This is a genomic window from Dactylosporangium sp. NPDC049525 (assembly GCF_040676755.1).
Lineage (GTDB): Bacteria > Actinomycetota > Actinomycetes > Mycobacteriales > Micromonosporaceae > Dactylosporangium.
Genome location: NZ_JBFAPO010000020.1, coordinates 115,343 through 167,866 on the forward strand (window position 1 = coordinate 115,343; position 52,524 = coordinate 167,866).

The following is a 52,524-nucleotide window of genomic DNA, read 5'->3' on the forward strand; positions in this document are numbered from 1 at the left end:
GGCGTCGTCCGGGGCGTACAACTCGTGGAGCGCCTCGACCACGAACCCGTTGGCGGCCAGGATACGAATCCACTCGCCATGGCCGGGATGGAACTCGACCCCACCGCCCGACCACTGCACCCGGTGCATTCCACGCTGCGGGCGCATCAGCGACTGCACCGCGTACCCTTCCTCGTCCGGCAGGCACAGCGTCACGAGGACGCTGCTGGTAAGGAACACCAGGCGTCCGCCCGGTCGTAGCAGTCGCGCCGCCTCGGCCACCCAGCGGTTCGGGTCGCACCAGAGGCTGGCGCCATACTCTGACACCGCCAGATCGAAGCTGGGCCGGGGTCACATCGACGCCGACCGGGCGGGCGCCGCGGCGGGCCAGCCAAGCGGAGAAGTACGCGGTGCCGCAACCCAACTCGACCACGTCCAGGCCTGCGACATCGCCAAGGACTCCGAGCCGGCTTTCGGGTACGTCGAACAGCCCCCAGGTGATCTCATCACTGGCCCAGGCGCGGACGGCTTGCGCGTCGGTGAACTCGGCGTTCGATCGCGTCCAGACCGCCCGATTGCGTGCCGCGTCGTCGTCGATGACCGACATCGCCCAACCTCCCACCGCGCACAACGGATCCGAACGCACACTATCCGCCGGCCGCGATCCGATCCCGTGGTTATCGGTCAGGTGGTGTCGGCCGGGAGTCAGGTGGTGTCGGCCGGGAGCGTCTTCATCGTCACGTAGCTGCTCACCGCGGCCACGCCGGGCAGGTTGGCCAGGCGGTTGGCGTGGAAGTGCTCGTAGGCGGAAAGGTCGGCGACCTCGACGTGGAGCAGGTAGTCGTAGTTGCCGGTGACGTGGTGGGTGTGCACCACCTCGGGCAGCCGGACGACCGCCCGCTCGAACGCGGCCACGTCCGCGCGGGCGTGGCGCACCAGCCTGACACCGACGAAGACGCGCAGGCTGCGCCCGACCGCGGCGGGGTCGATCAGCGCCCGGTAGCCGCGGATCACCCCGGTCTCCTCCAGCCTGCGCACGCGCCGCAGGCACGGCGACGGTGACAGGCCGACCCGCACGGCCAGGTCGGCGTTGTTGATCCGGCCGTCCTTCTCGAGCACGGCCAGTATCGCGCGATCAATGTCGTCCACGTTGGCAGATTATTGCGTCACGAGGCCCTGTACCACTCCGGCTGACTCGAGCCGGAGCGCTATTTGCTGCCAAAGTTGCCCGGATCGGCGGGCGGAAGCGGCGCCGGCGGCCATGCTTTGGGGCGCAACACCAGAGGTGCACCGGAAGGGGAGCCATGTCGGGCAGCAGCACGGTCGCGATCCACGCCGACCGCGACGTCCAGCCCAGCCGCGCGGTGGCGCCGCCGATCTACCAGACGGCGGCGTTCTGGGCCGAGGACGCCGAGCAGTTCGCGCACGCCGCTGTCGAGCCGCGCGGCAAGGACTTCTACACCCGGTACGGGAACCCGAACCACGCCCAGGTCGCCGCCGTGGTCGCGGAGCTGGAGCACACCGAGGCGGCGATGGTCACCGCGTCCGGGATGGCCGCGCTCACCACGGCCGTCCTCGCGCTGGTGTCCGCCGGTGACCACGTGATCGGGCAGCGGTCCACCTACGGCGGCACGGCGTCGGTGCTGCTGAACCTGCTGCCGCGGCTGGGCGTGTCGACGACCCAGGTGGACCAGACCGACCCGGCGGCGTTCGAGCGGGCCCTGACCCCGCGGACCCGGGTGCTGCTGCTGGAGTCGCCGAGCAACCCGCTGTTGCAGGTCACGGACCTGCGCGCGGTCTCAGCGCTGGCCCGCGCGCACGGGGTGCTGACCCTGGCCGACAACACGTTCGCGACCCCGTTGAACCAGCGGCCGGCCGACCTCGGCATTGACCTGGTCTGGCACAGCGCCACCAAGTACCTCAACGGCCACTCCGACGTGTCCGCAGGAGTCCTCGCCGGGCCGGCGGAGCTCCTGGACCGGATCTGGGACGTCGCCCTGCTCACCGGCGCCACGCTCGGCCCGTTCGACGCGTGGCTGCTGCTGCGCGGGCTGCGGACCCTGCCGCTGCGCATGGCCCGGCACAACGCCAACGGCCAGGCACTCGCGGAGGCGCTGACAGACCATCCAGCCGTGGCCCGGGTGCACTACCCCGGCCTGCCGAGCCACCCGCAGCACGCGCTGGCCGGCAGTCAGATGAGCGGTTTCGGCGGGGTGCTCGCCGTTGAGCTCACCGGCGGTTTCGCGGCGGCCGACGCGTTCCTGGGCCGGCTGCGGTACGCCCGCAGGTCGGCCAGCCTCGGCGGCGTGGAATCCCTGGCCGTGCATCCGGCCGCCATGTGGCGCGGAATGCTCAGCGAGGAACAGCTCGCCGCGTCCGGGGTCGCACCGGGCCTGGTCCGGCTGGCCGCCGGCACGGAGGACACCGCCGACCTGGTCGCCGACGTGCTCACCGCCCTGCACTGAACAAACCCCAAAGAGCCTTGCGCTGAACCCCAAAGAGCCTGCGCTGAACAAACCCCCAACAACGTTCGTGGAGGAGTGCACCCGATGAGGATGCTTGTCACCGGCGGCGCCGTGGTCAGCATGGACCCGGCGGTCGGCGATCTCGACCGCGGCGACGTGCTGCTCGAGGACGGCGTGATCGTCCAAGTGGCCGAGCGGATCGACGCACCGGACGCCGAGGTGATCGACGCGACCGACCGGATCGTGCTGCCCGGCCTCGTCGACACCCACCGGCACACCTGGCAGACCGCGTTCCGCGGCGTCGGCGCGGACTGGACGTTCGCGCAGTACCTGGTGGCGGTGCACGGCACATTGAAGCCGCACTACCGGCCCGAGGACGTCTACCTGGGCAACCTGCTCGGCCGGCTGGAGGCCCTGCACTCCGGTGTCACGACGATGCTGGACTGGTTCCACTGCGGGCAGAGCCCAGCACACGCCGACGCCGCCGTCGCAGCGTTGCGGGACGCGCCCGGACGGTCGGTCTTCTGCTACGGCGCCGGGTTCCGCACCACCGACCCGATCGACGCCGAGGTCCGCCGCGTCCGGTCCGCGCTTCCCGGCGACGGCCTGCTCACCATGGCGCTTGGGCTGCGCGGGCCGGAAATGACCACAATGGACACGGTGGCCCAGGACCTGAAACTGGCGGCCGATCTGGGGCTGCGGACCAGCGTGCACATCGAGTCCGGCGGCGCCGGCGGCCGGCCGATCGCCGAGCTCCTCGAGCACGGCCTGCTGTCGGACACCACCACCTTCGTGCACGCCAACGGCATCGACGACGACCAGCTGCGGATGCTCGCCCATGCCGGCAGTTCGGTGTCGATCAGCCCGGCGGTCGAGCTGACGATGGGCATCGGCTGGCCGGAGACCGGCCGGATGCTCGCCGCCGGCCTGCGCCCGTCACTGTCCACCGACGACGCTCCCTCCGCCGGCGGCGACATGTTCGCCACCATGCGCACCGCCTACACGGTGCAACGCGGCCTGGACGGCGGCCTGAACGCCCGCGACGTGCTGGCGTTCGCCACCGTCGACGGTGCCCGGGCCTGTGGGCTCGCCGCCCGGACGGGCAGCATCACGCCTGGCAAGGACGCCGACCTGATCCTGTTGCGGGCCGACGACCTGACCGTGTTTCCGGCCAACAACCCGGCCGGCACGATCGTCACCGCCGGCCATCCCGGTCTGGTCGACACGGTGCTCGTCGCCGGCCGCGTGGTCAAACGCGACGGGCGGCTGGTAGACGTGGACCTGCCGGCGCTGAAGGCCCGGCTGGTGGAGTCACGCAACCGGATCGCCGCGGCGGCCGGCGTCGCACTCGACGGCACCTGGCATCCCCGGCCGGCATCGGCGTAGCCACGGGCGAAGGCGCGTCAGGCCCCGAAGACCTTGCGCTGGCACTCGTCGACGTGGACCTGCTGCTCGTCCGACGGCAGGCTGTTGAACGCCAGGAACCCGTTGTCCTCCCAGGCGTCGATCCCGGCGGCGCGGATGCAGGTCACCCAGTCGCGCAGCTTGTCGCCGTAGGCCGGGTCGAGGCGCTTGGACCGCTGCCACGGCGTCTCCGGTTCGAGGTTCGCACATGCCTCGAACGCCGCCTTCGCCGCCGGATCCGGGTTGTCGGAGAGCCGTTTGTAGTCCTTCTCCGGCACGCCGTGCTCGTCCAGGCAGCGTTTCCACGTCGCCCACAGCCGGTCCTCCTCCTCGTTGGTCATGTCGGAACGCACGATCGGCCGCTCGTTCGCGGCGGCGGCCGCCGACTGCGAGGACGGCTGGGCGGTGCCGCCGGCGACCGTCGCGACCTTCGGGGCGGTGGCGTCCGGCTGGTCCGAGCAGGCGGTGAGCGCGGCGAACGCGAGGAGGAGCAGCAGCACGGGGGTGGACTTTCGCATGGGTTCAGCTTTCCGGATCATTGTCGGGAACCTGTAGGGATCAGGCGGCACTGAGCGCGGCGGTCGGGGTGAGGCGCGCGGCCCGCACCGACGGGTAGACGCCGGCGAGCATCCCGACGACGACCGCCCCGCCGACCCCGCCGGCCACGGCCTCGGCCGGGATGACGACGGGCCAGGCGTGCCACGCGGCGTACGCGGCGGTGCCGAGCGCGCCGAGGACGGACCCGGCGACCCCGCCGAGCGCGGACAGGGCAACGGCCTCGGTCAGGAACTGTCCCCGGATCTGCCGGCGGGTCGCGCCGAGGGCCCGCCGCAACCCGATCTCGGCGCGGCGCTCCATCACCGACACGACCATCGTGTTGGCGATGCCGACCCCGCCGACGAGCAACGCGACCAGGGCCAGGCCGACGAACAGCGCGGAGAACGTCGCCTCGGCGGCCCGCTTCGCGGCGAGGGCGTCCGACGGGCGGCTCACCACCACCCCGGCGGGGCGCTGCGGGTCGACGGTCGCCGGCAGGACCGCCCGGACCGCCTCGACCGAGGCCTCCAGGGCGCGGACGTACAGGACGGTCGGATGGCCGTCGAAGCCGAGCTCGGCCGCGGCGGTGTCCCAGCCGACGAGGACCGACCGGTCGATCTCCGGGGTGAGCGGCGTGCGGGCGAGGATACCCACGACCGTGAACCACCGGTCCGCGACGACGACCTGCGGCGGCCGGCCACCCGCCGGCAACGCCGGAATCCCGAGCCGGGCGGCGGCCACCGACCCGAGGACCACCGTCGGGAACCCTTCGTTGACGAACTGCCCGGCGGCGAGGCGGGCGTCGAGGACCTCGAGGAGACCGGGCCGGCCGGCGAGGACGGTGAGGCCCAGGTTGTCGCGGGGGTCGGTGAGGTCGTTGCGGCGCACCGTCGTGTGGGTGTTCGCGACCACGCCGACCGCGGTCACCGGGCCGATCCGGCGGACCATCGCGGCCGACTCCTTCGGCAGCCGCGGCGGCTCGTCCGGTTCGGCGGCGTTCCTGGGTGCGGGCACGACCTGCAGCATGTTCGTGCCGAGGGCGGCGAGCTCGGCGGTGAGCGCACGCTGGCTGGAGGCGGGGATGCCGGTGACGACGACGGTCGTGGCGATGCCGAGGGCGACGCCGAGCGCGGACAGCGCCGCCCGGAACCGGCGGATGCGCAGGCCGAGCAGTCCAAGGGTCAGGATGTCCCGCGGGCCGAGGCGGACCGGGGCCGTCACCGTGCACCCGCCGCGGGTACCGCGGACGTGTCGGCGACCACGCGGCCGTCGCGGATCTCGACGCGGCGGGGTAGCCGGGCGGCGATGTCGCGGTCGTGGGTGATGACGGCGATGGTGGTGCCGTCGGCGTGCAGCCGCAGCAGCAGCTCCAGGACCGCCTCGCCGGTGGCCGTGTCGAGGGCTCCGGTCGGCTCGTCGGCGAGGACGACCGCCGGGTCGTTGACGAGGGCGCGGGCGATCGCGACCCGCTGCCGTTCGCCGCCGGACAGCTGGTGCGGACGGTGACCGGTGCGGTGGCCGAGCCCGACCCGGCCGAGGGCCTCCAGGGCCCGGGATTGGCGGTGCCGGCGCGGCACCCCGGCGTAGAGCAGGCCGGTCGCGACGTTCTCGGCGGCGGTCAGCCCGTCGGTGAGGTGGCTGCGCTGGAACACGAAGCCGAGCGACCGGGCCCGCAGCGCCGACAGCCGCCGGTCGCCGAGGGCCGCGACGTCGTGCCCCTCGATCAGGACCGCGCCGGACGTCGGGCGGTCGAGGGTACCCATGATGTGCAGCAGCGTGGACTTGCCGGACCCGGACGGGCCGACGATCGCGAGGAGCTCCCCCGCGGCGACGTCGAGGCTGACCCGGTCGAGGGCGACGACCCCGCCCGGGTACCGCATGCTGGCGGCGCGCACGGAGAGGACGGGGCCGGTCATGAGGACGTCACCACCGTCGCGCCCGCGGTCAGGCCGGCGCCGGTGACCTCGACCATCCCCTTGGCGAACAGGCCCGTCGTGACCGGCAGGAGCCGCCCGTCGGGGAGCTGCAGCGCGTACCCGCCCTCGCTGAGCGCGACGAGCGCCCCGACGGGCACGGCCAGGACGCCGGTACGGGTCTGCCCGGCCACCTCGACCCGCACGTCGGCGGCGTCGAGCCGGTCGACGGCGGCGGGGTCGTCGAGGGTCACGGTGACGGTGAGGCGGGCCTGCTGGTCACCGTCGGTGGCAGTGGCGGACCGGCCGACCGTGGCGACCTTGCCGGGCACCGCCGTGCCGTCCGGCAGCCGCACCGTCACGGCGTCCCCGGCGGTCATCCCGCCGGCGTCGGTGAGGGCGGCCTGCGCAGTGACGACCTTCGCCGTCGGGGTCACCGACAGCAGCGGCCCGGTCGCAGCGTCGCCGGCCTGCCCGGTGACGGCGTCGACCCGGACCGGCGCGGGCAGCACGACGAGGTCACCGACGTCGAGGCGGCCGTCGGCGGGCATCCCCCGGTCGCGCTGCCAGGCCTTGACCGCGGTGATGAGCGCGGCGGTGAGCACGCCGTCACCGTCGCGGACGGTCATGCGGACCGGCGGCCCGGACGCGGCCGTGCCGGGTCCCTGGCTCGCCGCGGCCCCTGTGCGGACGCCGCTCTGCGTGACGACCGTGCCGGTTTTCGGCTGGCTGCCGGTGGTGTATCCGAGCGCCTTGAGGTTCGCCGCGACCACGGCCACGTCCCGCCCGACCGTGTTGGGTTCGTGCAGGGGGCGGTACATGGGGACACCACCGAGGAACAGGACCACCGGTTCGTCGTCGACCCGCAGCAGCACGTCACCGCGACCGATCGACGTCCCGGGGGCGGGCAGCCACGTGACGACCCCGGCGCCGGCGCCCTTGACCGGCTGGGCCGCGCCGAACCCGAGCTGCCCCCGCAGCGTGTGGCTCGCCGACAGGTCGGTCCGCACCACCTCGACGGTCTTCACCGCGACCTCGTCGTCACCGGGTGCGACGGCGCCGCGAGCGTGCCACACCCACGCACCCGCCGTGACGGCGAGCGCACCGGCCGCGACGGCGACCGTCCAGCGCCTCTGCAGAGTCCATGCCATGACGGCAAGCCTGGCCGCCGAATGTCGGGAACCGGTCGGGTCACGCTGCCGGACTTCGGACCCTTTTCGCAGGTGGCGCGGCGTCTATAGTCGGCGGCGTGACCGCGCACGTACTGGTGGCCGAGGACGACCCGCACCACGCGGAGATCCTGCGCCGCTACCTGGAAGCCGAAGGCCACCGGGCGTCCGTCGTGCACGACGGGCAGGCCGCGCTGGAGCACGTCCGCCGGGAACGGCCCGACCTGCTGCTGCTCGACGTGATGATGCCGCGCCTGGACGGGCTCGACGTGTGCCGGATCGTGCGGCGGGAGTCGGCGCTGCCGGTGCTGATGCTGACGGCCCGGTCCGGTGAGGACGACCTGCTGCTCGGGCTGGACCTGGGCGCCGACGACTACGTGACGAAGCCGTACAGCCCGCGGGAGCTGATGGCCCGCGTCCGCACCCTGCTGCGCCGCACCGGCCAGGAGACGCTGCTGCGGTTCGGCCCCGTCCTCGTCGACCCGGAACGGCACACGGTGACCGTCGCCGGCGAGCCCGTCGACTGCACCCCGGCGGAGTTCGCGATCCTCACCGCGATGGCCCGCCACCCCGGCCGGGTCTTCTCCCGGGCGCAGCTGCTCGAACACGCCGGCGGCCACGACCGCGAGTCGACCGACCGGGCCGTCGACACCCACGTCATGAACCTCCGGCGGAAGATCGAACCGGACCCCCGCCGCCCGTCGCACCTGCTGTCGGTGTACGGGGTCGGCTACAAGCTGCTGGCATGAAGGTCCCGGCGCATCGCAGTCTCGTCGTCAGGCTCCTTGCCACGTCGACCGTCATCGTCATCTGCGCGATCGCGGCGACGGCGTGGCTGACGGTCCGCATCACCACGCGGGACGTCGTGCAGGAGCCCGGCCGTACCCTGTCCGCCGACACCGACGTCTACGACGCGTTCATCGCCCACGCCGCGACCCACCCCACCTGGGACGGCGCCGCGGACACCGTGCGGCGGCTGGCGTCGCTCACCGGCCGGCGGATCGCCCTCGCCACCCAGGACCGGCAGGTCATCGCCGACTCCTCCCCCGGCGTGCCGCTGGAGCACGTGCGGCCGTCCGCGCTCGTCGACCCGCTGCACCTCGACGCGGCACTCGCCCGCAACAGCGGCGGGCGCATCGATGCGCGGGTCGTCGGCCCGTATCGCATCAGCGCCGGCGAACGCGAATACCTGCGGCTGATCGCGGGGTCCGAGGTGCAGTGCTTCCGCGAGGCACGGGTCGCGGCGGAGGTGGTCGAGACGCCGAGCGGCCGCCCGACGGTCCGGCTGCTCAGCGCCGACGACTCCACCGGCTGCCGCCCGTCGAAGCTGGAACTGCCGGTGGAGTCGGAGAAGGTACCCCTCGCGCAGCTCGGCCGGCAGGTCAGCGAGTGCGCGGGGATACCGGTCTCGGTGACGCCGACGTTCGCGCTGCGGTTCACCGGCCCGGCCGAGACGCCGCTGCGCTGCCTCGAGGACAGCCGCCGCGACCAGCTGCGTCCCTACGTGGCCCCGCCGGCGCTGCTGTTCATCACCGGCCCGCCGCGGCTCGCCGACCCGCCGACGGTCAGCCTGTCCCGGGCGAACACCACCCAGGTCGTCGCGATGACCCTGGTTGTGCTGGCGGTCGCGTGCACCGCGACGGTCCTCGCCGGGCGGCGCCTGGTGCGGCCGCTGCGGCTGCTCACCGCCGCGGCCAGCTCCCCCGCCGACCAGCACGGCCGTGTCGACGTCGGCAGCCGCGACGAGATCGGCCACCTCGCCGACGCGTTCAACGACCTCGCCGAACGCCGCTCGCAGCTGGAACGGCAGCGCAAGGCCATGGTCAACGACGTCGCGCACGAACTGCGGACCCCGCTGACGAACATCCGCACCTGGCTGGAGGCCGTCCGCGACGGGGTCACCGCCCCCGACGCGGCCGTGCTGGACCTGCTCGTGGAGGAGTCGGTGCTGCTGCAGCACATCATCGACGACCTGCGCGACCTCGCCGCCGCCGACGCCGGGAACCTGCGCGTCCACCCGGAGCCGACGTACGTCGAGGACATCCTCAACCAGGTCGTCGAGGCGCACCGGGGCGCCGCCGACGCCGGTGGGGTCACGTGCGTGCTCGACGCGGTCGGTGACCCGGTCCTGCGGGTCGACCCGGTCCGGTTGCGGCAGCTCGTCGGGAACCTGCTCACCAACGCGATCCGGCACACCCCGCCGGGCGGGACGGTGACGGTGCGGTCCCGGCTCACCGCCGGCGCCCTGACCGTCGACGTCACCGACGACGGCGCCGGGATCGCGCCCGCCGACCTGCCGCGCGTCTTCGACCGGTTCTGGCGCGCGGACGGCTCCCGCAGCCGCACGACCGGCGGCAGCGGGCTGGGGCTGCCGATCGCCCGGCAGCTCGCCCGCGCCCACGGTGGCGACGTCACCGTCACCAGTACCCCTGGTGAGGGCTCGACGTTCGCTGTCAGGCTCCCGAGGTCGCCGTAGACCGCCGGTCAGGTGGTGGCCGCGGCGTTGACCGCGGCGCCCGCGATGACGACCTCGAGGCAGTCGTTGAACAGGTCGTCGACGGTGCGGCCGGGGCTGAAGTAGTCGGTGATCGCGGCCACGAGGGTCGGGTACTGCCCGGTGAAGGTGGCCATGTCGAAGTCCTTCAGCGCCGCCGCGTCCGGGCGGGGCGCCTGCTCTTCCAGGACGTGGCCGACCGTGAAACGCTCGACGGTCAGGACGATCACGCGGGCCTGCCGCAGCGAGACGCCACGCGCCACCAGGGTGCTCATCGCCAGTTCGGAGATCGCCGCCATGGTCACGGACAGCTGGGCGGCGGAGATGACCCGAGCGCCGTCCGGGTGGGCGAGCAGCGCTCGGCGCAGCCGCCCGGCCAGGCCGCTCAACCAGTCCTGCCAGTCCTGATCCGGCTCGGGCGGTGCCATGTCGCCGAACTCCTGGCCGAGGATCGCGTCGGCGATCGCGGTGACCAGCGCCGCCTTGTTCGGCACATGCCAATACAGGGTCGGCGACTGCACACCGAGCCGCGCGGCGAGCTTGCGCGTCGTCACGCCGTCGAGACCCTCGGCGTCCAGCAGGGCGACGGCCTCGGCGACGATCCGCTGCCGGTCTAACGCCATGGTGGTACCTCCCACCGACACTCTATCAGTGCTAAAGTTTCCCTATCACCGATAGAGAGACGGAGACGGCGATGACCAGCAACCACTCGTTGCGCAGCCTGCTGCACCGGGCGACACACCGCATTCCTGGAATCCCCGCACACGCCGAACGGCCCGCCGGACACCAGGGCACGGCGATCCGCAGCCGCGGCGCCACCACTCACACCTCGGTGCACCACGGCCGGAACCACTCGCCCGCCCGCCCACCCCGGTTCATGCCGGCCTGGCAGCGCCGGATCGCCGCGCTCTTCGGCCGGGAGCTGTGATGAAGGCGGCGGTGCTGCACGAGATCGGTGGCATCCCCCGCTACGAGGACTTCCCAGACCCCGTGGCCGGCGACGACGAAGTGATCATCGACGTGAAGGCGGTCGCGGTCGAGAACGTCGACAAGCGCATCGCGGCCGGCACGCACTACGCGAGCCAGCAGTACACCGCGCAGCTGCCGGCGATTCCCGCCTTCGACGGCATCGGCGCGCTGCCGGACGGCACCCTCGTCGGGTTCGGCAACCCGCGCCTGCCCTACGGCGCGCTCGCCGAGAAGACCGTGGTGCCCAAGGGCGCCTACATGCCGATCGCGGAGGGTATCGATCCGGCGATCGCGACCGTGCTGGGCACGGCGATCACCGGCATGTCCATCACGACCGCCGCCGGGTTCGTGCCGGGCGAGACCGTGCTCGTGCAGGGCGCGACCGGGGTCGCGGGGCGGCTCGCGGTGAAGGTGGCCCGGCTGCTCGGCGCCGGACGGATCGTCGCGACCGGCCGCGACGACGACCAACTGCGTGCGGTGCAGACCCTCGGCGCCGATGAGGTGATCAACACCGCCGTCCCGGACGAGGCACTGGCGCAGGCGTACCTCGATGCCAAGGGCGACGGCTACGACGTCGTGCTGGACTATCTCTGGGGCCGACCCACCGAGGTCCTGCTGCGATCGCTGATCCCGGAGACCTTCGCGTTCCCGAAGCCGACCCGGCTGATCCAGATCGGCGAGTCCGCCGGCGCCGGGCTCGTGCTCGCCGCGGAGAGCCTGCGCACCTCCGGGGTCGAGATCTGCGGGGCGGCCAAAGGGCTCGGCCCGCAGACCATGCATGAGGTGTACAGCCAGGTCGTGGCATGGGCGCAGTCCGGCGAGCTGACCTTCGACGTGGTGAAGGTCCCGCTGAGCGACATCGAGGCCGCCTGGCAGCGCACCGATCTGCGGGGCGCCAGGCTCGTCGTGGTGCCGTGACAGGCGGGCCGGATCGAGGGCGAGGAGTTACGGCGCCGTCAGGGTCGCGACGGGCGGCGGCTCGGTGCGGTGGTCCAGCTGGCGCCAGGACGGGAAGACGAACGGTGCCAGCGTGGTGACGAGGTAGGCGCCGCCGAACACCCACAGCGCCGCGTGTACGCCCCACGCCTCGGTGCAGTAGCCGCCGGCCAGGGCACCGAACGGCAGGCCGAGCCAGGCGGTCGAGCGGAGCACCCCGAGCACCCGGGCCCGCAGGTCGGGCGGGATCCGCTCGTACGCCGCCGCGTTGATGACGGGGTTCAGGGTGCCGCTGAACACCTCGCTGACGAACCAGACCACCAGGATCAGCACCAGCGAGTCGGACACGGCCAGGACAACGAACCGGGGCGCCCCACTGATCACGTAGGACACGCTGAACATCGACCACCGTGGCAGTTTCGGCCCCAGCCAGGCGCCGAGCAGGCTGCCGAGCACCGCGCTGCCGCCGGCCACGCCGCTGATCAGGCCGAGCACGGCGGGCGAGCCGACCTCGTCACGCACCCACACCGGCACCATCACCTCGGCGAGGCCCTGGTCGAGCAGGTTGGTGACGGCGACCATGGTGATGATGCCCACCAGCAGCCGGTCGCCGCGGACGAACCGCAGCCCTTCGCCGAGGTCACGGAGGTAGCTGCGCACCCCCAGACCCTCGCGCGTGGGGGGTTCCGGGACCCGTACCCAGATCGCCCCGACGATCGCAGCCACCGCGAACGTGCCCGCGTCGATCGCGACCACCGCCGGCGATCCGAACAGCGTCACCAGCACACCCGCGAGCGGCGCGCCGAGCAGCAGCGCGGCGCGGTTGGCACCGGCGTTGAGGCCGGCGGCCCGTTCCAGCGCGATCCCGCCCACCTCGGCGGTCGTCGGGACCAGCGGCCCGTTGGCGCAGTCCGCGACGCCGCGGCACACGCCGACCACCACGACCAGACCGATGAGCACCGGCAGTGTCAGCACGTCGAGGGCGTAACAGCTCGGGACGACGGCGATCGCGACGGCCGCGGCCGCGTTGCCCCACACGAACGAGCGGCGCAGCCCGAACCGGTCGACCACCGGCCCGGCCAGCAACTGCGCGGCGACGTACGGCAGCAACTGGGCGAAGACCACGACACCGGTCTGCGCCGCGCTGCCGGTGGTGGTGAGCACCAGCCAGGGGATGGCGATCGCCGACATCGACGTGCCCGCCACCGACACCACGTACGCGCTGATCAGGGCCACGAACGGCGAACGCCGCCGCACGGCACGCTCCTCGGCAAGCACACCACCATGATGGTGGGTGACGTCTGCTCCTGGACACCGTGGGCCATACTGTCGATCGTGGGCGCCCCACGCGATGCGATGAACAGCCCTCGGCGACGGCCGTTCTCGGACGAGCCGGAGTCGCCGGTGCGCCGCGCGATGTTCTGGTTGCGGGTGATCGTCACGGCCGGGTTTGCCACGCTGTTCGTCGTCACGTCGGTGACGCGTGATCCTTCGCTGCTCGGCGGAGGCGGCTCCGTGACGGTGAACGGCTCCGTGGTCCTCAACGCCGCTTACGGCTTCTACGACAACGACCGGCATTGCCGCGGTATCGGCGACTACAGCGACGTCACCGAGGGCGCTCACCTGACACTCGCCGATGACGCCGCGCAGGTGCTCGGCGTGCACGGGCTGGGGCCAGGCACACCCAATGGAATGCTCGGGTCGGTGAGCGGCCCGTGCACCTTCGACTTCAGGATCGAAGGAGTGGCGTTGGGTGGCGAGTTCTACACGTTCACCGTCGCCGGCCAGCACGCGATCCAGGTGCGGCCTCGCGAACTGCGCAAGCATGTCCTCTTGTCGCTGGTCCGCTGAGGTCGCCCGGCGGCCGCTTCACACCTGATCGTGCTGTCGGTCAGCCGCTGACGTGGGCGGTGTTGTCCAGCCAGTGCTGGGCGAGTGCGGTGTCGCCGTCGACGCTGATGCCGGTGGCGTCGCCGGTGAGCGGGAGCCGCCGGGTCAAGGCCAGCAGCAGCGACCCGGCCGGGCCCGTCACCGTCACGTCGGCCGGCCGGGTTCCGGGCTGCCACGTCGCCCCGTCGGGCCGCCGTTCGACGAACCAGGCGCCCGCGTCGGCAGCGGTGTCGGTGGCCAGCCACTGCAGGGTCTGCCCGGTGCCCCGCAGGGCCTGGGCGGACTCGGACCGCTGCATCGCCCACGTGGGAGAGGTGAGCATCGCGAGGTGGTTGCTGATAAGCGCGGCCGCGATGTCGGCGTCGACGTCGGCCGGCCGGTCCGCCGCGTTGGCTGCGTCAACGCCGTGCACGACCGTCTCGTTGAGGACGCTGGCCATCCAGAACCGTGTCCCGGACCGCTCGTCTGCCGCGGGGTTGAACACCGGCGCGTCGAGCGCGTCATCGGAGCACGCGCTCGCGACCCGCTGCGCGGACTCCGCCAGCCACGCCTGCCAGTCGCCGGGGTCGGTGGGGAGCACGGCCATCTCCGTCGGCAGCTGCGTGGGGTCGGTGATGCGCCGCTCGATGATCGCCGCGACCCAGTGCTGGGTCTGACCCACGTGCTCGACCAGGTCAGCGACGGTCCACTCCGGGGCGGTCGGCACAGCGGCGTCAGGTCCGGCCGCGACGGCCGACTCCGCCAGACGCCGCGTGTACTCGACGATCGCCCGCTGGGCCTGTTCCGCGTTCAGCTCAGTCATTGGCTTGACCTTTCCGTAGGTTCGTTGTGCCGGTCAACCTCCGTCACCTGGCCCCACTCAGGTCGACACCGGCCGGTAGGGTCGTCGGCGTGGATCTGGACGACATTGCCGCCCGGCTCGGGGTGCCCCTCGAGGACGTCGACCGCGTGCACCGGCTCGCCGGCGACCGGCCGTCTGCTCCGCTGCCCGCCAAGGCTGACGCGCCCGCCATCCTTGACCGGCTCGCGGTGCGGCCGGACGACGCCGCCGAGATCATGGCGGGCTGGCCCGACCCCGACTCCGCGCTGTGGACTCCGGAGCTGCGCTGGCTGCTCGACCGCTCGACCGCCCTGGTCCGCGCCGACCTCGGCGGTTACGGCTGGCTGGTGCCCGGCCCGGAGCTGCCCCGCGACCGCGGCCCCGCCTGGCAGCACCTCTACGTGTACGCATACCTGGCCCTGGTCGACGTCGTCATGGGGTACCACCGCGACCACGGCATCGCCGACACCGTCTCGTGGACGACCCTGGCCGACCTGGGCCGCAACCTCGCGATCGACCGGCGGATGCACCGCGAGGGCTGGCCGGTCATGCAGAGCTGGCTGACGCTGCACGCGCGCGGCGGCCTGTACGAGCTGGGCCGGCTGCAGCACCAGCGCGGCGGCACCGCCATCGACCTGCACATCCCGGACTCCGGGCCGCTGACCCCGGAGGCGGTCACGGCATCGCTGGACGAGGCCCGCGCGTTCTTCCCGCGGCACTTCCCCGACGAGCACTACACGGCGTTCGCCTGCGGCTCGTGGCTGCTCGACCCGCAGCTGCTGGACTACCTGCCCGGCGACTCCAACATCGTCCGGTTCCAGCAGCGGTTCGAGCTGGAGCCCTACGAGGAGCCGGAAGGGCTGGACGCCGACGTCGAGGTGCTGCGCTTCGCGTTCCGCAGCCTGACCACGCCGCTGGACCAGCTGCCGCGCGGCACCGTGCTCCAGCGCGCGATCATCGACCACCTGAAGGCCGGCGGCCACTGGCAGTGGCGCCGCGGCCGCTTCCCGATCCAACCACAGCTCTAGGCTCTGCCGCGCGGATCTCGCGCGGTCGGCCGACACCAGCGGGGCGACACGTGCGCCCGCCCGGCAAGCACTGGCCGGCACCGTGACCGCTTCGCACCCGGACGGTGACCGCGAGTCCGTCATGGCGGGCGGCCACCCGCCGATGACGTTCATGAGGCCGACCCACTCGGGGCGCCGCGACGGCGATGGGAGTCTGGGTGACAGGGTCGCAGCGCAGGCAGCGTTTCGCGGTCGCGGGTCTGGCCATGGTGTTGCTCGCGCTGACCGGGGTGAGCACGCTCGGCACCGTCGCCACCCGCGAGGCCGCCAAGGAGTCGCGGCTCGCCGCCCAGCTCGCCGCCGCCTACGATCGCGCCCACGACGCCCTCGCCCTCGAGGAGATCGCCGAGCAGCACTACCGCATGGAGCCGACGCTGGCCAGGCGTGCCGAGCACGCCGACGCGGTCGCCCACCTCGACGCCGCCGTGACTGAGATCCGCGCCCGTGGCGACGGCGACGACCGTGCGCTCGCCGACCGGGTGGCGGCGCTACAGCGGCAGTACAACGAGGGCGTGATCCAGCTGTTCAACGCGGTCGACGTGCAGGACGCGGTGCTGGTCCAGCGGCTCGACGTCACCGTCATCGACCCGGCCTCCGCGGCGATCGACGACCTCGTGCAGACCGCCGCCGCCGAGCACGCCACGGCCGCCGCCCGCGCCGCGGACCGCCTCGACGCCGTCGAGCAGGTGGTGTTCGTGACCACCATCGGCTCCTTCGCCGCCGGTCTGGCCTCGCTCGCCGGGTTCTCCGTCGTCGCGGCCGGCTACCAGCGCCGCCTGCTGCGCCAGGCCGCGGACAGCGAGCACCAGGCCCGGCACGACGCGCTGACCGGCCTGCCCGCCCGCAGCCTGTTCATCGACCGCACCGGCAAGGCGATCGACGCCCAGCTCAGCCCGTCGGTGCTCATGCTGGACCTGGACCGGTTCAAGGAGGTCAACGACACCCTCGGCCACCACTACGGCGACGAGCTGCTGCGCCAGGTCGCCGCACGGACCAGCGCCGCGGTCCGCTCCGGCGACACCGTGGCCCGCCTGGCCGGCGACGAGTTCGCCGTGCTGCTGCCCGGCACGACCCCGGACGCCGCGACCGACCTCGCCCAGCGCCTGCAGCAGGAGCTGCACCGCAGCTTCGACCTCGGTGACGTCACCGTCGACATCGAGGCCAGCGTCGGCATCGCCCACGCCCCGACGAACGCCGACACGGCAGAGTCCCTGCTGCGGTGCGCGGACATCGCCATGTACGCGGCCAAGGACACCAAGGCCGGCGTCGTCGCCTACGTCCCTTCCCTGCACACCGAGGACAGCAGCCGCCTGCTGCTGCTCGGTGACCTGCGCCGCGCCCTGGACGCCACCGACCAGCTGACCCTGCACTACCAGCCGAAGGTCCGCCTCGGCGACGGCGAGCTGTGCGGTGTCGAGGCCCTGGTGCGCTGGCAGCATCCGACCCGCGGCCCGATCGCCCCCGGCGAGTTCATCCCCGTCGCCGAGAACACCGGCCTCATCAACCGCCTGACCCGCTACGTCCTGCACCACACCCTGGCCCAGATCCGCGGCTGGCTGGACGCTGGCCTGCAGATCCCGGTCGCGGTCAACCTCTCGCCCCGGTGCCTGCTGGACGCGAACCTCGTCGACCAGGTCACCGCCATGCTCCTCGAGTACGACGTCCCCGCCGCCCTGCTCCGGCTGGAGGTCACGGAGTCGGCCGTCATGGCCAACCCGGCCCTGGCCACGGCAACCCTGCACGAGCTGCACAACCTCGGCATCCGCCTGTCGATCGACGACTACGGCACGGGGTACTCCTCGATGGTGTACCTCAAGCAGCTGCCCGTCGACGAGCTGAAGGTCGATCGTGCCTTCGTCCTGCACATGGACACCGACCGTGACGACGCCGTGTTGGTCCGCGGGGCCATCGAGCTCGGCCACAACCTCGGGATGACCGTCGTCGCCGAGGGCGTGGAGGGGTCCGCGCACGTGGCGGCGCTGGAGGCTTTGGGGTGCGACATCGCGCAGGGGTACCACTACGCCCGTCCGATGCCGGCCTCGGACGTGACCGAGTGGATCCGCAGCCGCGACCTGACTCCCGCGGTCGCCTGACCGCTACGCTGCCGCGGGCAGGGGCAGGGCCTGAATTACGGCGGTGCGACTGTCCAGTTTGTACATCCGCGTATTCATGGCGACCCGGGCCGCCCACGGGAGTCTGGTCATCACGTTGTCGATGAAGCCGGCGTCGACGCCGAGGTGGTGCTTGTACCGCGGTTTGGGCTTTTCGACGATGCGGTGGAGCTTGCGGGCGAGCCGTTCCGGGCGGGCGAGCATGGAGTTGGACGCCGAACTCGCGCCCAGATTCGCGTAGTGGTCGAGCAGGTATGGCGACCGACCTGCTGCTGACAGCGGTGGCTGCCTGCTGTCGGTCAGGTCCTGCGTGCTGTCCGTCAGGAAGAGGGCAACGATCGCCCATTCCGGATCAGGCCGAGAGGCATTGATGACTGACGCATGGTTCGCCGCTGGGAGCGGCATGAATACCGCTCGCAAGGATCTGATCGCCGACGCCGAGCAACTGGCCGCCAATGCCGTCGCGCTGATCGACGGCGTGGAGTTCGGCCCGGCCCTCGTCACGCCCGTCAGACGCGTCCGCGACCAGGCCGAGCGGGTGCTCGCCACGGTGCGCGACCCGTACAAGGTCGGCGTCATCGGCGAGTACGGCGCCGGCAAGACGCTCTTCGTCAGCTCCATGCTCGGCTTCCTGGACTCGCTGCCGATCGGTGACCGGCCGACCACCGGCAATGTCACCCGCTTCCGGCTCCGGCCGGTCGACGACGGGCTGACCGTGGTGACCGGGCGCCGGGTGGTGTTTCTGAGCCGGTCCGAGTGCGAGACGTGCCTGGCCGACCTCGGCCAGCAGGTGCGGGCCGCCGGCACGTCGCATCCGGGCCTGGACCTGCTGACCCGCAAGGCGGTCGACGGCGATCCGGACCCCCTGCACGCCTGGCACCGCTTCGCGAAGGCACTCGATCCGAGCCTCGACCGGCTCGTCCGGCAGCTCGTCGCGGTTTCCGCCAGCGCCCGGCAGCACGACGCCTACCTGGGCACCACCCGGGACGTGTCCGAGGCGCAGCTCGCCCAGCTGGTGCAGATCTCCTACGACGACCAGCGGCCCGCCGACCCGCCCGCCGACCCGTTCTGGCTGATCAGGCAGGCGGAGCTGGCCATGGACGTGCCGGTGCGGACACTTGACCTTCCGGGCCTCGTCCTGGCCGGAGCTCCCGTCCGGCCGGTGGACGGCACGGGCCCGACCGAGTTCGGCGCGGGCGCGGTCCTGGAGCTCTGGGACTTTCCCGGCATCCTCAACCACCTCTCCTCGGAGCGCGACCGACGGCTGACCGAGACGCTGCTGCACGACGTCGACACCGCCGTGGTGCTGCTCAAGGCCGCCAACCCCGACAGCGTCGCCTCCGACGAACTGACCCGCCTGCTGACCGCGGTCAACGGCGGCGCCATCGCCGGTGTCGGCAACGTCTTCGATAGCCCGCAGGCGATCCGGCTCAAGGAGCCGGGCCTGGACAGCGACGACGCGTTCCGCGCCGGCCTGCCGTCGGTCGCGGAGCTGCTGCGCACCGCGAACCAGCTGGTGCCGGGCGAGCCGGCGTTCCTCTACGCCGGTCTGGTCGCGCTCAACCGGCTCGATCCGCGCCTCGTCGCCGGCCGCTTCGACGCCCGGGTCGGCATCCAGGACCAGCTCGCCGGCTACGCCCACAAGGTCGCCATGGGCCTGCCGGAGGACAGTCCGCTGCGGGCGATGCTGCTGCCGGTCGCCGAGGACGGTGGGCGGCGGAGGGTGCTGACCATGCTCGGTGACCAGCTGTCCGTCCACGGTCTGCGGCGGCGGGCGGAGCGGGTCGAGCGGGAGACCGCCCGGCTGCGTGAGCTGCTGCAGCAGTTGGAGACCGCCGTCGAGGACGCCCCGGACGCCGGAGGTGCGCTCGCGGCGCAGGCGGAATACCAGCTCGTCATCTCAGACCTGCGCCAGGTGCTGTCCCGGCTGCGGGCGGCGCTGCCGAAGGTGCTCTCCGCGGCCCTGGCGACACACGAACCGGACGGCGGGCCGTTCGCCACGTTCGTCGCGGAGGCCGCCGCCCACCGCGTCCACCGCTGGCCCGAGTGGCGGCAGATGTTGGGCTCGGTGCGCGGCCGGGAGGTGCGCGACGGCCCGGACACCACCGCGGAACTGGTCACACCGTTCGGCGCGAGCTGCGCGGACGCCTTCGGTGCGGTGCGGGCCGAGGCGCTGCGCCGGTGGGAGCAGGCCCTGCTGCGCAGCGCGACGTCCGCGCTGACCGCCGACGAGACCTTGCTGCCGCGCGCCGCGGCGGTCTTCGCCGAGCAGCAGGGGCCCTGGACGCTGCTCGCCCAGCCCGAGCAGTGGCGGGGACTGCTCACCAACACACCCGCCTGGCTGCTGGCGAAGGTGCCCTACGAGACGCCCGGCCCGGAGCGCTACGCGGCGGCCTTCCCGCTGCGCCGCGAGTCGCGGTTCGTGTGGTCGTTCCCCGGCGCGTATCCGCACGACGACGCCGACCCGGAGGTCCTGCACCACAAGCATCCCGGCTACGTCATCCGGCTGCGGCACGAGCTCGTGAGCACCGGAGCGTATCTGATGCGCAGCGACGTCGACGACCTGCGCATCTGGGCCGGGCAGGTGGCCAGGCTCTTCTTCGACCGGATGGAGCAGGCGCTCGCGGCGGCCGGCCCGTCCACGACACCGCACGGCGCCGAGGAAGCCAGAGGCAACCTCCTGGACGCGATCCGCAAGCTCCGCAACCGTTCCTCCGCCGACAGCGGCGGCGACCTCTGGTCGAAGCTGGGAGACTGACATGGACATCGAGCTGCAGTTCGTCAGCCAGGGCAGCGGCGCCGCACAACAGCATTTCACGCTGGAGGCCACCGACCAGCCGGTCACGCTGCCGTCGCCGATCCTGATCAACCACTCGGCACAGCACCTGATCGTCCAGTCGATCCGCGTCTCGCCGGCCGGCCCCGCCGCCGCGAGCATCACCGGGCCGATCGTCGCACTCTGGCAACCGGAGATTCCGCAGTCCGGCATCGACCTGCCGCCCTACGGCAGGTATCTGGCACCCTGGCGGTATCTTGCCGGTTCGGCGTTGCCGCCGGGGCAGACGTCGTTCACCTGGTCGGTCACCGTTGCGAAGCGGCTCGCCGACGGCCGCTTCCAGCCGCTCGACCCGGTCCGCAAGCAGTGTGTGCTCGTGGTCGCCGGCGCTCCCGTCGCACCTGCGCCCGCCGACGTGGCACCGGTCGCCGAGACCCAGCCGCCGGTGGTGTCGTCGGTGCCTTACGACGGCTGGATCGCGATCGACTTCGGCATGTCGAACTCGACCATCACGATGTTCGACCAGAACCAGAAGCGTTCCCTCATCGGCATCCCGCCGACCCAGACCGCCCGGCTGCGGGAATGCCTGACCGACCTGCTCAACGGCACCGCGACGGATACGTTCGGGCTGTCCGGTGAGCGGTGGCGGCAGCTGCTGGAAGGGGCCGGCCGCACGCTGAACGCGGCGATGTCCGAGGACCACCTCACGGACCCGCTGACGCAGGTGAAGGCGTCGCTCGCCGGGGACCGCGTGTTCGACGTCCTGCTCGCCCTCGACCAGGAGGTCGACAACGCGCTCCCGGCCCACCGCGACGCGCTCATCGGTGGGCTGCAACGCCTCTACGCCGACGTGTTCGGCCGTCCCCCCATCGAGGAGCTTCAGCTCGTCCCGGTGCCCCTGCACGCCGGCGAGCCGGCCGTCTCCAGCGACGCCCAGGTGCTGACGCTCGACCCGTTCACGCTCGCGATGTGGGCGGACGGCGACACCGGCAGCGGCGAGACCGTCGCCATGGCGGTGGAGCACCAGCCGGGCCTGAAACGCTACGTCGGCAGCAACCGGCTCCTGCCCGGCCTCCCCGCCGATGCTGGTGGCCCGTCGACGGACGACGCGCTCACCGCGCTCTGGCGGTGCCTGCTGGAGAAGGTCACACAGTTCCGCGGGGACCACGGTGACCGCTACGCCGACGGCGAGATCCGCCGGGCCGTCGTCACGTATCCGACGACCGCGCCGCCACAGACCAGGATCGACATGGAGCGCCTCGCGCACTCCGTCGGCCTGCGGATCGTCGACACCCGCTTCGACGAGGCGACCGCGGCGGCGATGTTCTCCCTCATGCGGGAGTTCGCCGGCGACCACGCCGTCGGCGTCGAGGCGTTCCGCGCCCGTAGCCGCCAGGTCGGGCCGGACACCTGGCGGTACAACATCCTGGTGATCGACGTCGGCGGCGGGTCCACCGACGTGGCGCTGCTCGCGCTCACGCTGCGCGACCGCACCGACCGGGACCCGAACATCCCGGCCGACCAGCAGGGCCGGTTCTACGAGCTGCGCCCGACGGTGCTCGGCAAGGCGGGTGACCTGCAGCTCGGCGGCGACCGCATCACCCTGGGCATCTTCCACCGGCTCAAGGCGCACATCGCCGACCTGCTGCTGACCGCGTCGCCGGGGCTCGTGGTGGGCGAACACAAGCCGTATCTGGAGAACGGCGTCTACCGGGAGGGTTCGCTGCTCGCCGCGACCGGTGACGAGGCCACGTCCAGCTCGGAGACGGCGCGGCTGGACCTCATCGACGAGGTCGTCCCGACCCGGTGGTCCGCCACCCGCTCGCCCGCGGAGGAGAAGGACGCACGCGAACGCTTCCGGCGGCTGTGGGACGAGGCGGAGAAGGCCAAGCGGGCCTCGGCCACGACCGACCGGCCGTACGTGCTGCGCAACCTGCAGGACCTGCTGCAACGCGGCGACGTCGGCGTGTACCCGCCGGCGATCGAGATCGACCACATCGAGATCCGGGCCGAGATCGACAAGGTGCTGCGCCGGTCCATGAACATCGGCCTGGACGTCGCCCGCAAGCGCCTGCCGGTGGCGTCCGACGGCAGCACCGAACCGCTGGACAAGGTGATTCTGTCCGGCGGGACGTCCGCGCTGCCGCGCACCCGGCAACTGCTGCAGGAGGTCTTCACCGAGGAGACCACCCACCACGGCCGGGGTTCGTTGCGCTGGAACCCGCTGCACGTGGTGCACGACCCGGCGTTCGCGAAGATCGGTACCTCCATCGGCGCGTGCTGGGCGGAGCACATCCACCAGAAGGGGTTCACCGATCCCCGGCAGGCGAAGCAGAACGTGGCGATGGGCCGCACCGAGATCCACATCGACGTGGACAACCTGCTGCACGGCCTGCCGTACGGGCTCGACCTGTCCGCGACCGGCATGAACGCCCTGCCGGTGTTCCGCCCGGGGCAGGAGTTCGAGCGCGTCGGCGAGGCGGGCGAGGGTGCCCAGCGCTCGGCGTGGATGCCCGCGGTCCTCGACCTCGCCATCAACCGCCGTGGCGTCTCCCCGGCGGAACCGGCGGTGCTGTGGGGGCACCTGAGCCTCCAGGAGCTGTACCTGGCCGAGGGCTCCGCACCACAGTTCGACCTCGGTGAGTGGGTCGCGCGGGTGTCGGTGCAGTTCGAGATCGACGAGGCGGACCTGCTGACCGCGCACTTCTGCCTGGGCCCGCCGCACTACGGACTCGACATGTCCGGCGGCCTGCCGAGCCAGCACCTCGCCGGGCCGAACTGGACCGACGGGCAGGTCCGGCTGTATCACGACCTGCTGGTCAATCCGGATGCCGCCGGTGGGATGGCCAACCACGGCCAGCCGCTGCTGCGCCGCGCGAGCGAACCCGACGGTTACGTGGTGTCACCCGGCGAGCCGGCGCTGCGCTGCTGGGTCAGCCGCCGGTTCCCCCGGGACGTCCCCAACGACGGCACCTGGTGGATCGGCCGGCGGGACACCGAGGACCCGACCGTCATGCACAAGGTCGGCACGCCGTTCCCGGCGGTCATCCGGCACGGTCGCGGCGCGGACGTCCGGCTCGTCGTGGACGAGACCGGCCGCGTCCGGCCGGTCCTGGGCTTCGTGCCCTACCTGCCGGCACAGTCGATGACCGAGGTCATCACACACCCCGGCCGGGTGCTGAGCCTGCCGATGCACCCCGGACGGATCGACCTGAACGGGCGCTTCGATCCCTTCAACGGCTCCCACTGATGGAATCACTCGACGACACGCTCGCGGCATTGCTCGCCGGCGGCAGGCCCGCGGGGACGGTGACCCGCGGCCTGCTCATCGGCCTGCGCGCCGCGCTGACCGAGGTGGCGCCCGACGATCCGGCCGTGGCGGCGCTCGACCGTCTCCTGGCCGGGTCGCCGCCGCACCGTCTCCTGGCCGGGTCGCCACCGGCGGCCGCCGGCCCAGCACCCGGCGCACCGTTGCCGACGGGCACGCAGACCGCGGCGCCTGCATCGCCTGCGTCACGTGGTCTGGAGACGACGCTGGCGCCGCTGTGGGCGCGAGCCGCGGCGGCGGCGGACGAGCGTGAGCCCGGCGATCCCCCGGACGTCCCGGCGTCCATGTGGGAGGAGCTGCACCTGCTGAGCCTGCGGCTCGCCCCGGAGGACCGCCGGGAGGTGCAGGCCCACGCCGCCGACGACGTCCGCGGGGCCGGCGCCATCCCCGGCACCACCGCGCAGGTCACCGTCCTCGGCCCCGGCCACGAGGTCCTGATCCCCCAGCTGCTGACCGGAGGGCACGCGCTGCACCGAGGTCTGGCAACAGCACCCGACGCCCCACTGCCGATCGAGCTGATGCCGTACACCTCGAAACTCGGCGGACCGGGTGCCGATCCGGCGACCGTCGCATTTGTGCGGCTGGCGGTGCCGGTCCTGCATCTGGTGAGCCTCGACCGGCACCTCCAGCACTGCCTGCAGACCCTGCAGTTCCGCGGCTTCGCCCCGCTGAACGCCCCGGCGGAACAGGATCGGTTCCGCGGACAGCTGCTGGCCCGGATCACGGCGTTGATCGACGCCGCGCCGGGCACCTCCCACTGGCTGGAATGCATGGTCCGCCTGCACGAGGCCGTCTCGTCGGTGGTCCACCTGCCACCCGCCACCGATGTCAGCTGGTGGGGGCGGCTGCGGATGCACGCACACACGATCCTCCGCGACGCGGCCGCGCAGCTCGGGCCCGGGCTGGTGAAACTGCCACCGAACCGGTTCGCCGCCGCGCGGGCCCTCACCGCGCACGACATCCCGTTGAAACTCCCGGACAGCTCCGGCATGGTGCTGGCCTGCGTCCGGGTCTGGTCGAAGATCGACGACACCGAGAACCCGGGACGGGTGATCTATGGAAGCTGAGGCGGAGCGCTGCATCGAGCACCTCGCGGACGGCAGCGCCTGGTTCCGTCCCGACGAGCTGCGGCACGCCTGGATCGAGGTCGACACGCAGAACCGGCCGGCTCCCGCGGCGGTCGACGCGGCGGCGGTCACGTTCCGGGTGGCGAGCGCCGCAGGGGCGCGCAGCGTCCAGTGTTTCCCCGCCGGCGCCCCCGGCGACCTCCGCGACCGCTGCCGGCACCTCGCGGACCTGGGCACACGGACCGACCTGCCACCCGAGGTCGTCGTTCCGCACTGGTACGAGCGGGGGCTGCTCCTCGACGGGCAGCCCGTGCCGGTCCTCGTCCACAGCGAACAGCGGGGACCGGTGCTGGCCGAATGCCTGCCACAGCTCGGCCTGGCAAAGGTGGAAGAGCTGCTGCGGCGATGGGACACCGTGCGCGACGGCCTGCAGCGGGACTTCGGCCTGCACCACGCCGGGGTGGACCCGTCCCTGGTCCACCTTCCCGAGCCCGGTGTGGCGACCATGCGCATCACCGGCTGGGAGCGGCCGCCGGGCACACCGCCGGGCGCCGACCTGCTCGGCGCGGCGCTGCGAGCCCGGCTGGCGCAGCTCACGCCCCCGGCCGAGGCGCTCGCCCACCCCGCGCCGCCGCCGGCCGCCACGTTCGTCGTCCCCGCACCGCCACCTGCCCCACCGCCGGGCCTGAACGCCCGCACGATGGCGGTGTCCGCCATCGTCATGGCAACGGTGCTGGCGGGATGCGTCGCAGGTCTCATCCTGCTCTGGGCGATGTAGGAGTCACGATGAAGCCAAGCCTGAGGCTGCTCGGAGCGCTGTTCGTGGCCATGGCCCTGGTCTGCGCCGCGACCCTCGTGACCGCCTTCGTGCGCATCTCCGCCGCCGACGACAAGGCCACCCAGCTCAGCGGCGACCTGGAGCGGACCCGCACGCAGCTGCGGACCTTCCGCGAAGAGGCGGATGCCACCAGCGGCAAGAACCAGCACGATCTCCGCGCGGTCCGCGAGCAGACCCTCGACATCGACCCAACGGCCCTGCAACGCAGCCTGGCCTTCGTCGCCGACTCGTCGGTCACGCTCCCCGTCAGCACCTGCACCAACTTCGACACCAACTGCCAGAACAATCAGACTGTCTCGCTCCGGCTGAGCCGGTGCGGATCGCAGCCCTGCGTGTACGCATCGAAGTGGCACGACAGCACCCAAAGTCTCTCGCTCGGCAGTGACACCTGGACCGGACAGGGAACGGTGCCGTCCGGCAAGGTCCTATGTAGCGGCGTCAACGTCAGCGGCGTTACTTGGAAGTTCACGGCCCGGGTCACCGCCGCCCAGTACAGCATCGCCGGCGGCTGGAAACCGGGGAAGGTCGAAGCCGTCTTCAGCATCGACATTCCCGCCACCACATGCAGCACCGGCATGGTCGTGTGGAAGGGGTCGGCGGCGCTGAAATAGGCGAGCGGTCCGTCAGAGTTCCCCGTGAGCCTTGATGCGGCGCTGATCGTGAACGCGTCCACGGTGCGGTTGCGGACAGATACGGCCGACGTGTCGGCGCCGCACGGTGGGGTGAGGGCGGGGCTGGCCAACGCCCTGCAGGACGTGCGCCGCGGCCGGGCGCGGGCCGCGCACCAGCGCTCGCGCGACCTGCCCGCGCAGGGTGGTGGACGGCTGTCGCTGCGGCGCGCCGGCACACTGCTCGCCGAGTCATTTCTGCCGCCGCCCGTCGCTGACACCCTCGCGGATCTGGTCCGGCGCGCCGGCGCCGGCACCCTCGACGTGCGGCTCGCCGTCGACGCGCCCGGGTTCGCGGCGCTGCCGTGGGAAGCGCTGCCCGACCCGGTGTCGGGCCGGCCGCTGGCGCTGCACCCGCTCGTGACCGTGTACCGCCTGGGCGGGGCGGACCGTGGCGAAGCGCTGCCGGGTCCGCTGAGGATCGTCGTGGCGGTGGCGGCGCCGGAGCACGGCGGCGGGGCGCTGCTCAACTACGAGGACGAACTGCGCAGCGTGCTCGCCGCGGTCCGCGGGGCCCGGCGTGGCAGGGCGCGGGTGGACGTCGTGGAGTTCGCGACGACGGCCGCGATCCGCGAGGCGCTCGACGTGCCGGGCGGCGTCCACGTGCTGCACATCTCCGCCCACGGTGCGCCCGGTGTGCTGTACCTGGAGGACGAGCACGGCGCGGCCCGCCCCGTCACCGCCGACGTCTTCCTGGAGGAGGCGGTGCCACCGGGCCGCATGCCGCCGGTGCTCGCGCTGGCGGCCTGCTACTCCGATGTGGACGGTGAGGGCCAGGGCCCGTCGTACGCGGCGCGGCTCGCGCAACGGGGTGCCCGGGCCGTGGTAGGCACGCAGACCAGTGTCACCGACCGGTACGCGACGCTGCTGTTCTCGGCCGTGTACGCCGGGCTGACCCGCAGCCTGGACCTGGTACGGGCGGTCGGTGACGCACGCCGGTCGGTGCAGCGCACGCTGGAGCAGTCACACGACGGTCTCGCGGCGTACGACGAGTGGGGCGTCGTCACGCTGCTGTGCGCACAGCCGGACCTGTCCGTTGTCGACGGCGCCGTCGAGGTGCCGGCGCCGCCGGTGCGGGTGCCACGGCTCGGCGGGCTGGGCGCGCGGCGGTCGTTCGTGGGACGGCGACACCAGTTGCGGGTGCTGCCGCAGGTGCTCACCGGCGACCGGTGGGCGGGCCTGGTGCTCAGCGGCATCGGCGGCATCGGCAAGACCGCCTTGGCCGCCGAGCTGGTCGTGTCGCTGGGCACCGGCTGGTTGCTGGCAACGGTCGTCGGACCCGCGACAGTGGACGGAGTGCTCGGCGCGGTCGCCGCGGCGGTGCGGGTGCAACTGCTGCGTGCCCAGTCGGTGGACCCGCGCGTGGCACACGCGGCCCGGGTCGCCGATCACGTGGCGAAGCCGTGGCAGGACAGGTTGCGGCTGCTGCGCGAGGACGTGTTCGACACGCTGCCGGTGTTGCTGGTGCTCGACAACTTCGAGGACAACCTGGACATCGGCGACGACGGCACCGGCACGGTCACCGACCCGGGCCTGGCCGCGTTGATGGCTGAGCTGGCCGACGACCCGGGGCGATGCCGGCTGCTCGTCACGTCCCGGCTCCCGGTGCGGCTGCCCGACGGTGCGGAGGACCGGCTGCGCCGCGAGACCGTGCCGCCGCTGAGCTTCGCCGAGACCGAGAAGCTCATCTGGTCGCTGCCGAACCTCGACCGCCACGGCGACCCGGAATCCGTCTGGCGCACGGTCGGCGGGCACCCGAGATCCCTGGAATACCTGGACGCGCTGCTCGGCGACGGCGAGGGCCGCACCAGCGAGATCACCCGCCGCCTGGCGCGCGCGGCCGCCCCACCCGCCGCCGGGGACGGCGACGCCGCACTTGCCACGGTGGTCGCCGTGGCCGCGGAGGAGATCCTGCTCGGCGAGCACCTGGCCCGGTTGTCGCGGGTGCCCGGGGCGGTCGACCTGTTGGTGGGTCTGAGCGTCCACCGTTCGCCGGTCGACCTGTACGGCGTGGCACACGCGGTGGGCCACCCCGACCCGGATGCGGCGGTGACACCGCACAAGCACGCGCTGCGGCTGCTGCTGGACCGGTTGAACGCGACGGTGGCCGACCTGAACGACGTGCTGGGTGACCCCGAGAACCCCGCACTTGCCAAGGCCGAGCTGATGGAGGTCGTCGAGGCGTGCGGCGGGCTGCCGCGCCCCGCGCTGCGCCCACCGCCCGAAATGGGCGATGCGCTGACCGCACTGATCCACAGTGGACTCGTCGACGGCGACGACCTGATGCGCGAGTTCTTCGTGCACCGCTCGACCGCCACCGGCCTACTGTCCTTCACCGAGGTGACCGAGGCGCACCGGCGGGCCGCGGCCTTCCGGCGCTGGCGGGTGCGGTGCTGGCCGCAGCCCGCGGCAGGTGACGCCCACGACCTGGCCGAGGCCCGGCACCACCTGCTTTCCGCGGGTGAGGTGGCGCAGGCGGTCGAGGTGACGGGCGAGCTGTGCGCGACCCTGGAGGCGATGGGCGCGTGGGACGTGGAGGCGGGCGTCATCCACGACACGCTGCGGCTGTTGCCTGCCGGCGACCCGGCCCGCGGCCGCTTCGAAGGACAGCTGGGCATCATCGCGTACCGCCGCGGTGACGTCGCGGAGTCCGAACGCCTCATCCGCCTGGCCCCGGACCAGGCGGCCACCGCCTTCCAGCTGGGCCGCGTGGCTCAGGACCGCGGCGACTACGACGAGGCCGAGCGGCTGTACCGGTCGGCCGGGGACACCGCCCTGGTGAACCACCAACTGGCGATGCTGACCTACCTGCGGGGCGAGCCTGCCGAGGCGACGGCCGCGTTCGAGCGCAACATGGGCCGGTTCCCGGCGGACGAGGCGACGATCGCGGCATCCCACCACCAACTGGGCCTGCTGGCGCGGCTGCGTGGTGACTTCACGACGGCGCAGGCGCGGTACACCTCGGCCTTGGCGATGGCCGAGGCGCTGGGTGACCGCCAGGCGGTCGGCCGGGAGTTGCACCAGCTCGCAGAACTGGCCCAGCAGCGGGGCGACCTGCGGGCGGCCGCCCGGCAGTATCACCAGGCCCTGGACATCGCGGAGGAGCTCGGCGACGCGGCAGCGGTCACCGCGATCTGGCACCAGCTGGGGCTGCTGGCCGAGGCGGAGGGTGACCTGACCGAGGCGGAACGCCTGTACCGCCTGGCACTCGCGGACGCCGAACGCCTCGGCAACCGGCGTGACGCGGCCGTCGGGCACCACCAGCTCGGCAACGTCGCCCAACGCCGCGGCCACCTCGACGACGCGGAGACGCACCACATGCAGGCGTTGGAGCTGTACCAACAGCTCGCCGACCGCCCGGGCCAGGCGGCGACCTGGCACCAGCTGGGCATGCTGGCGTCCCAACGGGGCGACGCCACCCGCGCGGAGGAGCTGACCCGCAAGGGCATCGCCATGAACGCAGCGCTCGGCAACCCGGTGGACGAGGCGACCGGCTGGAGCCAGTTGGGCAACCTGGCCACCGCCCGCGCCGACCGGGATGCGGCGATCGCACACCACGAACGGGCCTTGGCATTGAGGCGGCACGCGGGCGCGCCGACCGCCTACGACGAGACCCGCCTGCGGGCGCTACGAGAGCAAGGGCAGCACCGGGAGGCTGCGGTCCTGCCGGATCAGGCGTGAGCGCTCCTCGAGGAATGCGGATCGGATGCTGTTGATGGCGGTCTGAGGTCGTACCGTTCGTTGTATGAGGCTCAGGCCGTATGCCGAAGAGGACCGCTGGCTGACCATGGAGCTCGAAGGCGATCCCGACGTCATGCAGCACCTGGGTGGTGCCGCGCCGGACGGGCGGGCCGACCGGGTGCACGAGCAGCGCCTCAGCAGCGGCGCCATGGACTGGTATCGCACCATCTTGGACGGCCCCGGCGATTCGCCTGCGGGCGTGGTGGCCGTGTTTCACAGCACCTGGGACGGCCGGAAGATAGCCGAGCTGGGAATCATGCTGCGGCCCGGGCTCGGGCAGCGGCACGGGCTCGGCGCCGGCGCGGTGCGGCTCATCATCGCCGAGGTGCGGGCCTCGAACCTGGTGCGGGAGATCCACGCGTTCATCGGGACCGGGAACAGAGCCGCGGCGGCGGTGGCGCGGCGGACCGGGTTCGTCAACACCGGTCCGTGTGATGTGGACTATGAAGGCGTCCCGATGCAGTCGGAGCATTGGCTCCTGGACCTGACCGAGACGACATCAAGGCCCGGAACTGTCACAGCACCGGGTCCTGGACCGGGCTGAGCACCGAGAAGCTGGCCTCCAGCCAGGTGAGGACGTCGGCGTACGGCAGCGGCCGGGTGAACAGATAGCCCTGGCCGTAGCCGCAGCCGAGGTCGGCCAGCAGGTCGCGATGGGCGGCGACTTCGATGCCTTCGGCAACCACGTCGAGGTCCAGCGTGTGCGCCAGCTGGACGATGCCGCTGACCAGGTCGTACTGCCGGCGTGAGGCCCCGATCGTGTCGACGAACGACTTGTCGAGCTTGAGCGCGTCAACAGGGACGCGGTGCAGGTAGGACAGCGACGAGTAGCCGGTGCCGAAGTCGTCGATGGAGATCCGCACGCCGGCGGCACGCAAGGCGGCCAGGTCGGCGTGGATGTGCTCGTCGTCGCCGAGCAACAGGCTCTCGGTGATCTCCACCGTGAGGGCGTTGGCGGGTAGCCGGGCCTGCGCCAGCTCGGTAAGGACACGCTGGACGAAGCCGGGTGAGCGGAACTGACGGACGGAGACGTTGACGCTCATCGTCTGGTCCTGCTGCGGGTACAGCTCGCGGAACTTGACTGCGGCGGCGATGGCGTTGCGCATCACCCAGTCCCCGAGCGGGACGATCAGGCCGCATTCCTCGGCGATCTCGATGAACTCCAGCGGTGGCACCAGGCCCAGCGACGGGTGCTGCCAACGCACCAGGGCTTCGCAGCCGTGCGGCCGGCCGCTTCGAAGGTCGACAATCGGCTGGTAGTGCAGGACGAACGCGTCGTCGGCGAGTGCCTGGTCGAGGTCAGCGCGCAACCGCATCCGGCGCATGGTGTCCGCGTGCATGGCGGACTCATAGCGGCGCCAGCGCTCGCCGGTACCCTTCGCGCTGTCCAGGGCAACGTCGGCCTCGCCGAGCAGTTGGGCAACGTCGGCCACGTCGGCGCCGAGCGCGATGCCGATACTCGGTTGGGCGCTGACCACGCTGCCGCCGACGACGAACGGTGGACGAAATTCGTCAACGATCCGCTGGGCGAGCTCCTCGATCCCAGCGACGTCCGCGGGGGCGATGAGCACGCCGAACTCGTCGGCGCCGAGCCGGGTCACGGTGGTCGGCCGCGGGCAGACGTCGACGAGGCGGCGGGCAAACGCCTGCAACAGCTCGTCGCCGACGTCCTGCCCCATGGTGTCGTTGACGGTCCGGAACCCGTCGATGTCGACGAGCAGCACGGCAACGGGATCGTCGCCGGCCAGGGCAATCTGGACGTGGTCCTGGAACCGCAGGCGATTGCCGAGGCCGGTGAGCGGGTCGAGGTACGCCCGGTCGAGCAGCTCACGTTCGAGGCGGCGACGTTCTGTGACGTCGTGCAGCGTCAGCACCCGCCCCGCTACGGTCGGTTCCGCGGTGAGGTCGCGCACGGTCACCTCGACCTCGGCGGTGCTGCCGTCCGGCCGGGAGATGATGTGCAGGCGTCCGGCGACGGCAGTCGGGTCGGCGAAGTCCGCCTGGTCATCGACGGTGGCCGGCCGGAGCAGCTCCGTGACAGGACGGCCGTTGATGATGGCGCCGAGCAGTGGCCGGGCCGACGGGCTGGCATACGTGACGCGGTCATCCTCGCCGACGATGAGGATCACGTCAGCGGCGTTCAGCACCAGGGTTCTGAAGTATGCCTCGCTGTCCCGCCGAGTGATCTCCCGGTTCAACACGATGTGGTCGATCATGCTGGCCGCCTGTCCGGCGAGGACGCGCCCTGACTCCTGCAGCGTGATCAGGGCACGCTCGTGGGCTGCCACCCACAGCTCGCCGAGGCGGACACCGCCGATCGACAGCGGACAGTGCAGCGCCAGCTCGAAGCCGTCCAGCTCGCGGGCCAGGCCGGCGTGACCGCCGGTCAACTGGGCAACGTACCGCATGCTCATCGATGCGTCCCGGTCTTCGGCAGCGGGCACGGCGCCCGGCGGGTGAACGACGAGGACGGTGCGGTGGGCGGTCCCGCTGCGCAGCAGGGCGCTGACCGCCCGCTTGACGACCCGTTCGACGGCGACCACATCGGTTGCCGACAGCAGCGCCTCGCAGGCCCGGCGCAGCTCCCGCTCGCGGGTCAGGGCGTGTCCGACGCTCCGGGCCGCGAGCCAGACCCGGCTCAGCGACAGTGCGACGAGTGCGGCCGAGCCGACGGAGATGACGAGGCCGTTGTGGACCGGCCCGGACAGCGCCTCGGCGAACAGGATGCCGGGCGCAACGAGCGAGGCGATGCCAAGTGCTGCCCGTCGGGGCTTGAGTTCGGTGGTGCCGATCACTCGTGGTTCCGTGAGCTGCACCATCGACGGGTGGAGCGCGGCGAGACCACCGGTGGCGAAGAAGAGGATCCAGCCGAGATCGACGAAACTGCCGAGGCCCCAATCGCCGTTGAGGCGACGCAGGCTGAAGACGACGTCGGAGACCAGCAGCACCGCTCCGGAGGTCAGCAGCAGCGCCACGCTCCAGCTGCGCCGCGCCGACAGTGCCATCCGCACCATGATCGAGAGCAGGAGCACGTCGCAGAGCGGATAGGCGATGGAGACGGCCTTCTGGGCGGCGTTCAGGCCGGGGTCGCCCAGGTAGGGGTCAATCAGGTACACCCAGGCGAGGAGACCAGCGCCGGCGGTGAAGATGAGCGAGTCGATGACGGTCACCCAGTCGCGGTTCACCGCGCCGGATCGGCTCAGCCGCAGCAAGCCGAGCAGCAGCAGCGGGAACGTGGCACCGAGCGACACTGCGTCGACGATCGAGGGGTACGCTGTGGACTGCAGCACGTCGGTCTGCACGACCGCGGTTGCCGTGCCGATCGCGAGCATGAGCGAGCCGGCAGCCCACAGCAACCAGGACAGACGGTGGCGGGGCCGGTGCCGGACGACGCCGAACATCATGGCGGCGAGAGTGCTCAGCACCAGCCCGGCAAAGCACAGCAGACCGGCCGCGGGCAGCAGGACGTAACCGACGGCGAGAGTCAGCGCACACAGCGCATATGCCCAAGTCACCCGCCTTGTCACGCCCGCTCCTTCGTCGCCCCGAGCTACTGTCTCCGCTGATCGCCAAGCGGGCAAGTACCGCCGCCCGCTTACTCATCGGCGCAGGACATCGCCGGGTGAAGGTTCCGGTTGATCTGGCAAGGTGCCGATATGGACTTTGTCTGGCTTGAGGTGACCACGCTGGCCGAACGGCCGGACCGACTGCCGCTGACCGCGCAGTTCGACGACCCGACAGTCGCCCAGTTCCTGTATCAGGATCCGGTCTCCGCCGCGCTGTTCCCCGAGCTGGTGGCGCAGCACCCGCAGTACACGCTGCTCGCCGTCGAGCGCGACACCGGCCGCGCCGCGGCGATGCTGTGCACCCTGCCGTTCACCGCCGGCGAGGCCCTGCCACCCGGCGGCTACGACGCGGTGCTGCTGGCCGCAGCCGCCGACACGCTCGCCGGACGGGCCGGGCCGGACGTGTCGGCGCTGTTCGCCACGGTACGTCCCGATCTCCGTGGCCGCGGCGTGTCCGCGCACCTGCTGGCGCTGGCCCGACGCAACACCGCGCGGCTCGGGCACACCGCGCTGCACGCGCCGGTCCGACCGACGCACAAGCATCTCCAGCCGTTGGTACCGCTGGAGGCCTACCTCACCCGGCGCCGCCCGGACGGCTCCGCCGAGGACCCCTGGCTGCGGGTGCACGAGCGGGCCGGCGGCCGCTTCGTCGCCGTGGCGCCGCACTCGATGACGATCACCGCGAGCCTGGACCGGTGGCGCGAGTGGACCGGACAACCGTTCGACGCGCCGGGGCCGGTCGTGGTCGACGGTGGCCTGGGGCCGGTGCTCTGCGATCCCGAGCGGGGCATTGCCACGTACATCGAGGCGAACGCCTGGTACCGGCACGACCTGTAGTGCCGGGATCCTGCGTACCGATCCGGTCGGACGGGTGGGTGGAGGCAGGCGCGGGATCAGAACCAGTGCAGGCAGTGCGGGTGCCGGTCGGCGTGGAAGAGGATGTCGGCGAGGGTGGCCGCGTCCGAGCGGTGGGCGCGGACATGTCCGGCACGGACGAGCGTGCTGGGCGCAGTGCCGCCGAGGTAGATCGAGCCGAGGTCGCTCACGTCCAGGGAGAGGTCGGGGTCCCGATCCGTAGGAACGCAGTCGGCCTTGCCGTCCCGGACGGTCAGCAGGTAGCGGTGGTGCTCGCCAAGGAACGGGTCGTCGACGTCGAGGACGAGTTCGCCGTCCGTGCACCAGCCGCGTGCGGTCAACGCCTGCGGTACGTCCAGCAGCCGCACCCAGAGCCAGTCGGAATCGCTGCTCACCTGGGCGGCACGGAAATCCGCCAGCTGCCAGCGCAGCGGGTGCCCGGGCGGGAAGTGCTTGAACGCGACCTGCGTGACGAGGTCGTGGCCGAGCAGGAATCCGATCAGGGCGGTGGAGACGGCGTCGTCGGTGGCGATGGTCTCGTCGACCGTCAACGTGCCGTCGCTGAGCGAGTAGCTGGCGTACCCGTCCGGGACGCCGTCGGCGTCGCGATGGACGGCGACGTAGCGCGGCGCCTGAGCGATCGGGGGTTGCCCCGCGCCGAGGGTCCACCAGCGGTGCGGCCGGGACAATGCGCCAGGCTGTGCACGGCGGTACCGGTCATAGACCGCTTCAAGGATCTCGCCGCACTCGGCACGCCGCATCACCTCGACCGAGCTGCTGTTCGAGCTGGTCCCCGAGTCGACCGCCGTGGCGTCTGCCCGTCCGTGCGCCCGCGGTGCAGCGAGGGCGCCCTGGTGGCGTGCCACCGTGATCCGTCCCGTGTAGGTCGCCGGTCCGTAGCCGAACCTGCGGTAGATCGGGGCTTCGGAGGCCAGCAGGACGGCGAGGAACTCCCCGCGTGCCCGCAGCTCGGTGAGCTGGTGCCGCATCATCGCGGTGAGCACGCCCTGGCGTCGGTGCGAGGGCAGGACGCCGACGACGCTGACACCAGCGGCCGGAGCGAGGATCTGGCCGGGCAGGGTGAGTTCGAACGAGTACGCGGCGGCGGTCCCGACGGGCCGCCCGTCCGCGGTCACGGCCAGCAGCCCGCGGTCCATCTCCAACGCCGACCACCAGACGCCGCCGCCATCCTCGTTCGGGGTATCCGGGTGGATCCCGAACGCAGCATGCATTGTGTTGACGAACACGTCGACGTCCTGGTCGGTCGTGGGACGGATTTCCATTGCTGCTGCTGCCTCCACTTGGATTCGGGCACCACGACTGGTGGTGTCCGGCCCACAATGCAGGGCTGACCCTTGGCCGGGTCAAGTGAATTTCGCAGGGCTCGGGGAGCCGGCCGGGCGTCAGCCGACGACGACCTGGTTCCGGCCGCCCTGCTTCGCCCGGTAGAGCGCCGCGTCGGCCCGGGCGAGCGCGTCCTCGACGATGCTGTCGGTGGCCTGCAACTGTGTGGCGCCGACGCTGACCGTGACCTCGAGCTGGCCGGTCCGGGTCGGGATCGGCGTGTCCGTGACGGTGCGCCGGAGCCGCTCGGCGAGGTGCGCCGCGTCGGCCGCGGTCGTCCCCGGCAGCAGCAGCACGAACTCCTCGCCGCCGTAGCGGCCCAGCAGGTCGTCGTGGCGCAGCACGCCGTGCAGGCGCGTGGCGACCCCCTTGATGACATCGTCGCCGACGGCGTGGCCGTGGGCGTCGTTGACCCGCTTGAAGTGATCGATGTCCACCATGATCGCCGCGGTCGGCTCGTCGCCGCGGACGGCCGCGGTGAACCGCGCCGCGCTCAGCTCGAAGAACGTCCGCCGGTTGTGCAGGCCGGTCAGTGGGTCGGTGCTGGCCAGCCGCTGCACCTGGCGGTACAGCACCGCGTTGTCGTAGGCGACCATGCCCTGCTCGGCGAGGGCGTTCGCGACGCGGAGCTGCCCGTCGTCGTACCGGTCGGCGGCGGAGACCAGCAGCAGCAGGCCGACCCGCCGTTCCCGGCTGGTCAACGGGATCGCCAGCCAGGCCCGCGCCGCCGGCAGCAGGGCGACGACCGGCGCGTCGGGGCCGTCCACCACACCGAAGCGGGGTGAGTCGATCGTGTCCAGCAGGCCGGCCAACGCAGGTGGGGTGACGGCGGTCGCGTCCTGGCCGTCGGTACTGCGCAATGAGCCGTCGTCGTGCAGGATCGCGCCGAGGTCCGCACCGATCGCCCGGACCAGGGTGGCGAGCAGCCGGACCGTCACCGTGTCAGGGTCGAGCGTCTTGCTGACCTCGGCCATCGAGGTTCGCATAACGTCTGCCAGGTCGCTGCGGCGCTCGGCCGCGCGGACGGTCACCTCCAGCTGAGCCGCCTGCGCGGTCACCATCGACGCGGCGATCTGGTTGGTGATCGTGGTGAGGATGTCGACGTCGTCGGCGGTGAACACCCCCTTCGCCACCCGGCTGTCCAGGTAGACGGCGCCGAGCAGCTCACCCTGCAACTGCAGCGGCGCCACCATGACGCTGCGCAGCTTGTGCGCGACGACGCTCTGCGAACCGAGTGCCACTCCCTGCTCGCCGCTGGTGATGACGACCGCCTCGCCGCTCTGCCGCACCTGCTCGACGAAGGTCGAGCCGTAGCCGGTGAGCTCGTCGAGGTCGGTACGGTGTGCGCTGCGGCCCAGGCTGGGAACGAGCTGGCCGGTGTCGGTGCCGGTGTCGGGCACGAAGAGGATCGCGCGCTCCGCGGCGAAGATGCCGATCGTCTCGTCGAGCGCGACCCGGGCGACCTGGTCCGGGTCGAGGACGGTCGCCGCGGCGACGCTGATCTGCTGCAGCGCCGCCAACCGCCGCTCGGTCATCCCGACGAGCGGGCCGTTGGACCGGCCGATCCGGGTGGTCCGGTTGACCTGGCCGGAGCTGCCGGCCTCGACGAAGCGGAACTCGGCTCGCAGGTCGCGGGCGTGCTGCTCCAGGCCGTGCCGCACGGCCAGGCGCAGCGCCTGCTCGGCCTGCCGGTCGCCCTCGGCCCGGTGGCCCAGCAGGTGCATGGTGCGTGCCCGGATGGTGGCGACCTCGCAGCCGAGCAGCGGCAGGTCGAGCGGCTGGCCGAGCAGGTCGGCACGGGCGAGCCGGCGCAGGGCGCCCTGCCCATCGCCGGTGAGCCGCAGATACTCCGCGTGGGCGGCGTGGCAGTAGGCGCGCAGGGCCGGCCCGCTGGCGGCCCGGTTGAGTGCCCGCAACGCCTGCCGGGCCGCCGCCATGCGGTGTGGTCGCTGCTCCGGCGTCGCCGCCCGCAGCGCCGCCAGTTGACCGCGCGCCAGGTCCAGCCACAGCTGGCGTTGGGTGACCCACACCTGCCGCGGGGTCAGCCTGCACCGCCGGACCTCGTCGGCGACGGCCTGGAAGTCCGTGCCGGGGCCGGTGAGCCGCACGGCGGCGTGTGCGGCCGCCAGGAGCATGTTGATGCGTTGCGACGGGTCGTCGCGCGCCGCCGCGACACAGGCGCGCAGCTCCGCGAGCCGCTCCTCGGTCAGGTCGTGCTGTCCGGCGCAGGCCGCGACCAGGACGCCGAGCGTCGCGACCGGGTTGCCGGGCATCGCCACAGCCGAGTCCATCCGGGCCCTTGCCCGTTCGTACCAGGTCGCCGCCTCTGCGGCGTACCCCCGGAACATCAGGATCGCGCCGAGGCAGGCCACGGCGAACTGATACTGGCCGAGGTCCAGCCAACGGCCGTGCTCCTGCATCACCGTGCGGAGCGCCGCGCCGGAGGTCGCTCCGATCTGGTGGACCCCGTCGACGGTCATGGCCTCGGTCCACGCCACGTGTGCGATGAGCCCCGGGTCGCCGGTGGTCCGCGCCACCGCGTCCGCCCGGTCGAAGCAGCGCCGGGCCAGCCGGCGCGGACCGCCGTAGCTGGCGAACATCCCATAGCCGGCCTGCAGCCGGACGTACTCCGGCCCGGGACCGAGCCGGTTCACCGCGTACGACGAGCGGAAGTGCAGGCAGAGGAAGAGCAGCTTCCTCATGCCCACGCCCGCGGAGATCGCGCCGGTGCTGAGCAGCGCCGCCTGGGTCTGGAAGCGGTCCCGATCCGCCCCTGTGGCCGCGGCCGCCGGATCTCGTCGCAGGCGGCGCCCGGCCACGAGCCCCGCCAGCAGCAGCCAGATCGTGGACACGATCAGCAGCAGCGGGTTGGTGGGCAGGCGGTGTCCCGCTTCGGCCAGGGCTCGCCGGACGGTGCTGACCGCATCCGCCGCCGCGAAGTCATGCTGTTGCGCCTCGGCGACGAGGCCGAGCAATTCGGCCCGGCGGACCGGGTCGGGCTCACCCGCGCACGCCGCCTCCAGGCTCAGCCGTGCCGCGCCGAGCCGGCCGACCCGCAGCTGGGCCAGGCCGACCGTCCGGTGATACGTACTGTCGAGCGGGAAGCCACCACGCCGGGCCGCGTCACCGGCAAGGTCGAGATAGTCCAGGGCCCGGCCGGGCGCCTGCTCATGCATCGCCGTGCGGGCGGCGGCGAGGCACGCCCGATACATCTGCTCCGGCCGCTCGTCGCGCTCGCCGTCGGCGTAATGCGCTGCGATCAGGTACGCCTGCGCCGGCCCGGCCGGCTCCCCGTGATCGAGCGCCACCGCGACGCGCTGGTGCAGTGCACGGATCGTCGCCGGACGCTCATCGGCGAGGATCGCCTCGCAGACCCGCACGTGCAGGAAGGCGTAGGCGCCGACCCGCGGCGGCGCCGGGCCGCTCGTGCCGGTGTCGCGCTCCAGGATGCCCAGGGCGAGCGCCTCCTCGACCGCGGTCACCGCCTCGGCCACGCCGACCCCGCAGACCTCGGCGAGCAACTCGGCGCGGAACGGCCCGCCCACCACGGCGGCGGCGACCAGAAGCCGGCGGCTCGCCCCGGGCAGCGTCTCGACCCGGGCGACGATCAGGTCCAGCACGTCGGCGGGCAACGCAAGCCGGTCGAGGGCCCGTTCGTCGAGCAGCCAGCTACCCCAGTACGGCCGGATGACGCACGCGTCGAGCATCGCGCGCAGGTACTCCAGGACGGCGAACGGGTTGCCGTCGCTGCGCACGGTCAACTGCCTGCCGAGCTGCGCGTCCACGGCGGCACCGCCGAGCTGGCCGGAGGCGAGCTCGGCGACCTGCGGCTCGTCCAAGGGCCCCAGCCGGATCCGGAGCTCGGGTGCGGCGCCGCCGCTGAACGCCGCCGCGAGCAGCCCGGCGCCGTCGACGCCGTCGGCACCGTCGACGCCGTCCGACTCGGACAGCTCCGCGGTGAGCACCAGCAGCGGCGTGGTCCGCAGAGCCGGTGCCAGCTCACGCAGCAGCCGCGCGGTGCCGGTGTCGAGCCATTGCGCGTTGTCCACGTGCAGCAGCAGGCCACCCTCGCCGCGCGCGAGGTCGCCCAGGAAGGCGGTGACCGCCGTCCCCAGCTGTTCCTGACGGTCCTCGTCGTTGAGCGCCGGGGCCCGCAGCACCTCGGCCAGCGCCGGGCAGAGCAGCTGCAGGATGGACGCACCCGCTCCCGCCGCCGTCCGCAGCCGCTGGACGGCCTCGTCACGGTCGCCGGTCGAGAGCCGGTCCAGGTCGCGGACATGACGGTCCAGTGCGGCCCGGACCGGCGCCAGTGGCGCCGCCCCCGCGACACACACGAGGTCGAGCACCGGATGACCGGCGGCGCGGATCCGGTCGGTCAACTCGCCGGCGAGCCGGCTCTTCCCGCTGCCCGACCGGCCGGTCAGCCGGACCACCCCACCGTGGCCCTGCCGTGCCTGCTTCCACCGCGACTCCAGCCGCGCCAGCTCCGCCTGCCGGCCGACGAGTGGCCGGCGGGCCGAACGGGCCGGCACCCCGGCATCCAACGGCGACGCGGACAACGCGCGCAGATCCTGGGCGAGGCTCTCCCCGTCCTGGTAGCGGTCGTCGGGGTCCTTCGCCAGCAGCCGGGCGACCACGGCGGCCAGCTCGACCGGTACCCCCGAACGCAGCGTCGACACGTCCGGCGGGACCGCGACTGCGTGCAGCCGGATCAGCTCCCCGAGGTCGTCGGCGTCGAACGGGCGGGTGCCGGTGAGACACTCGAAGAGCACCACACCCAGGGAATACAGGTCAGCGCGGCCGTCGACGGTGCGACTGAGCATGCCGGTCTGCTCCGGCGCGGAGTACGCGAACGTGCCGGCGGTCTCGTCCTGCGCAGCGCGCTGGCTGTGCACCGCGAGCCCGAAGTCGACCAGCTTCGGTTGATCACCGGCGACCACCATGATGTTCTGCGGTTTGACATCGCGGTGCACGACCCCGACCCGGTGCGCCGCGGCGAGCGCGCCGGCCAGGTCGACGGCGAGCCGGATGGCCCGCGCCACCGGCAGCGGACCGGCGTCCAGGATCTCCGTCAGCGAGCGCCCCTCCAGCAACTCCATGACCAGGTAGGGCATGCCGTCGACGGCACCCACCTCGTAGACCCGCCCGACGCAGGGATCATCCACGCAGGCCAGCAGGCCGGCCTCACGACGGATCGCCGCAGCCGCGTCCTCCTGCCCGGGAAGGTCACTGCGCAGCATCTTGAGGGCATAGTCACCGCCGTCGCGCCGGGCACGGAAGACGATCGCGTGGGCGCCTCGACCGATCTCATCGAGGATCTCCAGCCCGTCGACGGCCGCCGCTCGGGTCGAGCTGCCGGCCATCGCCACCTCCGTGCCCCCGCCGCCGGTGTACGGCGCCACCTCGCGTGCCCTGGTGCCGTTCTGTCCTGTCGGCAGTCCTCAGCCCGATCTGAGCCGAAACGCCTCGCGCCGGCGAAGCTCCCTCGTCCGGGCGGGTGGCGGCGATGCAGGAGGGGGTGTGCGGGCCGCCGGTTCCTGCCCGCGGACGAGCCCGCAACACCTCCACTTCGACTGCACCCGTATCGGGCGCACCTCCGGCAGCCACAGCCGCACACCGTGCACCACGAACACCGGCAGCACCGAGCGGACCGGGGCGCCGAGGCGGACCCGCCCGATCAGGCGGCGAGCGCCACCGGCACCGGCTGCAGGTCGAGCCGCACGGCCGCGCCCGGCGTCAGCTCGGCCAGCCGGGCGCTGGAGACCTGCGCGGTGACCAGCACGTCGCCCGGCATGGCGACGGTGACCCGGCTCGTGGGTCCGAGGAAGCTCGCCGCGAGGATCCGGCCGGTGCCCTCCGCATCGGCGACCACGTCGACGGACTCGGGGCGCACGAGCGCGGTCACCGGCGCGGACCGGTCGGCCGGCGCAGCGGCCGGATCGATCAGCGGCAGCGCGACGCCGAGCACCTCGACGGTGCCGGCGGAGAGGCGGCCCGGCAGGCGGTTGCTCAACCCGACGAAGTTGGCCACGAAGGCGGACGCGGGTCGCTGGTACACCTCGGCCGGCGGGGCCAGTTGCTCCAGCCGGCCGTCGCGCATGACGCCGACCCGGTCACCGAGCGCCAGCGCCTCCTCCTGGTCGTGGGTGACGAACAGCGTCGTGGTGCCGACCTCGATCTGGATGCGGCGGATCTCGTCGCGGAGCTGGACGCGCACCTTCGCGTCGAGCGCTGACAGCGGCTCGTCGAGCAGCAGCACCTGCGGGCGGATCGCCAGGGCGCGGGCCAGCGCCACGCGCTGCTGCTGGCCGCCGGACAGCTGATGCGGATACCGGTCGGCGTGGGTACTGATGCCGACCAGCTCCAGCATCTCGGCGGCGGTGCGGCGGCGCTCGGCGGCCGGTCGGCCGCGCAGCTGCAGGCCGAACTCGACGTTCTGCAGCGCGGTCAGGTGCGGGAAGAGGCTGTACGCCTGGAAGACCATGCCCATGTCCCGCCGGTTGGCCGGCAGCATCGTGATGTCCTTGCCGCCGACCAGCACCGAGCCGGAGTCCGCGTCCTCCAGCCCGGCCAGCACCCGCAGCGCGGTGGTCTTGCCGCAGCCCGACGGTCCGAGCAGCGCGATCAGTTCGCCCGGCACGAGGTCGAGGTCGAGTCCGTCGAGCGCCTGCACGCCGCCGAACCGCCGGCGCAGTCCGACCAGCCGCACCGCGACGCTCCGCTCCCCGCTCACGACGTCGCCACTGGGGCGGCGGGCTCACTGCTGGTACTCACGGTCGGCTCCTTTGAACGGTTGCGTCGCCGGCCTCTGACGGCGCCGGCGAATGACAGCAGGAACAGCAGCACGAAGGCCAGGATCAGCGCGGCGAGGGAGACCGCGACCGACATGGTCGCGCTGCTCTTGCCGAGCAGTTCGATCGCGACCTGCAGGTTGGTGCGGCTGAGCAGGGACGCGAGAGTGAACTCGCCGAGCACCAGCGCGACGGACAGGAACGCGGCGGACAGCACCGCGGACTGGATGTTGGGCAGCACCACCCGCCAGATCACGGTGGCCCAGCCCGCGCCGAGGGAACGGGCCGCCTCAGCGAGCGTGCGCACGTCGATCGCCGACAGCCCGGCGTCGATGGCCCGGTAGGCGTACGGGAGCACGAGGACGGTGTAGGCGAAGGTCAGCGTCAGCGACGAGCCGCCCAGGAAGTACGTCACCCAGGCGTACACCGGTGCCAGCCCGACGACCAGCACGATCGCCGGGATGGTCAGCGGCAGCAGGCACAGGAACTCGATCGTGCGGCGCAGCCGGGGCAGTCGCAGGCGCACCCAGATCACGGTGGGGACCAGGAGCACCAGCATCAGCACCGTGGTCAGCAGGGCGAGGCCGAATGAGGTCGTGATGCCGGCCGACAGGTCGGGGTAGGTCTCGCTCAGGCGCGGCCAGTCGACGAGCAGCCGCCACGTGTCGAACGACACCTTGCCTCCGGCGCCGCGGGTGGTGAACTCCAGCATGGCCAGCAGCGGCAGCGCGAAGAACAGCCCGAGCAGCCCGACGACGACCCATCGGAAGAGCCGCTGCCGCCGGGCGCGACGGCGGCGCAGGCCGCCGCGCCGGGCCGGAGCGTCCACCCGGGTCAGCCCAGCCATCGCGAGGTCCTCCGTTGCAGCAGCGCGTAGAGCCACATCACGATCGCGACGACCACGATCATGCCCAGGGCCATCGCCTTGCCGAGGTTGGCCCGTCCGAGGACCACCTCGCTGGTGATCGTCCCTCGGATCTGCAGCGGCACGATGGGGTTGCCCTGGCTGACCAGCGCCGCCGCGGTGGCGTACGCCGAGAACGCGTTGGCGAACAGCAGCAGGGTCGAGCCGAGGAACGCCGGTGCCAGCAGCGGCACCGCCACCCGGCGCCAGTACTGCCACGTCGAGCCGCCCAGGCTCTCGGTGGCCTCACGCCACTGTGGACGGATGCCGTCCAGGGCCGGCAGGAACACGATGACCATGAGCGGGATCTGGAAGTAGGTGTACACGAGGATCAGGCCGGGCAGCTCGAACAGCCAGACGCCGCCGGCGTAGATGTCGGCGCCGAGATGGTCGCGCAGGAACACCGTGACGAAGCCGCTGAGCCCGATCGTGGCGATGAAGGCGAAGGCGAGGGTGACCCCGCCGAACTGCGCCAGCACCCCGGCGGCCGAGGTGACCACGCGGCGCAGCAGCCCGCCCGGCTTCGCCGTGACGAGCGCGTAGGCGAGCAGCGCGCCGAGCACCGCACCGAGCAGGGCGGTGGCGGCCGACAGCACGATGCTGCGCACGAACGCGTCGACGATGTACCCGTCGGTCAGCGCTGCCAGGTTGTCCAGCGTCGGGCGGTTGTCGTCACCGGCGAACGCACCGATCGCCACGACGAGGGTGGGGATCGCGAGGAACACGGCGACGAACGCGAGGAACGGCACGACGCCGAACAGATCCAGGCCGCGGCGCAGGCCTCGCCGGCCGCGGGCTCGGACCCCGGGCGCAGGCGCCGCGGGGTCCGAGCGTTGTTGGACGGTGCTCATGCCGACGGTCAGCTGACCGTCTTGGCCCAGTTGGCGGCCAGGTAGTCCTTGGCCTTCTGGGTCTGCGCATCGGTGAGGAACACCGGGGAACCGGTGACGGGCGGCAGCGCCGCGTACGCCGACTTGTCCAGCGTTCCTGCCTTGTCCATCGCGTCGGCGCGCACGGGGCGCGCGCCGCCCTTCAGCCAGAGGTTCTGGCCGGCGTCGGAGTACAGGAACTCCTGCCACAGCCGGGCCGCGGCCGGGTGCGGCGCGTCCTTGCTGATGGCCTGCACGTAGTACGAGCCCACCACGGCGTTGGCCGGCACGACCGTCTTCCAGTCGAGCTTGCCCTTGAGCTTCGTGCCCTGCGCGACGTTGAGGTAGTCCCAGTCGATGACGACCGGGGTCTGACCGGACTCGATCGTGGCCGGCGTCGGGTCGACGGGCAGGAAGTTGCCCGCCTTCTTGAGCTGGCCGAAGAAGTCGACGCCCTTGGCGATGTCGTCGGCGGAGCCGCCGTTGCCCAGGGCCGTCATGGCGACACCGCTGAAGGCGGCGCCGGCCTGCGTCGGGTCGCCGTTGAGTGCGACCTTGCCCTTGAACTCCGGCTTGAGCAGGTCGGCGACCGAGGCCGGCGCGGGCACCTTGCCCGCGTCGTAGCCGATCGACATGTAGCCGCCGTAGTCGTTGATCCAGGCGCCGCCGGCCTCCTTGAGCGCGTCGGGCACCTCGGCCCAGGTGGCGACCTTGTACGGGGCGAACATCGCCACGTTCGCCAGCGCCACGGCGCCACCGAGGTCGAACACGTCCGGCGCGTTGCCCTGGCCCTTCAGCCGGGTCGCGGCGTTGATCTCATCCTGGCTGGAGGCGTCCGGCTGCGCGGAGTTGACCTTGAGGCCGTACTTTGCCTCGAACGCCTTGATGATCTCGCCGTAGTTGGCCCAGTCCGGCGGCAGCGCGATGACGTTGAGCTGGCCTTCCTTCTTCGCGGCCGCGACGAGCTGGTCCATTCCGCCCAGGTCGGCGGCGCTGGCCGCCGTCGCCGCGTTGCTCGACGACGCCGGGCTCTCCTTCTCCGGCGGCGAACACGCAGCGACGGAGATGGCCAGGAGCGAGGTCGCCACGAGTGCGCCCGCGCGGGCAAATCGGGTGTGCATAGAAGCCTCCTTCAAGCGGCCGGGCATGGAGCCGCCCGGCCGGACGTGATCATTGCCCATCCGGGCGGGACAATCGGTAACCATCGGATGGCCTGTGGATGACGATCATGATTGCGGCCTGTCCGTGACCCTGTGCTGGTAGAACTCGACCTCGGCGGGCGTGAGCGGGGTGTTACCGAGGATGAGGTCGGCGCTCTTCTCGGCGAGCATCATCACCGGTGCGTAGATGTTGCCGTTGGTGACGTACGGCATGACCGAGGCGTCGACCACGCGCAGGCCGTCGACGCCGTGCACCCTCAGGCTCGACGGGTCGACGACCGCCGACTCGTCGGTGCCCATCCGGCACGAGCACGACGGGTGCAGCGCCGTCTCCGCCTCCCGGCCGACCCAGTCCAGGATCTGCTCGTCGGTCTGCACGCCGGGGCCGGGCGACAGCTCTCCCCCGTCGTACCTGCGCAGCGCCGGCTGTCCGAGGATGTGCCGCGACACGCGGATCGCCTCGACCCATTCCCGCCGGTCCTTCTCGGTGGACAGATAGTTGAAGCGCAGCGCCGGCGGCACCCGCGGATCGGTGCTCGTGATCTTGACCGAGCCCACGGCGTCGGAGTACATCGGGCCGACGTGCACCTGGTAGCCGTGGCCGCCGGCCGGGGCGGAGCCGTCGTAGCGCACCGCCAGCGGCAGGAAATGGAACATGAGGTTCGGGTAGGCGACCTCCTCGTTGCCACGGACGAACCCGCCGCCCTCGAAGTGGTTCGTGGCGCCGGGGCCCGCACGCAGGAACAGCCAGCGGAAGCCGATCCACGGGTAGCGCCACCGTTGCAGGTTCGGCTGCATCGAGACGGGAGAAGTGCAGGCGTGCTGGATGTAGACCTCCAGGTGGTCCTGGAGGTTCTCGCCGACGCCCGGCACGTGCGCGACCGCGTCGATGCCCAGCGCGGCCAGCTCCGCGGCGTTGCCGACGCCGGACAGCTGCAGCAGCTGCGGGGAGTTGATGGCGCCGCCGCAGAGGATGACCTCGCCGGCGCGGACCTGCCGGACCGTGCCGCCGCGGCGGTACTCGACGCCGACGGCGCGGGTGCCCTCGAACAGCACCCGCGTCACGAACGCCCGCGTCCGCACCCGCAGGTTCGGCCGGCGCATCACCGGGTGCAGGTAGGCGCGCGCCGCCGAGAGCCGCCGTCCACGGTGGACGTTGCGGTCGAACGGCGCGAACCCTTCCTGCCGGTAGCCGTTGACGTCGTCGGTGAGCGGATAGCCGGCCTCCTGCGCGGCGGCGAAGAAGGCCTGGAACAGCGGGTTGCCGGCCGGTCCGCGCTCCAGCACCAGCGGGCCGTCGTGGCCCCGGAACGCGTCGTCCGGCTCGGCGGCCAGGCACGTCTCGAGCCGCCGGAAGTAGGGCAGGCAGTGCGCGTAGTCCCAGGCGGCCATGCCCGGGGCGGCGGCCCACCGCGCGTAGTCCAGCGGGTTGCCGCGCTGGAAGATCATGCCGTTGATGCTGCTCGATCCGCCGAGTACCTTGCCGCGGGCGTGGTAGATCCGGCGCCCGTGCAGCCGCGGCTCCGGCTCCGAGGAGTACCGCCAGTCGTAGAACCGGCTGCCGATCGGGAACGTCAGCGCCGCCGGCATGTGGACGAACACGTCCCACGGGTAGTCGGACCGGCCGGCCTCCAGGACCAGCACCCGGTGCGCGGGGTCGGCGGAGAGCCGGTTGGCCAGCACGCTGCCGGCCGATCCGCCGCCCACGATGACGAAGTCGACGTCGGTCATCGCGCGTCCGGCTTCGTGCTGACCTTCGTCGTGATCCAGGCGTGGAAGTCGCCGATGTGATGCTCGTTGGGGACCAGCACGCCGCCCCGCGCGTACATGCGGGAGCTCATCGCCGGCTGGCACCGCTCGCATGCCTCGAAGTCCTGCAGGTTGACGCGGTGGAACAGCTCGACGGAGCGCTCGATGTCCTTGCCGGACCCCACCACGTCGGGCAGGTACAGCCAGTCGCATTCCACGATCGTGTGGTCGGCGGCCAGCGGGAACATCCGGTGCAGGATCACGTGGTCGGGCACCAGGTTGAGGAACACCTGCGGCCGGATGGTGGCCGCGTAGTAGCGGCGGTCCTGCTCCGGCGCGATGCCCGGGATACGGTCCAGCCCGGGCGAGCCGTCGACCGTGAACCCCTCGATGTCGGCGCCGAACTGCGCGCCGTGCCCGACGAAGTACTGCGCCGCGTAGCCGTCGGCGAACTCGGGGAGCACCTCGACCAGTTCCGGGTGGATGGTCGCGCAGTGGTAGCACTCCATGAAGTTCTCGACGATGAGCTTCCAGTTCGCCTTGACGTCGTAGACGATCCGGCGGCCGAGGGCCAGCTGCTCGATGCCGTACCGCTCGATGGCGGCCGGGTCGCCGAGGCGCTCGGTCACCGCGCCGATGACCTGCTCCTCGAACGACGGTGGCGCGTCGGCGAGGCACAGCCACACGTATCCGAGCCATTCACGGACGTGGACCGGCACCAGGCCGTAGGCGTCGCGGTCGATGTCGGTCATCTTCGTCAGGTTCGGGGCCGCGATCAGCCGGCCGCCGAGGTCGTAGGTCCACGCATGGTAGTAGCACCGGAACGCCCGCTGCACCGTGCCGCTCGGCTCCGTGCACAGCCGGGCGCCACGGTGCCGGCAGACGTTGAAGTACGCCCGCACGGACTGGTCGCGGGCCCGGGTGACCAGGATGCTCTCGCGACCGACCTGGACGGTCCGGAACGCACCCGGCGCGGCCACCTCGTCGGATCTGGCCGCGCAGAACCATATCGCCTCGAAGATGCGCTCCTGCTCCTGGGCGAACACCTGCGGGTCGGTGTACGCGTTGCCCGGCAGCGTGGCGATGAGACTGGGTGGCAGGCTGAGGGTCACGGCGCCTCCAAGGGGAGTGGGGCAGCGAGCCGGCGTCGCCAACGGGAGAAGGCCGGCGTGCGGTTCATGCCGAGGACGGCGACCGGGCGTCCTGCGCGCCGGTACACCGCCAGGAAGCTGCGGCCGGCCACGTCGCCGTCCTCGATGCTGATGTCGTCGCCGACGAGCGCGTGCCCGGCGAACTGGATGCGGGCGCCGTACTGGTCGGACCAGAAGTACGCGGGCGCCGGGGCGGGTGGTGCCGCGCCGAGCAGCGTTGCCGCGGCCGTCCTGGCCCGCTCGCGCGCCGAGGTCCAGTGTTCGATGCGGTGGTGGACGCCCAGGTCCGGGTCGTACCAGCTGGCGCAGTCGCCGACCGCCACGATGCCGGGCGCGCCGGTCGCGCCGTGTGCGTCGCAGCGCACGCCTCCCTCGACGGTCAGGCCGGAGCCGGCCAGCCAGTCGACCGCCGGGCGGCTGCCGACGCCGACGACCACCACGTCGGCGAGTAGGTGCCGGCCGTCGCGCAGGCCCACACCCTCGACGCGCCCGGCGTCGCCGACGGTGACGCGGTCCACGCCGGCGCCGCAGATCAGCGTCGTCCCGTGCTCGGCGTGCAGGGCCGCGACCGCCGCGCCCATCGCGACGCCGAGCGGGCCGGCGAGGGGGGTCGGCAGCGCCTCCACCACGGTGACGTCCACGCCCATCGCGTGGGCGGTCGAGGCGACCTCGGCGCCGATGAAGCCGGCACCGACGATGACGAGGCGGCGCGCCGAGGCCAGGTCGGCGCGCAATGCCCGGGCGTCCTCCAGGGTCCGCAGCGTGTGCACGCCCGGCGGCCGCCCGGTCCGGGTGTGGCCCGGTAGTTCGCGCGCGACGGCGCCGGTCGCCAGGACGATGCCGTCGGCGCGCAGCGTGGCGCCGTCGTCGAGGCGGACGGTGCGCGACGCCGGGTCGAGTCCGGTCGCGGCCCGCCCGAGCAGCCAGCGCGCCGAAAGGTCCTCGCCGCCGGCCTCCAGGGTCAGGTCCTGCTCGGTGTACTGCCCGGCCAGGAACTCCTTGGACAGCGGCGGCCGGTCGTAGGGGCGGTGCGCCTCGGCGCCGGCGAGCACGAGCTCGCCGTCGAAGCCGTGCGCACGCAGGGCGCGGGCGGTGCTCAGGCCCGCCAGGGAGGCGCCGACGATGACGATGCGCTTCATGGCGCGCTCACCGACGGTGTCACGTAGACGGTGCCCTCGACGACGTCGACCCGGTGGGTGCGCACCGGCCGTTTCGCCGGCGGCGCGTCGACCTGGCCGGTGCGCAGGTCGAACCGCGAGGCGTGCAGCGGGCACTCGACCTCGCACCCCTCCAGCCAGCCGTCGGCGAGGGACGCGTCCTGGTGGGTGCACGTGTCGTCGATCGCGTACACGTCGCCGTCCTCCGTGCGGAACACCGCGATCGGCGGGTCGACGTCGAGCCGCCGGGCCTCGCCGGGCGCCAGCGCTGCGAGGGCGCACACCGCGATCATGCCGGTACCCCCGCCGCCGTCACGTATTCGACCATCGCGTCGAGCAGCCAGCGGGCCAGGTAGTCGGCGAACGAGGCGCGCACGAACACGTGGTAGCGGTCCGGTCCGGGCCGGTGCAGCACGATCTGTGCCTTGGCCAGGTTGGTCTGCGCGCACGCGCCGACGACGAACGCTCCCGGGTGCAGGTCCAGTGAGCAGCCGTGGGCGAGCACGTCGCGCGCCCGCGGTCCGGCGAGTTGCAGCACCGTACGCGCTGCGGAAACATCCACGACGGAGCTGTGTTCGTCGCGCGGCAACGGTTCCAGCGGCTCGCCGGGGTCACCGACCAGCAGGTGCCAGTCCGGGCCGAGCCGCAGCAGGGTGCCAGACCCGGCGAGAACGGCGCCGCGCACCTCGAACTGTTGCAGGAATGCGAGTTCCGTCAGGTGCACCGTCGCCGCGCTACCGGTCGCGGCCAGTTCGCCCGCGAGATGCGCGAGCGGGCTGCGGCGCGGATGGAGTCCACTGTGGACGTCAGCCGTCACGGCGTGCGCCCTCCTTGTCGTAGAACACCGGCTCGACCACGACGACCGGATGGGCCTGCCCGTCCGACACCGCGAACAGGGTCTCGCCGCGCCGGTCGAGCCCGCCGGCGAGCAGGCCGAGCGCGAACGACCGGCCCAGCGCGGCGCTGCGGTAGCTGGAGGTAACGTGCCCGAGCATCGCCGCCGGTATCGGTGGCGGTATGCCCGCCACCAGTTGTGCGCCCTCGGCGATGACGGTGTCCGGGTCGGCCGGGAGCAGCCCGACGAGCTGCTTGCGGCCGGCGCGGGCGGTGTCGGCGCGCTGGAACGAACGCTCGCCGATGAAGTGCTTCGCCTTCGACACCGCCCAGCCGAGGCCCGCGTCGGCCGGGGTGACGGTGCCGTCGGTGTCCTGCCCGACGATGATGAACCCCTTCTCAGCGCGCAGGACGTGCATCGCCTCGGTGCCGTACGGGGTGATGCCGTGCGGCGCGCCGGCCGCGTGCACCGCCTCCCACAGCGCGAGGCCGTGCCACGCCGGCACGTTGATCTCGTAGCTGAGCTCGCCGGTGAAGCTGATCCGGAAGATCCTCGCCGGGAGGCCACCGTCCGCGGTCCGCAGCGTCGCTTCCCGCACCGTCATGAACGGGAACGCCTCGGCCGAGACGTCGAGGTCGGGTGCGAGGACCCGCACGACGTCGCGTGCGCGCGGCCCGACGACCGCCACCGCCGCCCACTGGTCGGTGACCGAGGTGGGGTGCACGCGCAGGTCCGGCCACTCGGTCTGCAACCACTCGTCGAGCCAGTCGAGCACCGCGGCCGCGTTGCCGGTGGTGGTGGTCAGGTGGTACCGGTCCGCGGTGAGCCGGGCGGTCACCCCGTCGTCGAAGATCATCCCGTCCGGCCGGCACATCACGCCGTACCGGCAGTGGCCGACGGCGAGCGAGGAGAACGTGTTGGTGTAGATCCGATCCAGCAGTACTCCGACGTCGGGGCCCTGCAGGTCGATCTTCCCGAGCGTGCTGACGTCCATCATCGCCACGCCCTCGCGGGCGGCGCGGCACTCGCGCAGCACCGCGGCGTCGAGGTCCTCGCCGGGCCGCGGGTAACTCCAGGGGCGCTTCCATTGCCCGACGTCCTCGAAGACCGCACCGTTGGCCTCGTGCCAGTCGTGGATGGGGGTACGGCGCACCGGGTCGAGCAGCTGGCCGCGGTCCCGGCCGGCGAGCAGCGCGAACGAGATCGGCGTGGCCGGTGGCCGGTACGTGGTGGTGCCGAGCTCGCCGACCGGCCGGCCAAGGGTCGCGGCCAGCACGCCGGCTCCCGACACGCCCGAGGTCCGGCCCTGGTCGGCGCCGGTGCCGATGGTGGTGTACCGCTTGACGTGCTCGCTGGAGCGCATCCCCGCGCCGACAGCCCGGCGCAGGTCACGCAGGGTCGCGTCGCGGTGCGCGTCGACGAACACCTGGTCCTCCTGCCCGGGTCCCGGCTCGACCAGCCACAGCGTGGCCGGGCCGGTACCTGACGCCACCGGCCTCGCCCGCGGGCGCGGCGTCTCGTGGCCGGCGGCCTCGCCCTCGGCGATCGCCTCGGCGAGGTCGAACGTGCCGTTGGCCGCGCCGACCGGGCGGTGCCCGTCAACGGCCGTGCCGGGCACGAACGCCGCCACGTCGTCGGACCAGGAGGTGCGCCCGCCGGCCTGGCTGTACAGGTGCAGGTTGGGGTTCCAGCCGCCGGACACCGCGAGCAGGTCGCACTCGATCCGCCGCGCCGGGCCGAACGGCGAGCCGTGCGCGTCGATGGGTGCCACGTGTGCGGCGGTGAGCACGCCGCCCGCGTCGCCGTCCGTGCCGGTGACGCCGTGCCCGGTCCAGACCGGCACTCCCCTGCCCCGCAGCGCCTCGATGAGCGGCCCGTGCGCGCCGGCGCGCATTACGGGCGCCAGCACTGTTCGGTGCGCGTGTAGTCGTAGCAGTATTAGCAGGCGAGATGCGGCGCGCGCACGGCGGT

40 protein-coding genes (1 of these 40 running past the window's edge) are annotated in these 52,524 nt (G+C 72.5%); 17 read left to right on the forward strand and 23 right to left on the reverse strand.

What is annotated here, in order from left to right; genetic code table 11:
- Positions 1-306, reverse strand: the 5' portion of a protein-coding gene (locus tag AB0K00_RS27275) for a hypothetical protein (RefSeq protein WP_363525303.1). It extends 108 nt beyond the left edge of the window; only the first 306 of its 414 coding nucleotides appear in the window; it begins with the start codon at positions 304-306; the stop codon falls past the left edge of the window.
- Positions 307-684: 378 nt separating this feature from the next.
- Positions 685-1,128, reverse strand: a complete 444-nt coding sequence (locus AB0K00_RS27280) for an Lrp/AsnC family transcriptional regulator (RefSeq protein ID WP_363525306.1) — start codon at positions 1,126-1,128, stop codon at positions 685-687.
- 155 nt (positions 1,129-1,283) lie between these two features.
- Here AB0K00_RS27280 and AB0K00_RS27285 point away from each other — a divergent pair, with 155 nt between their 5' ends.
- Both AB0K00_RS27285 and AB0K00_RS27290 read left to right on the forward strand, forming a co-directional pair.
- Positions 1,284-2,444 carry an aminotransferase class I/II-fold pyridoxal phosphate-dependent enzyme gene (locus AB0K00_RS27285; protein WP_363525309.1) on the forward strand — a complete coding sequence of 387 codons (1,161 nt, stop codon included), beginning with the start codon at positions 1,284-1,286 and terminating at the stop codon, positions 2,442-2,444.
- 84 nt (positions 2,445-2,528) lie between these two features.
- A complete protein-coding gene (locus AB0K00_RS27290) occupies positions 2,529-3,830 on the forward strand; it encodes an amidohydrolase family protein (RefSeq protein ID WP_363525312.1) in 1,302 nt (433 codons plus the stop codon).
- 17 nt (positions 3,831-3,847) lie between these two features.
- Here AB0K00_RS27290 and AB0K00_RS27295 read toward each other — a convergent pair whose 3' ends face one another.
- Genes AB0K00_RS27295 through AB0K00_RS27310 form a run of 4 tightly spaced genes read right to left on the reverse strand, consistent with a single transcriptional unit; the run spans position 3,848 to position 7,449 of the window.
- The gene (locus tag AB0K00_RS27295) at positions 3,848-4,366 is read right to left on the reverse strand and encodes a hypothetical protein (RefSeq protein ID WP_363525314.1); all 519 of its coding nucleotides are present in this window, start codon (positions 4,364-4,366) and stop codon (positions 3,848-3,850) included.
- Positions 4,367-4,406: 40 nt separating this feature from the next.
- Positions 4,407-5,606 (reverse strand): ABC transporter permease, encoded by a 1,200-nt coding sequence (locus tag AB0K00_RS27300; protein ID WP_363525317.1) that lies wholly within the window; start codon positions 5,604-5,606, stop codon positions 4,407-4,409.
- On the reverse strand, positions 5,603-6,301 hold the full coding sequence (locus AB0K00_RS27305; RefSeq protein ID WP_363525319.1) for an ABC transporter ATP-binding protein: 699 nt from the start codon (positions 6,299-6,301) through the stop codon (positions 5,603-5,605). The genes AB0K00_RS27300 and AB0K00_RS27305 overlap by 4 nt, the downstream gene beginning before the upstream one ends.
- Entirely contained in the window at positions 6,298-7,449 is a 1,152-nt protein-coding gene (locus AB0K00_RS27310) for an efflux RND transporter periplasmic adaptor subunit (RefSeq protein WP_363525321.1), read from the reverse strand. Before AB0K00_RS27310 ends, AB0K00_RS27305 begins: the two co-directional genes overlap by 4 nt.
- 98 nt (positions 7,450-7,547) lie before the next feature.
- Between AB0K00_RS27310 and AB0K00_RS27315 the strand changes: the two genes are divergently transcribed.
- On the forward strand, positions 7,548-8,216 hold the full coding sequence (locus tag AB0K00_RS27315) for a response regulator transcription factor (RefSeq protein ID WP_363525324.1): 669 nt from the start codon (positions 7,548-7,550) through the stop codon (positions 8,214-8,216).
- Positions 8,213-9,943: a HAMP domain-containing sensor histidine kinase gene (locus AB0K00_RS27320; RefSeq protein ID WP_363525327.1), complete on the forward strand. Its 1,731-nt coding sequence runs from the start codon at positions 8,213-8,215 to the stop codon at positions 9,941-9,943. Before AB0K00_RS27315 ends, AB0K00_RS27320 begins: the two co-directional genes overlap by 4 nt.
- A gap of 8 nt (positions 9,944-9,951) precedes the next feature.
- Here AB0K00_RS27320 and AB0K00_RS27325 read toward each other — a convergent pair whose 3' ends face one another.
- Positions 9,952-10,584, reverse strand: coding sequence for a TetR/AcrR family transcriptional regulator C-terminal domain-containing protein (locus tag AB0K00_RS27325; protein WP_363525329.1), 633 nt, complete (start codon positions 10,582-10,584; stop codon positions 9,952-9,954).
- A 71-nt stretch (positions 10,585-10,655) separates the two neighbouring features.
- Here AB0K00_RS27325 and AB0K00_RS27330 point away from each other — a divergent pair, with 71 nt between their 5' ends.
- A complete protein-coding gene (locus tag AB0K00_RS27330; protein WP_363525332.1) occupies positions 10,656-10,889 on the forward strand; it encodes a hypothetical protein in 234 nt (77 codons plus the stop codon).
- A complete protein-coding gene (locus AB0K00_RS27335; protein ID WP_363525335.1) occupies positions 10,889-11,848 on the forward strand; it encodes a zinc-binding alcohol dehydrogenase family protein in 960 nt (319 codons plus the stop codon). Before AB0K00_RS27330 ends, AB0K00_RS27335 begins: the two co-directional genes overlap by 1 nt.
- A 27-nt stretch (positions 11,849-11,875) precedes the next feature.
- On the opposite strand, the gene AB0K00_RS27340 is transcribed toward AB0K00_RS27335, so the two are convergent.
- The gene (locus tag AB0K00_RS27340) at positions 11,876-13,123 is read right to left on the reverse strand and encodes an MFS transporter (protein WP_363525338.1); all 1,248 of its coding nucleotides are present in this window, start codon (positions 13,121-13,123) and stop codon (positions 11,876-11,878) included.
- Between the two features lie 27 nt (positions 13,124-13,150).
- On the opposite strand from AB0K00_RS27340, the gene AB0K00_RS27345 reads away from it, so the two are divergent.
- A complete protein-coding gene (locus AB0K00_RS27345) occupies positions 13,151-13,717 on the forward strand; it encodes a hypothetical protein (RefSeq protein ID WP_363525340.1) in 567 nt (188 codons plus the stop codon).
- A 40-nt stretch (positions 13,718-13,757) separates the two neighbouring features.
- On the opposite strand, the gene AB0K00_RS27350 is transcribed toward AB0K00_RS27345, so the two are convergent.
- Positions 13,758-14,558 (reverse strand): maleylpyruvate isomerase family mycothiol-dependent enzyme, encoded by an 801-nt coding sequence (locus AB0K00_RS27350; protein ID WP_363525343.1) that lies wholly within the window; start codon positions 14,556-14,558, stop codon positions 13,758-13,760.
- Positions 14,559-14,647: 89 nt separating this feature from the next.
- On the opposite strand from AB0K00_RS27350, the gene AB0K00_RS27355 reads away from it, so the two are divergent.
- Positions 14,648-15,604 (forward strand): acyltransferase domain-containing protein, encoded by a 957-nt coding sequence (locus AB0K00_RS27355; RefSeq protein ID WP_363525346.1) that lies wholly within the window; start codon positions 14,648-14,650, stop codon positions 15,602-15,604.
- A gap of 197 nt (positions 15,605-15,801) precedes the next feature.
- Positions 15,802-17,736 carry an EAL domain-containing protein gene (locus AB0K00_RS27360; protein ID WP_363525348.1) on the forward strand — a complete coding sequence of 645 codons (1,935 nt, stop codon included), beginning with the start codon at positions 15,802-15,804 and terminating at the stop codon, positions 17,734-17,736.
- A 3-nt stretch (positions 17,737-17,739) separates the two neighbouring features.
- On the opposite strand, the gene AB0K00_RS27365 is transcribed toward AB0K00_RS27360, so the two are convergent.
- Positions 17,740-18,159: a hypothetical protein gene (locus AB0K00_RS27365; RefSeq protein ID WP_363525351.1), complete on the reverse strand. Its 420-nt coding sequence runs from the start codon at positions 18,157-18,159 to the stop codon at positions 17,740-17,742.
- Here AB0K00_RS27365 and AB0K00_RS27370 point away from each other — a divergent pair.
- The 7 genes from AB0K00_RS27370 to AB0K00_RS27400 all read left to right on the forward strand — a co-directional run bounded on the left by AB0K00_RS27370 (position 18,158) and on the right by AB0K00_RS27400 (position 30,716).
- Complete coding sequence (locus tag AB0K00_RS27370; protein ID WP_363525354.1) at positions 18,158-20,512, forward strand: hypothetical protein; 2,355 nt, start codon at positions 18,158-18,160, stop codon at positions 20,510-20,512. The genes AB0K00_RS27365 and AB0K00_RS27370 overlap by 2 nt on opposite strands.
- 1 nt (position 20,513) lies before the next feature.
- Positions 20,514-23,780 (forward strand): hypothetical protein, encoded by a 3,267-nt coding sequence (locus AB0K00_RS27375; protein ID WP_363525357.1) that lies wholly within the window; start codon positions 20,514-20,516, stop codon positions 23,778-23,780.
- Positions 23,780-24,925: a hypothetical protein gene (locus AB0K00_RS27380; RefSeq protein WP_363525360.1), complete on the forward strand. Its 1,146-nt coding sequence runs from the start codon at positions 23,780-23,782 to the stop codon at positions 24,923-24,925. The genes AB0K00_RS27375 and AB0K00_RS27380 overlap by 1 nt, the downstream gene beginning before the upstream one ends.
- Positions 24,915-25,703 (forward strand): hypothetical protein, encoded by a 789-nt coding sequence (locus AB0K00_RS27385; protein ID WP_363525363.1) that lies wholly within the window; start codon positions 24,915-24,917, stop codon positions 25,701-25,703. The genes AB0K00_RS27380 and AB0K00_RS27385 overlap by 11 nt, the downstream gene beginning before the upstream one ends.
- A gap of 8 nt (positions 25,704-25,711) precedes the next feature.
- Positions 25,712-26,374, forward strand: coding sequence for a hypothetical protein (locus tag AB0K00_RS27390; protein ID WP_363525366.1), 663 nt, complete (start codon positions 25,712-25,714; stop codon positions 26,372-26,374).
- 24 nt (positions 26,375-26,398) lie between these two features.
- Entirely contained in the window at positions 26,399-30,112 is a 3,714-nt protein-coding gene (locus AB0K00_RS27395) for a tetratricopeptide repeat protein (RefSeq protein ID WP_363525369.1), read from the forward strand.
- Between the two features lie 64 nt (positions 30,113-30,176).
- The gene (locus AB0K00_RS27400; protein ID WP_363525372.1) at positions 30,177-30,716 is read left to right on the forward strand and encodes a GNAT family protein; all 540 of its coding nucleotides are present in this window, start codon (positions 30,177-30,179) and stop codon (positions 30,714-30,716) included.
- On the opposite strand, the gene AB0K00_RS27405 is transcribed toward AB0K00_RS27400, so the two are convergent.
- The gene (locus AB0K00_RS27405) at positions 30,688-33,699 is read right to left on the reverse strand and encodes a bifunctional diguanylate cyclase/phosphodiesterase (protein ID WP_363525375.1); all 3,012 of its coding nucleotides are present in this window, start codon (positions 33,697-33,699) and stop codon (positions 30,688-30,690) included. The genes AB0K00_RS27400 and AB0K00_RS27405 overlap by 29 nt on opposite strands.
- A gap of 129 nt (positions 33,700-33,828) precedes the next feature.
- Here AB0K00_RS27405 and AB0K00_RS27410 point away from each other — a divergent pair, with 129 nt between their 5' ends.
- Positions 33,829-34,575, forward strand: a complete 747-nt coding sequence (locus AB0K00_RS27410; protein WP_363525378.1) for an N-acetyltransferase — start codon at positions 33,829-33,831, stop codon at positions 34,573-34,575.
- A 56-nt stretch (positions 34,576-34,631) separates the two neighbouring features.
- On the opposite strand, the gene AB0K00_RS27415 is transcribed toward AB0K00_RS27410, so the two are convergent.
- The 12 genes from AB0K00_RS27415 to AB0K00_RS27470 form a co-directional block, all read right to left on the reverse strand.
- A complete protein-coding gene (locus AB0K00_RS27415; protein ID WP_363525381.1) occupies positions 34,632-35,876 on the reverse strand; it encodes a GNAT family N-acetyltransferase in 1,245 nt (414 codons plus the stop codon).
- A gap of 120 nt (positions 35,877-35,996) precedes the next feature.
- Positions 35,997-41,300 (reverse strand): diguanylate cyclase, encoded by a 5,304-nt coding sequence (locus tag AB0K00_RS27420; RefSeq protein WP_363525384.1) that lies wholly within the window; start codon positions 41,298-41,300, stop codon positions 35,997-35,999.
- 314 nt (positions 41,301-41,614) lie between these two features.
- Entirely contained in the window at positions 41,615-42,670 is a 1,056-nt protein-coding gene (locus AB0K00_RS27425; RefSeq protein ID WP_363525387.1) for an ABC transporter ATP-binding protein, read from the reverse strand.
- Positions 42,667-43,575, reverse strand: a complete 909-nt coding sequence (locus tag AB0K00_RS27430) for an ABC transporter permease subunit (RefSeq protein WP_363525390.1) — start codon at positions 43,573-43,575, stop codon at positions 42,667-42,669. The genes AB0K00_RS27425 and AB0K00_RS27430 overlap by 4 nt, the downstream gene beginning before the upstream one ends.
- Entirely contained in the window at positions 43,563-44,483 is a 921-nt protein-coding gene (locus AB0K00_RS27435) for an ABC transporter permease subunit (protein ID WP_363525392.1), read from the reverse strand. The genes AB0K00_RS27430 and AB0K00_RS27435 overlap by 13 nt, the downstream gene beginning before the upstream one ends.
- Positions 44,484-44,491: 8 nt before the next feature.
- Positions 44,492-45,622, reverse strand: a complete 1,131-nt coding sequence (locus AB0K00_RS27440; RefSeq protein WP_363525395.1) for an ABC transporter substrate-binding protein — start codon at positions 45,620-45,622, stop codon at positions 44,492-44,494.
- Between the two features lie 105 nt (positions 45,623-45,727).
- Complete coding sequence (gene betA / locus AB0K00_RS27445; protein WP_363525398.1) at positions 45,728-47,392, reverse strand: choline dehydrogenase; 1,665 nt, start codon at positions 47,390-47,392, stop codon at positions 45,728-45,730.
- On the reverse strand, positions 47,389-48,522 hold the full coding sequence (locus AB0K00_RS27450; protein ID WP_363525400.1) for an aromatic ring-hydroxylating dioxygenase subunit alpha: 1,134 nt from the start codon (positions 48,520-48,522) through the stop codon (positions 47,389-47,391). Before AB0K00_RS27450 ends, betA begins: the two co-directional genes overlap by 4 nt.
- Positions 48,519-49,700 (reverse strand): FAD-dependent oxidoreductase, encoded by a 1,182-nt coding sequence (locus AB0K00_RS27455; protein WP_363525403.1) that lies wholly within the window; start codon positions 49,698-49,700, stop codon positions 48,519-48,521. The genes AB0K00_RS27450 and AB0K00_RS27455 overlap by 4 nt, the downstream gene beginning before the upstream one ends.
- Complete coding sequence (locus tag AB0K00_RS27460) at positions 49,697-50,011, reverse strand: bifunctional 3-phenylpropionate/cinnamic acid dioxygenase ferredoxin subunit (RefSeq protein WP_363525406.1); 315 nt, start codon at positions 50,009-50,011, stop codon at positions 49,697-49,699. The genes AB0K00_RS27455 and AB0K00_RS27460 overlap by 4 nt, the downstream gene beginning before the upstream one ends.
- Positions 50,008-50,535, reverse strand: a complete 528-nt coding sequence (locus AB0K00_RS27465; RefSeq protein WP_363525409.1) for a sarcosine oxidase subunit gamma family protein — start codon at positions 50,533-50,535, stop codon at positions 50,008-50,010. The genes AB0K00_RS27460 and AB0K00_RS27465 overlap by 4 nt, the downstream gene beginning before the upstream one ends.
- A complete protein-coding gene (locus tag AB0K00_RS27470; RefSeq protein WP_363525412.1) occupies positions 50,525-52,462 on the reverse strand; it encodes a glycine cleavage T C-terminal barrel domain-containing protein in 1,938 nt (645 codons plus the stop codon). Before AB0K00_RS27470 ends, AB0K00_RS27465 begins: the two co-directional genes overlap by 11 nt.
- Positions 52,463-52,524: the final 62 nt, after the last annotated feature.

Excerpts from the sequence above, each read along its gene's own strand:
- AB0K00_RS27415 (WP_363525381.1), bottom strand. The coding sequence starts at position 35,876 with ATGGAAATCCGTCCCACGACCGACCAGGACGTCGACGTGTTCGTCAAC.
- AB0K00_RS27330 (WP_363525332.1), top strand. The coding sequence starts at position 10,656 with ATGACCAGCAACCACTCGTTGCGCAGCCTGCTGCACCGGGCGACACAC.
- AB0K00_RS27385 (WP_363525363.1), top strand. The coding sequence starts at position 24,915 with ATGGAAGCTGAGGCGGAGCGCTGCATCGAGCACCTCGCGGACGGCAGC.
- AB0K00_RS27295 (WP_363525314.1), bottom strand. The coding sequence starts at position 4,366 with ATGCGAAAGTCCACCCCCGTGCTGCTGCTCCTCCTCGCGTTCGCCGCG.
- AB0K00_RS27440 (WP_363525395.1), bottom strand. The coding sequence starts at position 45,622 with ATGCACACCCGATTTGCCCGCGCGGGCGCACTCGTGGCGACCTCGCTC.
- AB0K00_RS27430 (WP_363525390.1), bottom strand. The coding sequence starts at position 43,575 with ATGGCTGGGCTGACCCGGGTGGACGCTCCGGCCCGGCGCGGCGGCCTG.
- AB0K00_RS27335 (WP_363525335.1), top strand. The coding sequence starts at position 10,889 with ATGAAGGCGGCGGTGCTGCACGAGATCGGTGGCATCCCCCGCTACGAG.
- AB0K00_RS27370 (WP_363525354.1), top strand. The coding sequence starts at position 18,158 with ATGAATACCGCTCGCAAGGATCTGATCGCCGACGCCGAGCAACTGGCC.
- AB0K00_RS27375 (WP_363525357.1), top strand. The coding sequence starts at position 20,514 with ATGGACATCGAGCTGCAGTTCGTCAGCCAGGGCAGCGGCGCCGCACAA.
- AB0K00_RS27290 (WP_363525312.1), top strand. The coding sequence starts at position 2,529 with ATGAGGATGCTTGTCACCGGCGGCGCCGTGGTCAGCATGGACCCGGCG.
- AB0K00_RS27310 (WP_363525321.1), bottom strand. The coding sequence starts at position 7,449 with ATGGCATGGACTCTGCAGAGGCGCTGGACGGTCGCCGTCGCGGCCGGT.
- AB0K00_RS27365 (WP_363525351.1), bottom strand. The coding sequence starts at position 18,159 with ATGCCGCTCCCAGCGGCGAACCATGCGTCAGTCATCAATGCCTCTCGG.
- AB0K00_RS27325 (WP_363525329.1), bottom strand. The coding sequence starts at position 10,584 with ATGGCGTTAGACCGGCAGCGGATCGTCGCCGAGGCCGTCGCCCTGCTG.
- AB0K00_RS27390 (WP_363525366.1), top strand. The coding sequence starts at position 25,712 with ATGAAGCCAAGCCTGAGGCTGCTCGGAGCGCTGTTCGTGGCCATGGCC.
- AB0K00_RS27420 (WP_363525384.1), bottom strand. The coding sequence starts at position 41,300 with ATGGCCGGCAGCTCGACCCGAGCGGCGGCCGTCGACGGGCTGGAGATC.
- AB0K00_RS27285 (WP_363525309.1), top strand. The coding sequence starts at position 1,284 with ATGTCGGGCAGCAGCACGGTCGCGATCCACGCCGACCGCGACGTCCAG.
- AB0K00_RS27305 (WP_363525319.1), bottom strand. The coding sequence starts at position 6,301 with ATGACCGGCCCCGTCCTCTCCGTGCGCGCCGCCAGCATGCGGTACCCG.
- AB0K00_RS27455 (WP_363525403.1), bottom strand. The coding sequence starts at position 49,700 with ATGAAGCGCATCGTCATCGTCGGCGCCTCCCTGGCGGGCCTGAGCACC.
- AB0K00_RS27460 (WP_363525406.1), bottom strand. The coding sequence starts at position 50,011 with ATGATCGCGGTGTGCGCCCTCGCAGCGCTGGCGCCCGGCGAGGCCCGG.
- AB0K00_RS27380 (WP_363525360.1), top strand. The coding sequence starts at position 23,780 with ATGGAATCACTCGACGACACGCTCGCGGCATTGCTCGCCGGCGGCAGG.
- AB0K00_RS27345 (WP_363525340.1), top strand. The coding sequence starts at position 13,151 with ATGATGGTGGGTGACGTCTGCTCCTGGACACCGTGGGCCATACTGTCG.
- AB0K00_RS27320 (WP_363525327.1), top strand. The coding sequence starts at position 8,213 with ATGAAGGTCCCGGCGCATCGCAGTCTCGTCGTCAGGCTCCTTGCCACG.
- AB0K00_RS27350 (WP_363525343.1), bottom strand. The coding sequence starts at position 14,558 with ATGACTGAGCTGAACGCGGAACAGGCCCAGCGGGCGATCGTCGAGTAC.
- AB0K00_RS27410 (WP_363525378.1), top strand. The coding sequence starts at position 33,829 with ATGGACTTTGTCTGGCTTGAGGTGACCACGCTGGCCGAACGGCCGGAC.
- AB0K00_RS27400 (WP_363525372.1), top strand. The coding sequence starts at position 30,177 with ATGAGGCTCAGGCCGTATGCCGAAGAGGACCGCTGGCTGACCATGGAG.
- AB0K00_RS27435 (WP_363525392.1), bottom strand. The coding sequence starts at position 44,483 with ATGAGCACCGTCCAACAACGCTCGGACCCCGCGGCGCCTGCGCCCGGG.
- betA (WP_363525398.1), bottom strand. The coding sequence starts at position 47,392 with ATGACCGACGTCGACTTCGTCATCGTGGGCGGCGGATCGGCCGGCAGC.